The sequence below is a fragment of the Nocardia sp. NPDC058114 genome (genome assembly GCF_042884695.1).
Classification (GTDB): domain Bacteria; phylum Actinomycetota; class Actinomycetes; order Mycobacteriales; family Mycobacteriaceae; genus Nocardia.
Genome location: NZ_JBHVTK010000002.1, coordinates 227,007 through 284,457 on the forward strand (window position 1 = coordinate 227,007; position 57,451 = coordinate 284,457).

The 57,451-nt window shown below is 67.5% G+C and carries 51 protein-coding genes (2 of these 51 only partly in view); 31 read left to right on the forward strand and 20 right to left on the reverse strand.

Annotation, left to right across the window (positions count from 1 at the left end; all coding sequences use genetic code 11):
• The 3 genes from fdxA to ACFVVI_RS09600 all read left to right on the forward strand — a co-directional run.
• Nucleotides 1–248 carry the 3' portion of a ferredoxin gene (gene fdxA / locus ACFVVI_RS09590; RefSeq protein ID WP_387444849.1) on the forward strand. 88 nt of this gene lie to the left of the window's left edge, so the window shows 248 of its 336 coding nt (coding positions 89–336); its start codon lies off the left edge, out of view; the stop codon is at nt 246–248.
• Between the two features lie 93 nt (nt 249–341).
• Nucleotides 342–1,262 (forward strand): D-alanyl-D-alanine carboxypeptidase family protein, encoded by a 921-nt coding sequence (locus ACFVVI_RS09595; RefSeq protein WP_378652961.1) that lies wholly within the window; start codon nt 342–344, stop codon nt 1,260–1,262.
• 40 nt (nt 1,263–1,302) lie between these two features.
• On the forward strand, nt 1,303–1,956 hold the full coding sequence (locus tag ACFVVI_RS09600) for a hypothetical protein (protein ID WP_387444852.1): 654 nt from the start codon (nt 1,303–1,305) through the stop codon (nt 1,954–1,956).
• A gap of 120 nt (nt 1,957–2,076) precedes the next feature.
• Here ACFVVI_RS09600 and ACFVVI_RS09605 read toward each other — a convergent pair whose 3' ends face one another.
• Nucleotides 2,077–3,348, reverse strand: a complete 1,272-nt coding sequence (locus tag ACFVVI_RS09605; protein ID WP_387444854.1) for a hypothetical protein — start codon at nt 3,346–3,348, stop codon at nt 2,077–2,079.
• Nucleotides 3,349–3,447: 99 nt separating this feature from the next.
• Nucleotides 3,448–4,458, reverse strand: a complete 1,011-nt coding sequence (locus ACFVVI_RS09610) for a glutathione S-transferase family protein (RefSeq protein WP_387444856.1) — start codon at nt 4,456–4,458, stop codon at nt 3,448–3,450.
• A 141-nt stretch (nt 4,459–4,599) separates the two neighbouring features.
• On the opposite strand from ACFVVI_RS09610, the gene ACFVVI_RS09615 reads away from it, so the two are divergent.
• Nucleotides 4,600–5,496: a LysR family transcriptional regulator gene (locus ACFVVI_RS09615; RefSeq protein ID WP_387444859.1), complete on the forward strand. Its 897-nt coding sequence runs from the start codon at nt 4,600–4,602 to the stop codon at nt 5,494–5,496.
• Between the two features lie 6 nt (nt 5,497–5,502).
• On the opposite strand, the gene ACFVVI_RS09620 is transcribed toward ACFVVI_RS09615, so the two are convergent.
• Nucleotides 5,503–6,282 (reverse strand): oxidoreductase, encoded by a 780-nt coding sequence (locus tag ACFVVI_RS09620; protein WP_387444862.1) that lies wholly within the window; start codon nt 6,280–6,282, stop codon nt 5,503–5,505.
• Nucleotides 6,283–6,626: 344 nt separating this feature from the next.
• Here ACFVVI_RS09620 and ACFVVI_RS09625 point away from each other — a divergent pair, with 344 nt between their 5' ends.
• The gene (locus ACFVVI_RS09625; RefSeq protein ID WP_378990084.1) at nt 6,627–8,102 is read left to right on the forward strand and encodes an MFS transporter; all 1,476 of its coding nucleotides are present in this window, start codon (nt 6,627–6,629) and stop codon (nt 8,100–8,102) included.
• Nucleotides 8,103–8,164: 62 nt separating this feature from the next.
• On the opposite strand, the gene ACFVVI_RS09630 is transcribed toward ACFVVI_RS09625, so the two are convergent.
• Both ACFVVI_RS09630 and ACFVVI_RS09635 read right to left on the reverse strand, forming a co-directional pair.
• Nucleotides 8,165–8,515, reverse strand: coding sequence for a calmodulin (locus ACFVVI_RS09630; protein ID WP_378990083.1), 351 nt, complete (start codon nt 8,513–8,515; stop codon nt 8,165–8,167).
• 174 nt (nt 8,516–8,689) lie between these two features.
• Nucleotides 8,690–9,721, reverse strand: coding sequence for a peroxiredoxin family protein (locus tag ACFVVI_RS09635; protein ID WP_387444864.1), 1,032 nt, complete (start codon nt 9,719–9,721; stop codon nt 8,690–8,692).
• 261 nt (nt 9,722–9,982) lie between these two features.
• On the opposite strand from ACFVVI_RS09635, the gene ACFVVI_RS09640 reads away from it, so the two are divergent.
• The 4 genes from ACFVVI_RS09640 to ACFVVI_RS09655 all read left to right on the forward strand — a co-directional run bounded on the left by ACFVVI_RS09640 (nt 9,983) and on the right by ACFVVI_RS09655 (nt 14,956).
• Nucleotides 9,983–11,308 carry a lipase family protein gene (locus ACFVVI_RS09640; protein WP_378990079.1) on the forward strand — a complete coding sequence of 442 codons (1,326 nt, stop codon included), beginning with the start codon at nt 9,983–9,985 and terminating at the stop codon, nt 11,306–11,308.
• A gap of 14 nt (nt 11,309–11,322) precedes the next feature.
• Nucleotides 11,323–12,918 carry a GMC oxidoreductase gene (locus tag ACFVVI_RS09645; RefSeq protein WP_387444867.1) on the forward strand — a complete coding sequence of 532 codons (1,596 nt, stop codon included), beginning with the start codon at nt 11,323–11,325 and terminating at the stop codon, nt 12,916–12,918.
• A 49-nt stretch (nt 12,919–12,967) separates the two neighbouring features.
• Entirely contained in the window at nt 12,968–13,636 is a 669-nt protein-coding gene (locus ACFVVI_RS09650; protein WP_379312141.1) for a TetR family transcriptional regulator, read from the forward strand.
• A 114-nt stretch (nt 13,637–13,750) separates the two neighbouring features.
• A complete protein-coding gene (locus ACFVVI_RS09655) occupies nt 13,751–14,956 on the forward strand; it encodes a glycoside hydrolase family 76 protein (protein WP_387444869.1) in 1,206 nt (401 codons plus the stop codon).
• 193 nt (nt 14,957–15,149) lie between these two features.
• On the opposite strand, the gene ACFVVI_RS09660 is transcribed toward ACFVVI_RS09655, so the two are convergent.
• Entirely contained in the window at nt 15,150–15,623 is a 474-nt protein-coding gene (locus ACFVVI_RS09660) for a hypothetical protein (RefSeq protein WP_387444872.1), read from the reverse strand.
• A gap of 328 nt (nt 15,624–15,951) precedes the next feature.
• On the opposite strand from ACFVVI_RS09660, the gene legP reads away from it, so the two are divergent.
• The 3 genes from legP (at nt 15,952) to ACFVVI_RS09675 (ending at nt 19,560) form a co-directional block, all read left to right on the forward strand.
• Nucleotides 15,952–16,737 carry a Dot/Icm T4SS effector Zinc-dependent metalloprotease LegP gene (legP, locus tag ACFVVI_RS09665; protein WP_387444874.1) on the forward strand — a complete coding sequence of 262 codons (786 nt, stop codon included), beginning with the start codon at nt 15,952–15,954 and terminating at the stop codon, nt 16,735–16,737.
• A gap of 111 nt (nt 16,738–16,848) precedes the next feature.
• Complete coding sequence (locus ACFVVI_RS09670; RefSeq protein ID WP_387444877.1) at nt 16,849–18,825, forward strand: trypsin-like serine peptidase; 1,977 nt, start codon at nt 16,849–16,851, stop codon at nt 18,823–18,825.
• Nucleotides 18,826–19,161: 336 nt separating this feature from the next.
• Nucleotides 19,162–19,560 carry a hypothetical protein gene (locus ACFVVI_RS09675; protein WP_378990071.1) on the forward strand — a complete coding sequence of 133 codons (399 nt, stop codon included), beginning with the start codon at nt 19,162–19,164 and terminating at the stop codon, nt 19,558–19,560.
• A gap of 153 nt (nt 19,561–19,713) precedes the next feature.
• On the opposite strand, the gene ACFVVI_RS09680 is transcribed toward ACFVVI_RS09675, so the two are convergent.
• Nucleotides 19,714–20,466: a hypothetical protein gene (locus ACFVVI_RS09680; protein ID WP_387444880.1), complete on the reverse strand. Its 753-nt coding sequence runs from the start codon at nt 20,464–20,466 to the stop codon at nt 19,714–19,716.
• Nucleotides 20,467–20,759: 293 nt separating this feature from the next.
• Here ACFVVI_RS09680 and ACFVVI_RS09685 point away from each other — a divergent pair, with 293 nt between their 5' ends.
• The 3 genes from ACFVVI_RS09685 (at nt 20,760) to ACFVVI_RS09695 (ending at nt 26,340) form a co-directional block, all read left to right on the forward strand.
• Nucleotides 20,760–22,547, forward strand: coding sequence for a peroxidase family protein (locus ACFVVI_RS09685; protein WP_387444882.1), 1,788 nt, complete (start codon nt 20,760–20,762; stop codon nt 22,545–22,547).
• The gene (locus tag ACFVVI_RS09690; RefSeq protein WP_387444885.1) at nt 22,544–23,638 is read left to right on the forward strand and encodes a catalase family protein; all 1,095 of its coding nucleotides are present in this window, start codon (nt 22,544–22,546) and stop codon (nt 23,636–23,638) included. Before ACFVVI_RS09685 ends, ACFVVI_RS09690 begins: the two co-directional genes overlap by 4 nt.
• 119 nt (nt 23,639–23,757) lie before the next feature.
• On the forward strand, nt 23,758–26,340 hold the full coding sequence (locus tag ACFVVI_RS09695) for a LuxR C-terminal-related transcriptional regulator (protein ID WP_387444887.1): 2,583 nt from the start codon (nt 23,758–23,760) through the stop codon (nt 26,338–26,340).
• A gap of 36 nt (nt 26,341–26,376) precedes the next feature.
• Here ACFVVI_RS09695 and ACFVVI_RS09700 read toward each other — a convergent pair whose 3' ends face one another.
• The 6 genes from ACFVVI_RS09700 to ACFVVI_RS09725 all read right to left on the reverse strand — a co-directional run bounded on the left by ACFVVI_RS09700 (nt 26,377) and on the right by ACFVVI_RS09725 (nt 32,647).
• Nucleotides 26,377–26,616 carry a hypothetical protein gene (locus tag ACFVVI_RS09700; protein ID WP_378990065.1) on the reverse strand — a complete coding sequence of 80 codons (240 nt, stop codon included), beginning with the start codon at nt 26,614–26,616 and terminating at the stop codon, nt 26,377–26,379.
• Between the two features lie 236 nt (nt 26,617–26,852).
• Complete coding sequence (locus ACFVVI_RS09705; RefSeq protein WP_387444888.1) at nt 26,853–27,647, reverse strand: SigB/SigF/SigG family RNA polymerase sigma factor; 795 nt, start codon at nt 27,645–27,647, stop codon at nt 26,853–26,855.
• Between the two features lie 50 nt (nt 27,648–27,697).
• Nucleotides 27,698–27,898: a hypothetical protein gene (locus tag ACFVVI_RS09710; RefSeq protein ID WP_378628880.1), complete on the reverse strand. Its 201-nt coding sequence runs from the start codon at nt 27,896–27,898 to the stop codon at nt 27,698–27,700.
• Between the two features lie 110 nt (nt 27,899–28,008).
• Entirely contained in the window at nt 28,009–30,477 is a 2,469-nt protein-coding gene (pepN, locus tag ACFVVI_RS09715) for an aminopeptidase N (RefSeq protein ID WP_387444892.1), read from the reverse strand.
• Nucleotides 30,478–30,529: 52 nt separating this feature from the next.
• Nucleotides 30,530–32,362 (reverse strand): glutamine--fructose-6-phosphate transaminase (isomerizing), encoded by a 1,833-nt coding sequence (gene glmS, locus ACFVVI_RS09720; RefSeq protein WP_387444894.1) that lies wholly within the window; start codon nt 32,360–32,362, stop codon nt 30,530–30,532.
• A gap of 15 nt (nt 32,363–32,377) precedes the next feature.
• Nucleotides 32,378–32,647 carry a hypothetical protein gene (locus ACFVVI_RS09725; protein ID WP_378990060.1) on the reverse strand — a complete coding sequence of 90 codons (270 nt, stop codon included), beginning with the start codon at nt 32,645–32,647 and terminating at the stop codon, nt 32,378–32,380.
• Between the two features lie 230 nt (nt 32,648–32,877).
• Here ACFVVI_RS09725 and ACFVVI_RS09730 point away from each other — a divergent pair, with 230 nt between their 5' ends.
• Nucleotides 32,878–34,395, forward strand: a complete 1,518-nt coding sequence (locus ACFVVI_RS09730; RefSeq protein WP_387444895.1) for a hypothetical protein — start codon at nt 32,878–32,880, stop codon at nt 34,393–34,395.
• Nucleotides 34,396–34,416: 21 nt separating this feature from the next.
• Here the strand turns inward: ACFVVI_RS09730 and ACFVVI_RS09735 are convergent, their stop codons facing one another.
• Nucleotides 34,417–35,028 carry a TerD family protein gene (locus ACFVVI_RS09735; RefSeq protein ID WP_387444897.1) on the reverse strand — a complete coding sequence of 204 codons (612 nt, stop codon included), beginning with the start codon at nt 35,026–35,028 and terminating at the stop codon, nt 34,417–34,419.
• 91 nt (nt 35,029–35,119) lie between these two features.
• Here ACFVVI_RS09735 and ACFVVI_RS09740 point away from each other — a divergent pair, with 91 nt between their 5' ends.
• The 8 genes from ACFVVI_RS09740 to ACFVVI_RS09775 all read left to right on the forward strand — a co-directional run bounded on the left by ACFVVI_RS09740 (nt 35,120) and on the right by ACFVVI_RS09775 (nt 42,170).
• Nucleotides 35,120–35,878, forward strand: coding sequence for a spermidine synthase (locus ACFVVI_RS09740; protein ID WP_387444899.1), 759 nt, complete (start codon nt 35,120–35,122; stop codon nt 35,876–35,878).
• A 152-nt stretch (nt 35,879–36,030) separates the two neighbouring features.
• A complete protein-coding gene (locus tag ACFVVI_RS09745; RefSeq protein WP_387444901.1) occupies nt 36,031–36,576 on the forward strand; it encodes a hypothetical protein in 546 nt (181 codons plus the stop codon).
• 109 nt (nt 36,577–36,685) lie between these two features.
• Complete coding sequence (locus ACFVVI_RS09750; protein ID WP_378990054.1) at nt 36,686–37,618, forward strand: TauD/TfdA dioxygenase family protein; 933 nt, start codon at nt 36,686–36,688, stop codon at nt 37,616–37,618.
• Between the two features lie 133 nt (nt 37,619–37,751).
• A complete protein-coding gene (locus tag ACFVVI_RS09755) occupies nt 37,752–38,393 on the forward strand; it encodes an ABC transporter permease (RefSeq protein WP_378628901.1) in 642 nt (213 codons plus the stop codon).
• On the forward strand, nt 38,393–39,673 hold the full coding sequence (locus ACFVVI_RS09760) for an ATP-binding cassette domain-containing protein (protein ID WP_378990053.1): 1,281 nt from the start codon (nt 38,393–38,395) through the stop codon (nt 39,671–39,673). Before ACFVVI_RS09755 ends, ACFVVI_RS09760 begins: the two co-directional genes overlap by 1 nt.
• Complete coding sequence (locus ACFVVI_RS09765) at nt 39,670–40,407, forward strand: ABC transporter permease (protein ID WP_378990051.1); 738 nt, start codon at nt 39,670–39,672, stop codon at nt 40,405–40,407. Before ACFVVI_RS09760 ends, ACFVVI_RS09765 begins: the two co-directional genes overlap by 4 nt.
• A complete protein-coding gene (locus ACFVVI_RS09770; RefSeq protein WP_378990050.1) occupies nt 40,404–41,375 on the forward strand; it encodes a glycine betaine ABC transporter substrate-binding protein in 972 nt (323 codons plus the stop codon). The genes ACFVVI_RS09765 and ACFVVI_RS09770 overlap by 4 nt, the downstream gene beginning before the upstream one ends.
• A gap of 69 nt (nt 41,376–41,444) precedes the next feature.
• A complete protein-coding gene (locus ACFVVI_RS09775) occupies nt 41,445–42,170 on the forward strand; it encodes a GNAT family N-acetyltransferase (RefSeq protein WP_387444904.1) in 726 nt (241 codons plus the stop codon).
• A 122-nt stretch (nt 42,171–42,292) separates the two neighbouring features.
• Here the strand turns inward: ACFVVI_RS09775 and cydB are convergent, their stop codons facing one another.
• The 3 genes from cydB to ACFVVI_RS09790 form a co-directional block, all read right to left on the reverse strand.
• Complete coding sequence (cydB, locus tag ACFVVI_RS09780) at nt 42,293–43,315, reverse strand: cytochrome d ubiquinol oxidase subunit II (protein WP_378990048.1); 1,023 nt, start codon at nt 43,313–43,315, stop codon at nt 42,293–42,295.
• A 9-nt stretch (nt 43,316–43,324) separates the two neighbouring features.
• The gene (locus ACFVVI_RS09785) at nt 43,325–44,818 is read right to left on the reverse strand and encodes a cytochrome ubiquinol oxidase subunit I (protein WP_387445368.1); all 1,494 of its coding nucleotides are present in this window, start codon (nt 44,816–44,818) and stop codon (nt 43,325–43,327) included.
• Nucleotides 44,819–44,989: 171 nt separating this feature from the next.
• Nucleotides 44,990–45,733, reverse strand: a complete 744-nt coding sequence (locus ACFVVI_RS09790) for a uracil-DNA glycosylase (RefSeq protein ID WP_379313785.1) — start codon at nt 45,731–45,733, stop codon at nt 44,990–44,992.
• 95 nt (nt 45,734–45,828) lie between these two features.
• Here ACFVVI_RS09790 and ACFVVI_RS09795 point away from each other — a divergent pair, with 95 nt between their 5' ends.
• Entirely contained in the window at nt 45,829–47,328 is a 1,500-nt protein-coding gene (locus ACFVVI_RS09795; protein WP_387444905.1) for a carboxylesterase/lipase family protein, read from the forward strand.
• On the forward strand, nt 47,325–50,780 hold the full coding sequence (gene car / locus ACFVVI_RS09800; protein WP_387444906.1) for a carboxylic acid reductase: 3,456 nt from the start codon (nt 47,325–47,327) through the stop codon (nt 50,778–50,780). Before ACFVVI_RS09795 ends, car begins: the two co-directional genes overlap by 4 nt.
• Here the strand turns inward: car and ACFVVI_RS09805 are convergent.
• Together ACFVVI_RS09805 and ACFVVI_RS09810 are read right to left on the reverse strand one after the other, a co-directional pair.
• Entirely contained in the window at nt 50,718–51,392 is a 675-nt protein-coding gene (locus ACFVVI_RS09805; protein WP_387444907.1) for a GDSL-type esterase/lipase family protein, read from the reverse strand. The genes car and ACFVVI_RS09805 overlap by 63 nt on opposite strands.
• A gap of 305 nt (nt 51,393–51,697) precedes the next feature.
• The gene (locus ACFVVI_RS09810; protein WP_378990043.1) at nt 51,698–52,255 is read right to left on the reverse strand and encodes a TetR family transcriptional regulator; all 558 of its coding nucleotides are present in this window, start codon (nt 52,253–52,255) and stop codon (nt 51,698–51,700) included.
• A gap of 92 nt (nt 52,256–52,347) precedes the next feature.
• On the opposite strand from ACFVVI_RS09810, the gene ACFVVI_RS09815 reads away from it, so the two are divergent.
• The 3 genes from ACFVVI_RS09815 to ACFVVI_RS09825 are packed head-to-tail and all read left to right on the forward strand — an operon-like array spanning nt 52,348 to nt 54,558.
• Entirely contained in the window at nt 52,348–52,818 is a 471-nt protein-coding gene (locus ACFVVI_RS09815; protein ID WP_378990041.1) for a DUF4334 domain-containing protein, read from the forward strand.
• Nucleotides 52,818–53,906, forward strand: a complete 1,089-nt coding sequence (locus tag ACFVVI_RS09820) for an NAD(P)-dependent alcohol dehydrogenase (protein ID WP_387444909.1) — start codon at nt 52,818–52,820, stop codon at nt 53,904–53,906. The genes ACFVVI_RS09815 and ACFVVI_RS09820 overlap by 1 nt, the downstream gene beginning before the upstream one ends.
• Before the next feature lie 25 nt (nt 53,907–53,931).
• Nucleotides 53,932–54,558: a TetR/AcrR family transcriptional regulator gene (locus ACFVVI_RS09825; protein ID WP_378990039.1), complete on the forward strand. Its 627-nt coding sequence runs from the start codon at nt 53,932–53,934 to the stop codon at nt 54,556–54,558.
• A 40-nt stretch (nt 54,559–54,598) separates the two neighbouring features.
• On the opposite strand, the gene ACFVVI_RS09830 is transcribed toward ACFVVI_RS09825, so the two are convergent.
• The gene (locus tag ACFVVI_RS09830) at nt 54,599–55,258 is read right to left on the reverse strand and encodes a TetR/AcrR family transcriptional regulator (RefSeq protein ID WP_387444912.1); all 660 of its coding nucleotides are present in this window, start codon (nt 55,256–55,258) and stop codon (nt 54,599–54,601) included.
• 138 nt (nt 55,259–55,396) lie between these two features.
• Between ACFVVI_RS09830 and ACFVVI_RS09835 the strand changes: the two genes are divergently transcribed.
• Together ACFVVI_RS09835 and ACFVVI_RS09840 are read left to right on the forward strand one after the other, a co-directional pair.
• Nucleotides 55,397–56,191, forward strand: a complete 795-nt coding sequence (locus tag ACFVVI_RS09835) for an alpha/beta fold hydrolase (protein WP_379313870.1) — start codon at nt 55,397–55,399, stop codon at nt 56,189–56,191.
• Nucleotides 56,188–57,451, forward strand: partial view of a flavin-containing monooxygenase gene (locus tag ACFVVI_RS09840; RefSeq protein ID WP_387444913.1) — the 5' portion only. 185 nt of this gene lie beyond the right edge of the window; the window shows 1,264 of its 1,449 coding nt (coding positions 1–1,264); its start codon is at nt 56,188–56,190; the stop codon falls past the right edge of the window. Before ACFVVI_RS09835 ends, ACFVVI_RS09840 begins: the two co-directional genes overlap by 4 nt.

A 57,451-nucleotide genomic window follows, 5' to 3' on the forward strand; every position in this document is an offset into this window, starting at 1 on the left:
ATCGGATGGCCTACATCCACCCCGACGAGTGCATCGACTGCGGCGCGTGCGAACCGGCCTGCCCGGTCGAGGCGATCTATTACGAAGACGATCTGCCACCCGGTCAAGAACAGTTCGTCACCGAGAACGTCCGCTTCTTCCACGAACCGCTACCCGGACGGGCGGAGCCACTCGGTCAGCCGGGCGGCGCGACCTCGGTCGGTGTACTCGGCGTCGACACGGTCTATGTGCGGGAGTTCCCGGCATAGTTCCGGCGGATCGTCGATCGGAAGGGCAACGAGTTCGGTGAATCGAGGGGGTAAATCCCGCAGGTCGGCGTAGTTGTACGCCAGAATATCGCCATGCGGACATTCGCCAAGGTGTTGCACGCCGTCACTGTCGGGGTTCTGATCGTCGCCGCTGGTCACGGCGTTGCGGCTGCCGCACCCTCCGGGAGTGCTGACGGTCTGCTGCCGTGGCCGGCTGCCGGGCCCGACGGTGTCCAGGCCTCGGGCGCGGCGTTGGCGGAGGGCCTCACCGGGACGGTGGTGTGGTCGCGGGAGGCGAACACCCCGGTCCCGATCGCCAGTATCGCGAAGGTGATGACGGCGGTGGTCGTGATCGTCAGCGGTGACCTCGAACGGCCGGTGACGGTGCCGCAGGAAGCGGGCGCCTACTGTGCCAGGGAAAACGGCAGCACCGCGGGACTGGTTCCCGGCGAGGTGCTCACCGCGCGCCAGCTACTCTACGCGCTACTGCTGCCGTCGGGCTGCGACGCCGCCTACACCGTCGCCGAGTCGTTCGGTCCCGGTCAGGGCGGTTTCCTGGCCAGGATGAACGACACCGCGCGGGTGATGGGTTTGGCCGGAACACATTTCAGTGACCCGGCCGGTATGCCGTATCCCACCGATCACTCCACCTATTCCACGCCGGCGGACCTCGTGGCACTGGGTGTGCGGGCGATGAACCTGCCGCTGTTCCGCGAGATCGTCGGTGCGCGGGACTTCCACGTTCCCGCGGGACCGGCCAACCGCGAGCACCACTGGGAAACGACGAACCGCATGCTCGACGAATATCCCGGCACCATCGGCATCAAGACCGGCAACACCGACGCCGCCGGACACTGCCTGATGTTCGAGACGGTGCGCGCAGGCATCCCGCTGATCGGTGTCGTCCTGCACAGCTCCGACCACAGCAGCGCCGCCGCGCGGCAGGACGCCGAGCGCATGCTGAACTGGGCCTACGACCCGATTCTGCGCGTGCTGCAACCAGTCGGGGGCTGACGACCGGCGCGATCCCGGCACAACGCTTAGCATTCGGGATGTGCGCGGTGGCAGATGGTTTCGGGTCCTCGTTTGCCTGGTCGTACTGGGCACCAGCGGGTGCGTGGGCGCGGTGGACCGGGCGGATTTCGAGGATCAGCTGCGAGCGCGCGGCGGCGGATTGGTGAGTTCGTTGCCGCAGGAGGCCATCACGGCGCTGAGCCGGCGAACCGGTGCCACCGACCTCGAAGCGAACGTCATCATCCTCACCCCACCGAACTCGACCCGGTTCCGCCTCACCTTGAACGACCAACCCGCCCAGATAACCCGGTATCTGGCCGGCGACGAGGTACTGGCCGCTCGGGAACCCACTGTGCGCCTGCGCGTTCGGCCACCTGATCGATCCCGGCAGCTCGACGACTACTCCTTCGCGCTCGGCGCCCTCAGCGCGCCACGTCCGGTTCGGGTCTCCGCCGCCGACGACCTCGATGGCGAGGATTTCGCCGTCAGCGAGGTACCCGGTCTGTCGCGTATCGAAGACATCGTCGACACCGCCCTCGCCCGAAGCGCGCTGCCCGACGGGCAGGTGACCGTCATCGTGGTGAGCCGTTTCGGCCGCGAGATCCGCATCGTCGCCAATGTCTTGTCGCCGCGCTCGGAGATGGTCGCCGAATTCGACCGGACCGGCACCTTCCTTCGAGTGCGGCAGGTATAGCGAATGCGACGAGTCCTGATTTCCGCGGTGTCGCTTGCCTGCGCCGCCGCCTTTCTCACCATTCTCCTCGCTGTTGCCATCTGGCCGGGCGAAGCGAAACTCACCGCACCCCTGTTCTGCTCACCGCCGGCCACCGAGCCGGTCGTCGTCTCGGACACCTTCCACGACTCCGAAGGAACGTCGACCAATTTCACCCTGTATTGCGTCAGCGACCGCGGGATTCTCACCGACGAGGGCTTCGCCCTCCCCGTGCTGGCGCTCTTCGTCACCCATCTGCTGATCCTGATCGCCCTGTTCGTCCTCGCCGCCCTGATCGGCCGTATCGGACAGCGGGCCGAGCGATCCGATGGGCAGGTCGAACGGTGGCAAGACAGCTGACGCCCGAAGGCCGCCGTCAGCTTCCAGGTCGACCTGGAGATCCACCGAGAAGTGGTCGATCGGTAGGGGATTCCCCGACTCGGTCATCGTCAGATTCTCCGAACCGAGCCCGACTCGGTGCAGGAAGACCACGGTGACGGTGGCGGCGGCTCGTGCCTGGTCGGTCGGCCACATCCGGGTGGCGCTGCCGTCGCCGCAGTCGACGAAGCCGAGCCGGTCCAGGTGTGGGCGGGTGGCCTCGGTGGTGAAGGCGCGCAGGCGGATCTCGGTCGGCGACAGCTCGAGTTGGGCGTAGCGATCCGGTGTCTTGTCGCGGTCGAAGAAGTGCAGGACGAGCGGCTCGGGGCCGGGGTGGAGCGCTCGCATGGCGAGGTGCAGGCTGCCCAGCAGGTCGGTCAGCAGGCCACGCAGGTGACCGAGGGTGTAGACGCTCCAGATCTCGTTGCCGCGCCCGGCCGAACCGGCCGACCAGGTGAAGCTGACCTCGTAATCGTCGGCGCTCGTGTCCGAGACATCGTGCTCATCGTTGGGGACCCGGTCGGCTTCGTCGATGAGATGCGGGTAGTGGTACTGGGTTTTCCAATTCCGCCACCTGCGCTGGGCATCCGCATCGAGGGCTTCGATTCGCAAGGACACCGTGCCGTGGTCGGAGAGCTCGAGGGTGCGCAGGGCGTCGCCGTCGACCCAGCCGACGCCGAGAGCCGACAGGCCGCAAAACCAGGTCGGTGCACCCCACGTCGTCACCGTCAGGTCCAGGTAGTGACGGAACTGTTCGGGCTCGATGGTCGTCACGGTGAGGGACAGGTGTGCGCGCTGCTCGCCGTCGGCACAGCGCTCGTCGACGATGCGGCCACCGGACGGTGTTCCCGGGATGACCACCACGCCGTCACCCTGGAGCAGCCACCCCGCGGTACCGCACACCTGCTCGACGTCGAGCCGGCTGAAGGTGCGGAAGTCGCTCGCGAACAGCTGTGTCAGCAAGTCGGCGAACCAGGCATCGGGCACGGTGTCCATACCCGAGCACGCTAGCGCTGAGCACCGACACGAAGCCGTTTCGACGAATCACCGAAACCGTTGCCCCGCTTGGCTATCGGGACCGACCATAAGCGAGCCTCAGTCGATCGCGGGGACCTGCTCGGCGGGGATCGGGGCAGACGGCGGGGTGCCGTCGCCGAAGGGGCGCCCACCCAGTTCCGCACGGTGGTGCGGGGTCAGCCAGTTCGAGAGGTCCGGCCCCGCGGGGACGATCCCGGTGGGATTGATATCGCGGTGCACGACGTAGTAGTGCTCCTTGATCTGCCCGAAGTCGATGGTGTCGCCGAAGCCGGGAGTCTGGAACAGGTCGCGGGCGTAGGCCCAGAGCACCGGCATCTCACTGAGTTTGGTGCGGTTGCACTTGAAATGGCCGTGATAGACGGGGTCGAAACGGGCAAGCGTGGTGAACAGCCGCACGTCGGCCTCGGTGATGGTGTCACCGACCAGGTAGCGCTGAGTGCTCAGCCGCTCGGTGATCCGGTCGAGGGCGGCGAAGAGCCGGACGTAGGCGGCGTCGTAGGCGTCCTGATCGCCGGCGAACCCGCAACGGTAGACGCCGTTGTTGATGTCGCGGAACACGTCTCGGTTGACCTCGTCGATCTGCTCGCGCAGCGGTTCGGGGTACAGCTGCGGTGCGCCGGGCCGGTGGTAGGCGGCCCATTCGGTCGAGAAGTCGAGGGTCATCTGCGCGTAGTCGTTGGTGACGACCTGCCCCGTGACGATGTCGACCATCGCGGGCACGGTGATGCCGCGCGGATAGTCCGGAAACCGGGCCAGATAGGCATCGCGCAGACGGTGGATGCCGAGCACCGGATCGACCTCGCCCGGATCCAGATCGAAAGTCCAGCTGAGCTTGTCGTGGGTGGGCCCGCACAGCCCGAGCGACAGCACCGGCTCGAGCCCGAGCAGCCTGCGCACGATCAGCGTGCGATTGGCCCACGGACACGCCCTGGCCGCGACGAGCCGGTACCGCCCCGGTTCGACGGGATAGCCCTCACGTCCGTCGGCGGTGATCCGCGTGGTGATGTAGTTGGTATCGCGGCGGAACTCGCCCGCCTCGACGTAGGTGCCCGCATCGGCATCGCTCACCGCCCCAGTCTCGCACACCCCGCGCGCCGGACAGCTCGACGCCGTGCACCGCTGGTCGCCGACGCACCGATCGTGGCCGGCCCGGAGCTACCGGCCTAGCATCGCGGGGGCAGCTCGACACCCTCAGGGAGGAACCCGCCGATGAGCCTTCGTCAGTTCGAGTACGCCTTGGCGGTGGCCGAAGAGGGGTCGGTGACGGCGGCGGCAGAGGTGTTGCACGTTGCTCAACCGTCGGTGTCGCAGCAGATTCGCGGCCTCGAGCGGGAACTCGGCGTGAAGCTGTTCGCTCGTACGCCGACGGGCCTGGTACCCACCGTGGTCGGTCGCGCCTTCCTGCGCGAAGCGGAGGTCGCGGTGAGCGCGGCGCGGCGGGCACGGGCAACGGCGCGGGCGGGCGCCGACGAGCTGGTGGGTGAGCTGGTAGTCGCGGCGCAGATGGGCTTCGGCACTCGTCAACTGCCGCGTGCGCTGGGTGCGCTGCGCCGCCGGTTCCCCCGGGTGGAGGTCACCGTCTTCGAGGAGCCCAGTTCCGCCGAACTGGAACGCCTGGGGCGCCAGGGCGTCCTCGACCTGGCCCTGATGGCGGCGTGCGAGCAGTCTCCCGACGACGCGCACCACCTCGGCGACGAGGAGTTCGTCGTCGTGCTCGGCGCCGGGCACCCCCAACTCGCCACGGAGCGGGTCGAACTGCGTGCGCTGGCGGGGGAGCCGTGGGTCCGGTTCGACCGGGACAGCGCGCTCGACGCGGTGCTCCTGGACGTGCTGGGCAGCAACGAGCTGACCCCGACAACGGCCGCCCGCGTGTCCCAGACGTCGACGGCGGTGCGGTGGGCCGCCCAAGGGCTGGGGGTGACTCTCGTCCCGGCCTCGGCCGTGCCGCACGGTCACGAGCACCTTGTTCGTCCGGTGAATCCGGTCGTTTCCCAGCCCGTCATCGCTGTCGTCCGGACCGATCCGGGCCCGGCGGAGTCAGCGCTGCTCGAATTCCTTCGCCGCCAGACCTGGACCGAGGCCGCGTCATTCCCGCCGGTGCGCTGACCGGCTTCAGCCCCGGGGGAATTCGCCTCCGTCGACGAACAGATTGGTTCCGGTGAGCCAGCTCGCCCGGTCGGAGACGAGGAACAGCACCGCGTCGGCGATGTCGCCGGGGCGACCGTCGCGCCCCAGCGGCGTCGTGCTGGTCGCGGTGACGGTGTCGCTCAGTGTCGCGTCCATCCGTGCCCACAACTCCCGGGTCTCTTCACCGCCGGGGGTGGCGGTTTTGCCCGGCGACACGGTGTTGACCCGGATTCCGGCGGAGGCCAGGTCCAAGGCGAGTCCCCGGCTGTAGGTCTGCAGTGCGGCCTTCGCGGCCACGTAGTGCAGGAACTGCGGTGCCGCGGTGGGAACCGCGGCCGAGGAGACGTGCACGATCGCGCCCGACCGCCGTTCCCGCATCCCTGGCACCAGCAGCGAGTCCAGCCGCACCGAGGCGAGCAAGTTCAAGTCGAGCGCGTCCTGCCATTCCGCGTCGGGGATCGCCGAAGCGCTCGCGTGTGGGCGCGCGCCACCGGCGTTGTGTACGAGGATGTCCACCCCGCCGAGCACGTCGTGCGCGGCGGCGGCGAGCGCCTGTGCCCCAGCCTGCGTGCGCACGTCGGCGGTCACGAAGGTGGCCCCGTCCGGGATGGTGTTCGCCGCCGATCTGGCGGTGGTGAGAACCTCGGCGCCCGCGTCCAGCAGCTGGCGCACGACGGCCGCCCCGATTCCGCGGGAACCGCCCGTGACCAGAGCTCGTTTTCCGGCGAGTTCTCGCGTGTGCGAAACATTCTCGATCGTGGTCATGCCAGCGGTCCTTTCGATTGCGTATTCGCCCGACGGGCAGGGAATCGACATGTGCGGCGCGCGAAACCTCGATGAAATCGCGGTGCGTTCCTCGTCGAGCTGTTTCACGGTATGCCCGGAAAACAGTGCGCGGCAAAGACGAAATGTCAGCAGGTGGCATAGGGAATTCCTATGCCGGCCCGGCTCTTCCGCCGGTGCGCGTCCCGCGGATGTCGTCGGCCGGTGGCCGTCTGGCGTCTGGCTGAACCCGCCAGTACCCTGTGCCCGTGAGACCGATGGGCAATGCGCCGGGCGGGACGGCGCGACCGCGTGTCGCTCTGACCGCAGTCGCTGTAGTGGTATTTGTGACCTTTCTCGACACCACCGTCGTCAGCGTGGCGCTGGGGGATATTCGCCATGATCTGAGCGCGGACGTGACCGCGCTGCAGTGGGTGGTCAACGCCTACACCGTCGTGTTCGCCGGGCTGATGCTCGCCGGTGGGTCGCTCGGGGACCGCTGGGGTCGCAAGCGGGTGATGATCGTCGGCCTGGTGATCTTCTGTGCCGGGTCGGTGGTATCGGCACTCGCGAGCAGTGTCGCGGTGCTCGTCGCCGGTCGCGCGATCATGGGACTCGGTGCGGCGGCGTCGGAGCCGGGCACACTGTCGGTGCTTCGGCACGTCTTCCCGGACGACCGCACGCGCGCGAAGGCGATCGGGGTGTGGGCGGCGGTGTCAGGTCTGGCGTTGGCCGCGGGACCGGTGCTGGGCGGCGTGCTGGTCCATGCGTACGGGTGGCGCTCGATCTTCTGGTTCAACCTGGTGATCGCGGCGGTGGCGCTCGTCGTCGCACTGTGGTCGGTCCCGGAGAGCGCCGACCCGAGCCCCGAGCCGATCGACTGGGCAGGCGCTCTGCTCGGCGCGACAGCTTTCGGGTCGGTGATCTATGCCGCGATCTCCGGTCAGGATCGCGGCTACACCTCGCCGTCGGTGCTCGCGTTCTTCGTGCTCGGCGGGCTCGCGTTCGCCGGGTTCATCGCCGTCGAAACACGGGCGCGCGCACCTATGCTCAACTTGCACTACCTGCGCTTTCCGGCAGTGCGTAGTGCACTGATCGTCGCCTTCGCCGTCTACTTCGGCATCTTCTCGATCTTCTTCTTCACCGCGCTGTATCTGCAAGTGATGCAGTCGTACTCGGGTGCGCGTACGGCCACGGTGTTCGCGCCGATGGCCGCCATGATCGTGATCGGCTCGCTGGTCGCGGGGTTCTGGGTGGCGCGGCGAGGTGCGCGCACACCGATGATTCTCGGCTGTGTGGTCGGCGCGGGCGGGATCTTGCTGACCCGCCATATGCTGTCCGGTGAGATCCACGATCCTTCGCTGTCGGCCGCGATGGCGGTGGCGGGCTTCGGCTTCGGGATCGCGGTGGTGCCGTTGACGTCCGCGGTGATGTCGGGAGTTCCGGCGGAACACTCGGGAATGGCTGCCGCGGTGACCAATACGATGCGCCAGGTCGGTTCGGCGTTCGGTGTGGCCGTGCTCGGTGCGCTGGTGAGCGGGTTCCTGTCCTCGGACCTGAAGGCGCGCATGAACGAGCTGGGTCTGCCGACCTCGCTCCAGCCCGACGCCATTCAAGCCGTGGAACTCGGGAAAATCCCCGAGGGCGTCGATATCGGCCCGTATCTGAAATACCTGTCGAAGGTTTCCGAGGTGCTCAATGCCGGCAAGGCGGCATTCCATCACGGACTCGACGTGGCTCTGCTCGTTTCGGCGGTGATGATCCTCGCCGCGGCGGCATTCACCGCGGTCGACGCGGCTCGGCACCGTGCGGATGTCACCTAGCGAATTGCGGTTCGGGTTCGCAGGATTCCGGCCGACGCGCACCGCGCCGGCCGGAATCGGTGTCAGGCGCTGACCGAAGCGGTCACTTCACGAGTCAGTCGCGACGACCACGGACACCAGAAGCAGCCAGGCAGGAATGCCCCACACGCTTCGTCGAGGTGATCCTCGGTGTAGACAATGCTGGAGTCGCACACCTCGATGGCCATGGTGAAGAACGTGATGGTGTCGGGATCGAGGTGGAAACTCCACCCGGGGTTGTAGCTCTGCGCGGTCTTGCGGATCCGGCCCATGACATGAATGGACATCGTCTCGTCGCCGGACAGGATCCGGCGCGCCTCCGCGATCCGTTGTTCGTTGTTCAGCTGGAAAATGAATTCTTTTCCGCTGTAGTCGGTGAATGCAAAGAGCGCCATGACATTTCCCCTTGGTCGATGTGTTCGGCTAGCGGGAGTCGAGCGTGTTGCGAGGTCGAGTGTATCGGCGGAGTCGCGGCAACATGAGCGCATTGCGATTGAAAACTGTTGGGAAACAACAGGTTTAGGGAATCGGTCGGTTTCTGTCTGTGAAACGGGGCAATAGGGGAGCGCCTATCGGCGCGTCCCTGAGGCGAGCTCGTCTCGACGGGGTGATCGCCGCCCCGCCTCCGTCTTCGCCGTGGTGATCAACTCGCGCACCGCGATGGCACCCCGGGCGACCGCACCCGCGACCCGCCCGTCCGCGCCGATCAGTACCGCCGACGGCGTTCCCCGGACCCGATAGCGGAGAGCGGTCTCATTGCCCTGTTGCACCAGGACCGGGATATCACCCACCTCCTGCGCGCGCCCCCAGGCGGCATGTTCGGCAAGATCGCCGTTGCCGACCAGCACGACTGTCAACGTATCCCGCACGCGCGACTGCCAGCGCGGCAACTCGCGGGCCAGCGCCGCGCACATTTCGCACCCCGGATGGACGAACACGAGCAGGACTGCCTTTCCCGGCGCGAGCAACGACGCCAGATCGATCCGCCCGCCCTCGGCGGCCAGTAGCTCGAACTCCGGTGCCACCGCGCCGACCGGCAGACCTTCGGCCCCGAGGGTCGACAGGGCCTGTTCGTCGACCCGGCGACGAAGGGCGCGCAACTCCCCGAGCGTCCAGGTCAGCACGACCGCCAGCGCTACGATCAGCGCGAGCCCCACGCAGGCCTCGACGGGTAATCCGGCAGGGACCTGCGGATACCGGATCGCGCCGACCGTGACCAGTGCCGCCAGCGCCAGCAGTAGCCCGTTACGCACCAGCGTCGCGTGCCCGATGGGCGCCGAACTCGCCGCGCCGAAACAGGAGCAGCTCGGGCGCTCGCCGCGCAGCAGCAATCGCACGATCGCCGCGGTGAACCCGGCGAGCAGCAGTGCGGACACCGCGGCCGCGATCCCCGCCGTCCGCGGGAACAGCAATCCCGCGGCCACCGAACCCTCGGCTACCGGTAACCCGATCGCCACCGTGGGGGCCCATCTGATGTCTGTCCCGAAATCGACCACCGCCTTCCGTGTCGCGGGCCCGTCCGCCAACTTCCCCCATGTCGACAGCCCGAAAGCCCCGGCCAGTACCAATCGCGAACCCCACACTCCGTATTCGATCAGCATTCCGGCACCATCCCACAGCCGAAGCGGTCTGAAAGATGATTCGCGGGAACAGCTTTCACCACGCGAGTGCTTCGGTTACCACGGCGATTCGCGTGGTTTTCGCCGTGACGGGGTGCCGGGTCGGGGCGGGTGTTCGTACCGACCAGTAACCGTGTTACTCTCTGTCGGCGCTGGTGTGACAGGCATCATGATCTGCTGTTCCGGCGACTTGGATCACTGCGGCGACGACGCCGGCCGGTGATGACGACTGAGAGGTTCTCGATGAAGCGACAGGATCTTCGACGGATGTGGCCGCATGCCGGGCGCGTCGTCGCGGTCATGGTCTTGGCCGGCGCGATGGCGGCGACGGGTGTGGTGACCCAGGCGGGGCGGGTCTCGGCCGAGCCCGTCAGCGCGTTCTACACACCGCCGGACCGGATTCCGCAGGAACCGGGCGCGATCATCAAGACTGCGCCGATGACCTTGTTCGTGACCCCGCCCACCGAGCAGGGATGGCCGGGCAAGGCACAGCACGTGATGTACACGTCGCGATTGCAGGACGGTTCCCCGGTAGCGGTGAGCGGGACCTACCTCGAGCCGACCGGTCCGTGGCAGGGTCCGGGACCGCGTCCGACGGTGGTCATCGGCCCCGGCACGTCGGGTCAGGCGGACCGTTGCGCGATGTCGGTGGCGTTCTCGACCGGGATGGCGGTGTCCACCCAGCCGTTGGGGATCTCGGCGAACCAGGAGCTACCGTCGTCGGTGGTGTGGAGCGGCCTGGGCGCGCGGGTGCTGGTGACCGACTATGTCGGCCTCGGCACACCCGGCATCCACACCTACGCCAACCGGTTCGAGAGCGGGCACGCGATTCTCGATGGTGTGCGCGCGGCCAACAATCTCGGCGGTGTCGGACCGGAGACGCCGGTCGTGCTCTGGGGCTATTCCCAGGGCGGTGGCGCCACCGCGGCCGCCGCGGAGATGCAGCCGAGCTACGCACCGGAACTGAATCTCAAAGGCACCTGGGCAGGGGGACCGGTCGCCGACCTCACCGCGATCCTGGAGAAGATCGACGGTGCGCTGATCGGCGGAGCGATCGGGTTCGCCGTCAACGGCATGCTCGCGCGCTATCCCGAGCTGCAGCGTGCGGTGGACCGGGTCACCAGCCCGGCCGGGCGCGCGATGCTCGAGACACTGAGCGACTCCTGCATCGCCGATGTGATCACGTACCACCCCTTCCTCAAAACCGAGTCGCTGACCAACGACGGCCGACCGCTGTCCGCCCATCTCGCCGAATTGCCCGAAGCCACGCCGGTATTGGCGGAGCTGCGCATCGGTAACTCCACTCCGGCCACACCGGTCCTGATCACCAGTGGCCGCAACGACGACACCGTCCCGTACGGACAGGCCCGACGACTCGCCGAAGACTGGTGCGGCAAGGGCGCCACGGTCACCTTCCGCACGAACGAGCTCCCGCCGATCCTGCCCGGAACCACCATCCCGAATCACTTCGGGCCGGAGATCATCGACGGCTTCGGGCCCGACAACGCGTTCACCTATCTACTCGATCGTCTTGCGGACAAGCCGGTCTCCGGCTGCAGCATCGACTGAACAAGGATCTGTGTGTGAAAGCCATTTCGCGCCGCTCGATGCTGGTTGCCGCGGCAACGGCGAGTGGGCTACTTCTCGGTGCCCGCCCCACGGGCACGCCGACTCCGATCGCGTTGCGGTCCAACAATGTTCCGCTGACCTACGAGGACCATCGGGTGGTGGTGATCGGGTCGGGGTTCGGTGGCGGCGTCAGCGCGCTGCGGTTGGCGCAAGCAGGTGTCACGGTGACGGTTCTGGAGCGAGGTCAGCGGTGGCCCAGCGGTCCGAACGCCGAAACCTTCCCGCGCGCGTCCGCCCCGGACAAGCGATTGCTGTGGTACCGATCGAGCCCGAACCTGTTCGGGCGACCGCTCGTGTTCGACCCGTACGCCGGGTTGGTGGAGGCGGTGCCCGGGGTGAACATGACCGCGCTGTGCGCCGCCGGTGTCGGTGGCGGATCGCTGGTCTACCAGGGCATGTCGCTGCAGCCCGCCGAGGCGGTGTTCAACGCGCATTTTCCCGAAGAGCTGGACTGGGCGACGATGGATCGGGTGCACTATCCGCGAGTGGCACGGATGCTCGGGCTGGCCGAAGCTCCCGACGAGCTGATCGCCGCCGACAACTACCGGGCCGCAAGGGTCTTCGCGGATCGAGTACGCGGGGCCGGGATGCCGCTGTCGAAGATCCCGATGCCCATCGACTGGAACTTCGCGCTGGCCGAGCTGCGCGGGGAGATGAAACCCTCCTACACCAACGGTGACGGTGCGATGGGGGTCAACAACGGCGGCAAGCACTCTGTCGACGTCACCTACATCGCCGCCGCCGAAGCCACCGGCCGGTGCCAGGTGCAGACCCTGCACGAGGTGACCGATCTCGAACGCGCCCGCGACGGTCGCTGGACCGTGCACGTGCAGCGTCTCGACACCGCGGGTGCCGTGGTCGAGAACAAGGTACTCACCGCGGGATCGGTGATCCTGGCGGCGGGCAGTCTCAACACCACCCGGTTGCTCGTGCGAGCCGGTGCCAAGGGCCTGATTCCCGACCTGCCCGACGGGCTCGGCCAGAACTGGGGCACCAACGCCGATCGCATCTATGTCTGGTCGGAACCCGCCGCGAACTTCGGTGCGGCACAAGGTGGTCCGGTGGTCTACGGCAGTAAGAACTGGGACGATCCGCAGGCTGCGCACACCGTGATCCAGGCCTCCATCCCGCCGATGTCGGTGGATCCGGGCAGTACGATGCTCGTCGGCTACGGCGTCAGTGACAGTCGCGGATCGTTCACCTACGACGCCGCCCGCGACGACGCGATTCTGCACTGGCCCCACGACGGCGACCGGACCATCCAGAACAACCACATCGACCCCGCCGTGCGCCGCATCGCGGGTTCGACCGGGATGTTGCTGGACACCAACTCGCTGTTTCCCTCGACCTGGCATCCGCTGGGTGGGGCGAGCATGGGCTCGGTGTGCGACCTGGACGGCCGCGTCCATGACCAGCCGGGGCTCTACGTGCTCGACGGTGCGCTGTTGCCGGGTAACGCCGCCGCGTGCAATCCGTCGATGACGATCGCGGCGGTCGCGGAGCGGGCCTTGGACAACCTCGTCGCCGCGGATGTGGGAACGCGCATCTGAGATCGAATCGCCTCGGTGGCGCGACGAGACGATGGACTACTGTGACGTGGTGGCTAGAAAGGGCGAAGGTGATCCCGCGCGCAAGATCACCGAAACCACCCTGTCGTTGCTCGAATCGGAGGGGTATGACGCGGTTCAGCTGCGCCGGGTGGCCCGCGTCGCCCAGGTGTCGCTGACCACGGTCTACAAGCTGTACCCCACCCGCGACGAACTCGTGCTCGCCGCGGTCGCGCAGTGGATGGCCACGAACACCTACACCGAACTCGACCCGCCGCGAGCCGACGAATCGCTCGCCGATGTGTTGAAGCGGGTGACCCGCTACGTGTTCGAGCCGTGGGAGCGTCACCCACGGATGCTCGCCGCCTACTACCACGCACGCTCCGGTCCGGGTGGGCAGCGACTCGACGCGCAGGGTTTCGCCGCGGTGTTGCCCGCGGTGAGCACGATGTTCGCCAGCCTCGACGAGGACTACGCGGCCGATCTCGCCCTCGTGCTGACCAACATGGTCTATGCGCTGCTGGGACGTTTCGCGCACGGTGATCTGGCGATCACCGAGATCCTGCCCGCACTCGAACGCGCCATCGGCCGGCTGACTCAGAACAACGCTCCGTTCGCCGCGGCCGCCGAGCGGACCGCCGGTGCGGGGGCGACTCCGTTCGAGTGGGTGCCCGGTTTCAGCTCGCCCTACTCCCCGGGCACCGAGGCCGACGAGCCGTAACCGGTGTGAAACGTTTTCACGCCGCACCGGAGCAGTTCAAGCTTTGGCAATCGCGACACGGGACTCTGAGGGTTCGGCACCGACGCCGATGCCCAGTAGGAGGAGTCCGAGCGAATGGATCGCCTGAACCACGAGTTCAGTCGGCGCAGCGTGCTGTGCGCTGCGGGGGCGGCGATCGCGCTGACCGCGGTGGCACAGCCGACACAGGCGGGCACGATCACGCGGAAGTGCTCGGTCGACAGCGGTCCGGGAGAGCGCGCCGACCTGGCCGAACAGGCGATCGTGCAGCGGCATGTGCACTCGCTGCTCGGTTTGCCCGACTATCGGCTGGGAGTGCTCGCGTGGCCTGCGGACCTGACCGAAAGGTCCTTGCTCGGGCGATGGTGTTACTGGTGGCAAGCACACCTGCTCGACTGCGCGATCGATGCCGCGCACCGAACCAGCACTCCCGACCGCGTTGATCGGGTCGTCGCCCTCGCACGCGGTATCCGCGCCCGCAACATCACCGGTTGGACCAACCGCTACTACGACGACATGGGGTGGTTGGCAATCGCCCTCGAGCGTGCCGAGCGACTGCTCGACGTCCGTTTCGGCGACGCGATCGGGAATCTGCGGGGCGCCCTGCTCGAAGGATGGAACCCGGATGTGGGTGCGGTGCCATGGCGCAACGGCGACGACTTCTACAACACGCCCGCGATCGGCCCGACCGGCATCGCGCTGGCGCGCCTCGGTGAACTCGACCGCGCCGGCCAACTGGCCGATTTCCTGCACACGCGATTGCGTGACACCGCCAGCGGCCTGATCCACGATGGGGTCCACGAGCCCGGTGGGCAGGTGGACCGCACCGTGCACACCTACTGCCAGGGTGTGACCATCGGGCTGGAGGCCGAATTGGCGCTGCGCACAGGCGAATCGGTTCATCGTCATCGTGCTGCCGCCGTGATCGCCGCGGTCGAGCAGCGGCTCACCGCCAGGGGGGTGATCGTCGCCGCCGCCGGAAACGATTCCGGGCTCTTCATGGGAATCCTCGCGCGTTTTCTCGCCGAAGCCGCACTGTCGCTGAACAACACGACCGCGGCGAATATCGTGCACGCCTCCGCCCGGGCGGCTTGGGAAAACCGTGCCGAGGTGAACGGGTTGCCGCTGTTCGGCGCGGACTGGACCCGCCCGGTCGCGGTGCCCGAGCATCCGGGGACCTTTCTCCAGCTCGCGGACGCGTCCGCCGCATCGTCGGCGAACCTGAGCCGGGACCTCTCGGTGCAGCTGAGCGCATGGATGCTGCTCGAAGCGGACTACCGGCTCACCGCTGCGGGCCACTGACCGGCCTCATTCACCCGGCGAGAAGGGGCAACTGCTGGAACGGTATTCGCGCACCGCCGGCGCCGAGCCGGCCGTCGGGCTCAATGTCACGGACGCTCTGCTCGAAGCGGGTCTGCCGCCCCTGCCCGCCGATCGTGTGGCAGCCGCCCTGTGCGCCGAGATCCGGCGGCTGCTCGACGAGGCGTGAAGCGGCTCAGGGCATTTCGACGGTTTCGGCCCTGGCGATCTCGTTGATCGCGCGCTGAACGGCGTCACCCGGGGGTGTCCGGGCGAGATCGGCGAGGTACTCGATCAGGAGTACCGCCGCGGGTTGGGGGTTCGTCCACTCCCGGTCGGTTTCGGCCGACTCGTCGATCCCGAGCGCCCCGGCGAGTGCGCTGAAGACCGCGGCGGCGTCGAGTCGGGGCAGCCACGTCGCCGATCGGCGTACCACCGATTCCAGCACGGCGCGCACATCGTCGCCGGTGAGACCGTCCGGATGCGCGATCTCGAGCAGGTCGCGAACTATCCCCGCCAGCACCGAGGTGACCTGGTCGGCGGGGAGTTCGGACAGATCCGCGGTGGTCGCGCTGAATCGGGGTTCGTCGGCTGCCCTCGCCGCGCTGACGGCGGCCTCGACGGCGGTCGCGATCGCGCGGGCTGACGAAGGCCAGTCGGACGGCCACATGGGTAGTTCTCCTCGCGGGTCGGTACACGTGCCTCGCCTACCTGCGTATGCGGGCTGTTGTCAGCGTAGTCAGTGCGGGGCCGCGGGCCGCACGCGTGTCAGCAGGTCCGACCACTCCACCGGCCGGGTCCGACCCCGTGACCGTGTGGGACCCGAGGCCGATGAGCTCGTTGCCTGGCTGATCGATTGCGGGGAGGTGACCCGATCGCGCCCGCGCGTGATCGGGTAGCGCGCTACTCACGCGCGCCGGCAGGCCGGCGGGCCACGCTTTCCAGCAGAGGCGACGGATCCCGCCGTTGTCGACTCCGACACAGGAAGCACGACCGCCATGATCATCGACGACACCCTTCGATCGGCCGTCGACACCGACGACACCGGCGAATTCCATTCCGGCCCGGAGGCGGGCTCCGCGCTGATCGGCAGTGTCGCGCACGGGGTACGCGAACTGCGCTACGCCGCGGTCGACGACCTCGCGATCTTCGAGGGCGACATCGTGCTCGGCACCGTCGAGGAGATCGATGCCCGCCGTCGACAGGAAGGCGTGGTGGTCTCCGGTGCGGTGTTCCGCTGGCCGAATGCCGTGGTCCCCTTCGAGGTCGACCCGGCCCTGCCCGCACCGCAGCGGGTCTTCGACGCGGTCGCACACTGGAACGCACGCACCAGGATCCGGTTCGTCCCGCGCACCGGCGCCGACGGCGACTTCGTACGGTTCGTGCCCAGCACGTCGAGCCGGTCGCCGGTCGGGCGGCGGGGCGGACGGCAGACGATCGAACTCGCCGCTTCCGCGCCCGTGGGCACCGTGGTCCACGAGATGGGGCACGCGCTCGGACTCTGGCACGAGCAGAGCAGAGAGGACCGGGGCAACTTCATCGCGGTGCGGCTCGACCGGGTCGACCCGGCGCACCGGCACAACTTCGATCAGCACATCACCGACGGCGACGACGTCGGCGGCTACGACTTCGGCTCGATCATGCACTACCCCGCGACGGCGTTCAGCACCACTGGGCAGGCGACGATCCTCGCGCGTGTGCCCGTGCCGCCCGGCGTGACGATGGGCCAGCGCTCCGCGTTGTCGGCCGGCGATGTGAACGCCGCCCACACGATCTATCCGTGACATCGCGCAGGTGCCCGCGCGGTGAAGTCGAGTGGTCCACTACTCGTGATCGGCACCGCGCACGCGCCCACGCTGAATACCCCAGCACACATTCTCCGGGCGAGGTGACCCATGGATACCGAGAGCGAAGCTCGTACCACCGCGTGGCACGAACAGATGGATGCCGCATCGCAGCGATTCGACGACACCGAGGCGCAACGCGATGAGGTGACGCGCCTGCGGGCGGTGACCGAGTCCGATGTCGTCGACACCAAGGAACAGATTCTCGCCCGCGCCGACCGGCTGCTCGTCACCGGCGAAGTCCCCGCGCAGGCGGTGATCGAACTCGGCAGGCAGGACCCGGTCGACAGCATCCGCTCGCTCGAGCGGGTCATCGGCTTCGCCAACGAGTTGCAGGCCGCGAACTTCCTGACCCGCGGTGCTCGCGCCGCCGCGGCGGTGGCGCGTATCTCGTTGGCCGACAACGGCCGTGAGGTGCCGATGGGTACCGGTTCGATGGTGTCGCCGCAACTGCTGCTCACCAACAATCATGTGCTGCCGACGCGGGGGGCGGCCGAGTCGGTGGTGATCGAATTCCGGGCCGAGGTCGACATCGACAACGTCCCGAACCCCACCGTGCGCTATCGCCTGGCGCCCGACGACTTCTTCGTGACCGACAAACACCTCGACTACACCGTTGTGCGTGTGGCGCCGGGGCCCGACGGTGTGGCGCCCGGCGCCACATTCGGCTGGAATCCGCTGATCGCCAAGCCCGGCAAGATCGTGATCGGTGAGGCGATGAACGTCGTCGGGCACCCCTCGGGCCGGCTCAAGGAGATCTCGATCCGGCACAACCGCCTCGACCTGCAACTCGACGACTTCCTGCACTACGCCTCCGACACCGAACCGGGGAATTCGGGCTCGCCGGTCTTCAACGATCAGTGGGAGATCGTGGCGCTGCATCACGCCGGAGTCCCGAAGAAGGACGACAAAGGCCGGGTGCTGCGCAAGGACGGCAAACTGTGGCAGTCCGGGGACGGCGACGACGCGATCGACTGGATCGCCAACGAGGGCGTTCGGGTGAGCGTGCTGTTGCACGATCTCGGATCGCGGCAGTTCGATCCGGCCCAGCGCGCCCTGCTCGACGAACTCGGGCTCGCGGCGGTCGCACCGAGCGAGGCGGTTGCCGGACTGCCGGTGCCGCCACGGGGGTCGGCCGCCGAAAGCCTGGTGCGCGGCCTGCGTGGTCGGTCGAGCGCGTTCGGTGGTCGACGCAGCGTGCTGTTCCTGCACGGACGCGGACAACAGGGCCGTGACCCGGTCGAATTGCGCCGCAACTGGACAGCGGGTTTGAACAAGGGACTCACCCTCGCCGGCCTGAGCCCCATCGACCCCGCCGATGTGTACTTCCCCTTCTACGGTGACCAGCTCGTGGAGAGCATGGACACCCGCGAGGCCGTCGACTCCGGTCCGGCACTCTACGAGAGCCTGGTCGCCGAGGCCGCGCGCCGGGCCGGGATGCCGGACGCCGGTGACCTGCCCACCGACCCGCAAGCGCGCGAACTCTTCGGCGGGTTCGGTGCGGTGGTGCTGGGGCGGTTGCGCGACCAGCTCAGCTGGATCGCCGCCCGCAGCGGCCTCGATTCCGCGCTCATCGGCGCCATCTTCAAAGACGTCGCCGCCTATCTCGACGACGAGCGGGTCCGCAAGAGTGTGCTGGACACGGTGCTCATCGATGCGCCCACCGAGGGCGACCTGATCCTGGTCAGCCACAGTCTCGGCACGGTGGTCGCGATGGATCTGCTCACCCAGCTGCCCCGCGAACTGAACGTGCGACTGCTGGTGACGGCGGGCAGCCCGCTCGGGATGGACGGGGTGTACCGCAAGCTGCTGACGGGCGGGCCGAGCAGGCCCGAGCGGGTCGGTGAATGGCTCAACACCTGGTACGCCGGCGATCCGATCGCCATCGGCTGCCCACTGCGTCAGGCCTGGGGGCCGGATCTGCGCGACCTCCCGGTCGAGAACCCCAAGGAGCGGGCGCACGACATCGCCGAATACCTCGCCCACGCCGCGGTGGCGGCCACGATCGGACACACGCTGTCCGCCTGAGCCACACCATGATTCGCACGACAATCACTCGACACAGGCAGGTGGGCCCGCACCCTCGGCGCTACGGCGTGAACGGGCGCTGATCGAGAAGATCGGCGCCCGCGTTGATCGTGAACAGATAAGGAATATCCGCTCACTGCCGTTCCTCCGAGAAATCGGCCCTTCTCGATCCTCCTTCGGCCGTGTCGAACTCGATTGCGTGGCGGACTACTCGAATGTGCGACACAACCGTCGCCGCATCCGCGCGTATTCGGGTAGTGGATTACGCATTCGCGCCCGCGCGCCCACGCGCGACGATAGCTCCAGAGAGTTTTTCCGCCGAGAAAGGGCGCCGAAATGTTGGAGACGGATACGGAAGACGCGGTCGTGGCAGCGAGCGCGGATACCGAAGAAGAGGTGTTCGAGTCGGCGAAAACCGGCTACGGCGCCGAAGAAGCCGACGTTCGGGCGATCGACCAGACCAACATCACATCGATCTTCTGGGCACAGAAGATCCTGCGCACCCATGGAACAGGTGCCTGGGTATTCGGATTCCCGAACGCCGACGTGCGGGCAGATAGTCAGGTCTCGGTGAGTCTGACCGAGATCGACACCAACAACATCCCGTTCCTCGGACCTGCCACCACCCAGGTCCTGAATGTGGTTCCGCACGCCGACGGCACGATGACAGTGCGATATCACGTGGGGTGGAACCGCAATATCAGGGTGCTGTTCAACTTCATCATCGCCAATTGAGCCGCCGCGATGGCAGTGTCACGGGTCCGCCGGAATCCGGGCTCCGATCGACAGCGTGGTCGATCCAGGCCATCCGGCACCGTGGCAGTCGCAGGGCAGGTCCGCGTCGCCGACGACGTCGATCAGGACCGGTCATCGACCCCCTGCCGAGCGTTACCCGAGCCGGTGCGCCGCCGCCAGTGCGGTGAGCACCTGCTCGGTTTTGGTATCACCTGACGCGATCGTCAGGCCGAGCGTACGCAGGGCGGCTTCGAGTTCGCGCCGGGCGTCGAGCGCGCGCAGGTGCAGATCAACGGGCGAATCGGCTTGTTGCGGTGTGACTTTCAGCGACAGCTCGACCAGATCGAGTCCTGTGGTGCTCCACCGTTCGACATCGGCGCGCAATGTCCCCACCGGTACCCCCGTCCACCGTGCCGAAGCGACCGGTCCCATCGCGCGCAGGTGGTCGACCGCGACGCCGGGCGGCGTGCAGCTGACCAGGAACTGGCGCTGAGCCGAGTGGAGCGCGCCGGTGACATCGACACCCCGGGCCACGGCCGCGCGCAGCGAACCGGCAGGCCGGGAGCTGATCGCCGAGGCCGACAGCATCCGCCGATCGGCCGACCAGTCGCTTTCGATGCGGTACCGCACACCCGGCTCGGTGAAGGGCGACCCCCAGCGGCCCGCCAGCTGGGAGGGCACGCACGGTCGCAGTTTGACGGTGAGATCGTCTTCCTCCGCGCCGCTGCGCAACCGGATGACGATGCGGCTCGACAGCAGCGTGGGCGCCCCCGCGGTACCCGGGTGCAGCGGCTCGGCGAACCAGATGTCGCGGTAGACCGCGGCGGTGTCGGGACATCGGAGTCGGCGCAGTGCGCCCGCGACATCCCCGTCGAGGTTCACTTTGATCTCGATCGGCGTGATCACCGGGCCCCCTTTCTGTCGCTGTGACGGGTATTGCCCGCGGTGCGCGGGCCCCCTGGAAGCCAGATTCGCCCATCGACGGGCCGCGGCGCGCGCGTAGTGCGCTACCCGATCAGGTCGTGCGTCCGGGTCGAGCGAGGACCATCGACGACAGCTGCGCCGGATCGGCGCCCCGGTGCCCGCGTGCGCGTGCCCGCGCGTAGTGGACTACTCGTGACAGGCCTGACCAGGCGCCGGAGACTGGATTCGATCGGTCCGGTAGGCGGCGAGCACGCGCCATTCCGTGGAGGTTCTCGATGGTCGACGCACAGCAGCAAACACTGGTCACTCGCGCATTGGTCACCGCCGCGGAGGCGCTCGACCGGCGGGTCGGCTGGTTCCGGCTACCGACCCCGTTGGGGTTGGCCGTGCTGGTCGGCCTGCGCAGCAGACTGCGGGCGCGCAACCTCTTCGACACCGGCCCGCATCCGGCCGGACCGTTGCCCCCGGACGACGCCGGCGAACACCGCAACGCACGCACCGTCGAGGGCACCTACAACAGCCCCGACGACCCGCGCGCGGGCTCGATCGGCTGCCGATTCGGCCGCAACGTCCCACTCGATCGCACCTACCCCGAGGATCCCGCGCGGATCATGGAACCCAACCCGCGCACGATCAGCAGGCAGCTGCTCACGCGCGACCGATTCCAGCCGGCCACCACCCTGAATCTGCTGGCTGCGGCCTGGATCCAGTTCGAGGTGCACGACTGGTTCGTGCACGACCCCGCCGAACAGGACCCCTTCGTCGTCACCCTGGACGACGATGATCCGTGGCCGCACCCCCCGATGGCGATCCCGCGCACGGTGACGGTGCCCGCCCCTGACCCGGGCGCCGCGCCGACCTACGTCACCGGCGAGACCCACTGGTGGGATGCCTCTCAGATCTACGGCAAGACAGCGGAATTCGCCGCTTCCCTGCGATCGGGAAAGCACGGCCAGCTCGTGATCGACGAACTCGGACTCCCGCCGCTGGACGCCGAGCGGCTGGTGGCACTCGATCCCTCGGCGGCCAACGCCTGGGTGGGCCTGGCCCTGCTGCACTCGCTGTTCCTGCGCGAACACAACGCGATCTGTGCCCGCCTGACCCGGCGCTACCCCGACATGAACGACCAGCGGCTCTACGACACCGCCCGGCTGGTCAACTCCGCGTTGATCGCGAAGATCCACACTGTCGACTGGACACCGGCCGTGATCGCCCATCCCACCACCGTGGCGGCTATGCGCGCGAACTGGTTCGGCGTGCTGGGAGAGCGGGTTTCGCGGCGCTTCGGCCACTTCATCGGCAACGAAGTGCTGTGCGGCATACCGGGTTCCGCGCGCGACGACAGCGGAGTGCCGTACTCGCTCACCGAGGAGTTCGTCTCGGTCTACCGCATGCATCCGCTGATCCCCGACGCGCTCGTCGTCCGCAGCCTTGCCGACGACACCGTGCTGGCCGAGCACCCGCTGCCCGACCTCGGCGTCGCCCACATCCGCGAACGGCTCGCCGAGACGGCGATGGACACGCTGCTCTACTCCTTCGGCCGAGCCAACCCCGGCGCATTGACGCTGCACAACTACCCCGTTCACCTCCAACAGCTCGAGCGTCCGGGCCAACCGCTGCTCGATCTCGCGACCGTCGACATCCTGCGGGTCCGCGAGCGAGGTGTGCCGCGCTACAACGAGTTCCGGCGGCACCTGCGCCTACCGCCGGTCACCTCGTTCGACGAACTCACCGATGACCCGCGGTGGGCACGCGAACTCGAACAGGTCTACGGCGACGTGGACGATGTCGACCTGATGATCGGCCTCTACGCCGAGCCCAAGCCGCCCGGTTTCGGCTTCAGCGACACCGCCTTTCGCGTGTTCGTGCTGATGGCGTCGCGGCGGCTGTCGGCGGACCGGTTCTTCACCACCGACTTCCGGCCCGAGATCTACACCGAGGCGGGCTTGGCCTGGGTGCGTGACAACACGATGCGCAGCGTGCTGCTGCGCCATTTTCCGACCCTCGCGCCTGCGCTGGAGGACGTCGCGAATCCGTTCGCCCCGTGGAGGAGCCCGCGATGAGCTATGTGAGCTACCGCGAGGACCTGGAACAACCGCGGCCCGACGAAGAACAGATCATCGACAAGATCATCACGGTTCTGCGCGACAACAATGAACGCGCCTACCGCAAGTACAAGCGAGGTTTGCGCGACGCCCATGCCAAGAGTCACGCCATCCTGCGCGGCGAATTGACGGTGCCCGCGGGTCTGCCACCCGAACTGGCCCAGGGCATGTTCGCCACCCCGGGCACCTATCCGGTGATCGCGCGGTTGTCGAGCACCTCCGGGGTGATCCGCAGCGACCAGCTACGCGGCGTCCGCGGACTCGGGATCAAGGTGCTCGGGGTACACGGGCCACGTGCGCTGCCCGACGACGAGGCGAGCACGCAGGACTTCATCATGGTCACCCACCGCGAGTTCCTCTTCGCCGACGCGCACGCCTACCTCACCAAGGGCATGCCGACCGCGTGGGTGCTGGCCCGGCTGCCCGACGCCGCCCTGCGCGCGGGCAGCGACCTCGTCGCCGCGCTGAACACACACGTGCTGCGCCGGATCGGGCGCAGCGTGCCACCGAATCTCGGTGTCTTCGTCGCACCCAACACCCACATCCTCGGCGAGACCTTCTACTCCTCGGCGCCGCTGCGCTACGGCGACTATGTGGCCAAGCTGCTCTACGTGCCGGTGTCGCCGGAAGTCGTTGCACTGCAAGGGCAACCGGTCGACCCCGACGCGGGAGTCAATGCCCATCAGGACCTGATCGTCGACTTCTTCGCCGCGCACAGCGCCACCTACGAACTGCGCGCGCAACTGTGCACCGATACCGCCACCATGCCGATCGAGGACGCGACTGTGCCATGGCCCGAAGACGACTCACCGCACCGCACCGTGGCGACCATCCGCTTCGACGTGCAGGATCCGTACACCCCGCAGCGGCGTGCCTACGGTGACGACGTGCTCTCGTTCAACTCCTGGCGTGGCCTGGACGCGCACCGGCCGCTCGGCTCGATCAACCGGCTCAAGAAGCGCGTGTACGAGGCCTCGAGCAACTACCGCCACGACGTCAACAACGCGCCGCGGCTCGAGCCCCGTGACGCCACCGAGCTCCCGCCGTGACCATCGCGGCACCCGCCCATGCGCCGCGCGCGCCCGCCGCGCCGGTCCACCCGCGCGTCGGCCGTGTCGCCGGGCCGAGTCGTTGTGACAGGGCCGGACGGGAACTACACTTTTCATGTATGGGCGGACTCTGGCAGCTGCTCGATCGTCCCGCCGAATATGACGCCGTCCGTAAGGCTTTGACGAACCGCGACACCGGTGGCGTGATCCTCGTCGGTGCCGCGGGCGTCGGCAAGACCACCCTGGCCCGAATGGTCACCGCTGTGCTGTCCGAGCCGGTGCGCTGGGTGGCCTGTACCGCGTCGTCACAAGCCATTCCACTCGGTGCATTCGCGCCCTGGATCGCCGCGTCGGTGTCGCGCGATCCGCTCGCGCTGCTGCATTCGGCCCGGGAGAACGTGCTCGCCCAGCCCGATACGGTGATCGGCGTCGACGACGCGCACCTGCTCGACATCCTCTCGGCCACGCTGGTGCACCAGATCGCCGTCGACCGTGGGGCCCGCATCATCGCCACCGTGCGCACCGGGGAATCGCTGCCCGACGCGGTCACCTCACTGTGGAAGGACGGGTACCTCGAGCGAATCGAGTTGGCGCCGTTCACCAAAACCCAGTGCACCGAACTCGTCGAGACCGTGCTCGGCGGGACGCTGGAGGGGCTGAGCGCCGATGTGATGTGGGAGTCCTCGGGAGGCAACCCACTGTTCCTGCGCAACATGGTCGAGGGGGGCGTCGAGGCGAGCACTCTGACCGACGTCAACGGCGTCTGGCAGTTGCGCGGGCCCACCGCGGTGCCCTCGGGTCTGGTCGAGTTGCTCGGCGAGCGGTTGAGCAGGGCGGGCGCGCCTGTGCTCGACGTGCTGGAGACGCTGGCTGTGCACGAGCCGCTCGACGTCGACATCCTCAGCGAGCTCGTCGGCGCCGACGCCGTGGACGCTGCCGAGGTCACCGGCCTCATCCGGGTCACGAGCCACAACGGGGTCGTCGATGTCCGGTTCAGTCATCCGCTGCTCGGTGAGGTGGTGCGCTGCCGTCTCGGCACAGCCGCCGCGCGCACCCGGCGCGGACGTCTCGTCGAGACGCTGCAGGACCGTGACCTGAGCACACCGGCCCACCGGATCCGGCTGGCGCGACTGTGCGTGGAAAGCGATCGGCCGATCGACATCGTCTTGCTGATCGACGCGGCCAAGGACGCGGTGTCGCTGGCCAATCTGCCGCTGGGCGAACGGCTCGCGCGCGCCGCGTGCGAGCGTGGCGGTGGGCTGCGCGCGGCCGAACTGCTCTCCCGCGCACTGCTCTGGCAGGGCAGGCCCCAGCATGCCGACGAGATCCTGGCCCGGTTCGATCCCGACCGCCTCGATCCGCTGCAACTGGTGCAGTGGGGTGTGGTGCGCGCCAGCTTGCAGTTCTGGTCGCTCGGCGATGTCGACCACGCCCGCGACCTGGTCGAGATGCTGCGCACCCGCGTCGAGTATCCCGCTCTTCGCCTGACGGTCGATGCCGCCGCGGCGGCGATGGCGGTCCATGAAAACCACCTCGACGAGGGAATCGAGGCTGCCGAGCGGGTGATCGCCGATCCGAACTCACCCCGCCAGGCCGTCGATTTCGCCGCGTTCGCCCTGGGCCTGGCAATGCCGGTGGCCGGTCGCGGCGCCGACTTCGCGCCGATCGCTGCCTGCGGCCGCGCGCAGCAGAAGTCCACCGACGGGATCATCCGGGTGATGGTCCGCTACGGCGACGTTCTCGCCCTGACCACCATCGGCGACCTCGACCTCGCCGAGCAGCGCGCGACCGAATACCGCGAGTTCTCCTCGGCAGGGCAGTTCGTCGGCTGGGCGATCGCGCGCATCGCCGACGGGGTCGTCGCCACCTATCGGGGACGGTTCCGCGAAGCGATCACCGCCTTCGAACAGGCGCTGGCGGCGCTCAACGCCGAGAATTCGCTGCCGTGGAAGCTGCCGGCGCGGCTGCTGCTCGCCCGGGCCTACGCGGCGCTGGGCGAGGTCGAACAGGCCGCGCGGGTGCTCGGTGACGCCGACGAGCACAGCGGGCCACACATGGCCCTGCACGAACCGCAGCGCATCATCGCGCGCGCCTGGCTGGCCGCTGCCGAACACAGCGCGCACTCGGCGGTGGACCTGGCACGCAAGGCCGCCGACCTGGCGCACAGCGCCGGTCAGTACGCCATGGAAGCCGAAGCTCTGCACCATGCCACCCGGTTCGGCGATCGCACCCTTGCCACCCGGCTCACGACCATCGCCGGTCGTGTCCAGGGCCCGGTGGCGGCGATCTACGCCCGCCACGCCGCTGCCCTCGCCGCTGCCGACCCCCGCGCGCTCGCCGCGGTCAGCCGCGAGTTCGAGTCCGCGGGGCTCCTGCTGTCGGCAGCCGACGCCGCGGCGCAGACGGTGCCGATCTACGACCACGCCGGACAGCGCAGGCCCAGCGCCCAGGCGGCCGCCCGCGCGATGGCCCTGGCTGCCCGCTGCGACGGCGCGGGCACTCCCGCTGTCACCGCGGCGGCGCGCCCCCTGCCGATCACCGAACGCGAACGCGAGATCGCCGCTCTGATCGGCCGTGGCCTGTCCAACCGCGCGATCGCCGAACGACTCTGTGTCTCGGTCCGCACCGTCGAAGGCCACATCTACCGGGCCTGCATCAAGCTCGACGCCACCGACCGCGACCAGCTCGCCGAACTCATCTGAGGTACGCGGGCTACCGGTATCCGATCGCGCGTGCGCTCATCGGCTCGGCTCCGGCAACTGGCATTCGGAGACCTTCGGGTTCATGCCGAGGTAGTTGAGTGGGCCCGCGAGCACCGTGAGTCCGATCGTGCCCAGATCGCCGCAATTGGCCGGGGTATTGGTGAAGTAGTCCCGCTGCATCGCCGCTGCCAGCCCGGCCCCGAACCAGACCAGCATCAGCACCGACAGCAAGAATTTCGCGGTTTGGTGGGCCGGACTGGCCCGGATCTCCCGCACTTCGCGAATCTCTCGGTCCCGTCGATTCCGTCGACCGCGCATCGTCATCGCACCCTTCCCGCCGGCGAGCACCACACTGACACACCATGTGAACAGCGCCGACCCGGTGGACGCCGCCACGACACGCGCGAGATTCTGCTTTATCAACTGTGCAGCCCGGTAGCCGCAGAGTCAATGGACGGTATCGGTCGAAGCCCGCACCGCATCGTTTCGACACGGTGCGGGCGGGCCGAAGATCAGGCCACGGGTACCGTCTGGTCGTCGGCGGCCTTGGCACGCAGATCACCCAGCAGTCTGGTGAGCTTGCGGGAGACACTCATCTGGGACACGCCGAGGCGTTCGGCGATTTCGCCTTGGGAGAGCGTGTCGTAGAACCGCCAGATCAGCAATTGCCGGTCCTGCGGCGACAGCTGCGCCAGCAGCGGCGCGACGGTGATCGTGTCTTCGGTGAGACGGTAGCTCGGATCCAGGTCGCCGAACGTCTCGGCGACGGTCATGCCGGGATCGCCGTCGTTGTCGCGGGCGGGAGTGTCGAGGCTGCGGGTCTGGAAAGCATTGGCCGCCACGAGGGTTCGGGCGATGTCGGTGACCGGCACGTCGAGCTCGGCGGCGAGTTCGTGGGCGGTGGGGGAGCGCTGGAGCCGACGGCTCATCTCTTCGGTCGCTTCCCTGACCTTGCCCTGGAGTTCTTTCTCGCGACGGGGAACGTGCAGTGGCCAGATGTGATCGCGGAAATGCCTGCGCACCTCACCCATGATGGTCGGCACCGCGAAGCCGAGGAACGGTGAACCGGTGGTCACGTCGTAGCGGTCGACCGCCATGACCATGCCGAGCCGCGCGGTCTGGAGCAGGTCGTCGAAGATCTCGCCACGGCCTGCGTACTTGCGAGCGATGTGCTCGGCGAGCGGTAGACAGACCTCGATGATCCGGTCCCGCAGAGCGTCGTGTTCGGGGCTGCGGGGATCGGTCAGCGCCCAGTGTGCGAACAGGGGTTCGGCGTTTTCGTAGATGCGGTCGGTGGTCTCGGACATGCGGATCAGCTCCTGGCCTTCGAATGCTCTCCGGATCTGCGGAGGTGAACCTACAGTGCGTGCAGGTCCAGCATTCTGAACGTCATCATCATTCCCGCGCCGAGGCCGACGGCGCCGAAGATCGCGGCGGGCAGCGATCCGGTGAGCGCAGCCAGGCCGAAGAGGAAGAACACGCAGGTGGCCAACATGATGGTGGTGCTGGTCAGATCCATGCTCGGCGTACTCGTTGTCCGATTACGTGAGTTGGTCATAGATCAAGGGTTCACCAACGCGTCGGTTATTAAACCGTTATTGGTCGACTGGGGTTGACAGGGCGACTTTTTCGGATTTAGATGTTTGACCCGACGTGCAATGGGAAAGATCAGTTTGCATCGCGCACGCGCAGATCGCGGGCGAGGTGGTCACGCTGTTCGACGACCAAGCGACGCAACGAACTCGGTGCGTCGGCATTCGCGGCGAGCCATCGGTCGACCCCGTCGAGCGAATCGGCGGCGGGAAAGAGCCCGACCACGATGCGTCGAGCGATCTCGATGCTCCGCTGATCCCACACCGTGCGCAGTGCCGCGAAATAGTCGTCGTCGTAGCGTGCGATCAGGTCGCGGTGGCGGCCGGCGCGGAACCCGTCGATGGTGGCGTCGAGGTGGTCGTTGGTCAGGGTGGGGTCGCCCAGCGCAGAATCCCATGCCGCGGCTTTGACATCCGCTCGCGGGCGGGCCGCGAGTGCGCGCAGGTGAGCGGTTCGCCCCGATGCGGTGCCGTCTCGTTCCCCCTCGGCGTCCAGGTCGGCGAGCTTGGCCTCACCGGTGGCGGCCAGCGCCGTCCACAGCGCCCAGCGCAGATCGGGATCCAGGGCCAGGCCCTCCGGTGCCCGGTCGAGCAGGATCGCCCGGATGTCGGTGGCACGGTGGCCGTCGACGGTGGCGGCGGCCGCCACCGCCCGCGCCCACGCCAGCTGCGCGCCGGAACCCGGTGCCGACGAATGCAGTGTGGCCCAGCAGGATTCGAGCCATTCACCGCGCCACCGTTCCCGCGCCGGATCGGGCAGATAGTGCCCGATGGTGAAAGACGCGTTCGCCAGGACCGCGGTGAGCAGCGCCATGTTCGTTTCGACGGGCGCGAAATCACGAGCCATCGACAGGTAGCGTTCGGCGTGGAGTTCGCCGTCGCGGGTGGCGTTCCACAGTGCCGACCAGATCAGTCCGCGCGCCAGGGGGTCGGTGACCCGATTCAGTGAACTCTCCACGGTGGCGAGCGAATCCACGTCGAGACGGACCTTCGCGTAGGTGAGATCACCGTCGTTGAGCAGACGCAGCGCAGCGGGTGCGAGAGTCACCGGTGTGTGAGCGTCGACGATGTCGAGTTCCACGCGCTCGCGAATCACCAAGTCACCCTCGGCATCGAAGTCGTAGAGCCCGACAGCGAGCCGGTGCGGACGCGGATCGGTTTGCACGATCGCACCGCTGTCGAGGGTCAGCGTGGACACCCCGGTCGTTTGCAGCCAGGCCCGCGCCCAGCCCGCCAGATCGCGGCCGGAATCCGCCGACAATTCGGCCAGCAGGTCGTCGAGAGTCGTGTTGCCGAATGCGTAGGTGCGGAAATACCGGCGTACACCCGAGAAGAACTCCTCCCGGCCGACATAGGCGACCAACTGTTTGAGTACGCTCGCGCCCTTGGCATAGGTGATGCCGTCGAAATTGAGTTTGGCGGCCTCGAGGTCGGTGATATCGGCGACGATCGGGTGCGTGGTCGGCAGCTGATCCTGCAGATAGGCCCAGGCCTTGCGGCGGTTCGCGAACGCCACCCAGGCGTCGGTCCACTCGGTGGCCTCCGAACTCGCGAGTGCGCCCATGTAGTCGGCGAAGGATTCCTTGAGCCACAGGTCGTCCCACCACACCATCGTGACCAGATCGCCGAACCACATGTGGGCCATCTCGTGCAGGATCGTGTTGGCCCTGCCCTCGTACTGGGCGGCGGTGGCCGCGCCACGGAACACGTAGGCCTCGGTGAACGTGACCAGCCCGGGGTTCTCCATCGCACCCAGGTTGTATTCGGGGACGAACACCTGGTCGTACTTGCCCCACGGGTACGGGTAGTCGAAGTTCTCGGCGAAGAAGCCCAGACCCTGCTTCGTCACCTCGAAGATCGTGTCGGCGTCCAGGTAGCGGGCCAGCGAAGCGCGGCAATAGATCCCGAGCGGGATCGTGAGTTCCCCGCGCGTCCACGACGATTCGACGCGATGATACGGGCCGGCCGCGACCGCGGTGATGTACGTCGAGATCGGCAAGGTGGGGGAGAACTCGACGTTCTGGAGCACGCCGTTGTCCTGGATTGCCGCGAACGGCCGATTCGAGATCACCTGCCACCCGGCCGGTGCGGTCACCGCGAACGTGAACGGCGCCTTCATATCCGGCTGTTCGAAGCAGGCGAAGACCCGCCGCGCATCCGCCGGCTCGTACTGGGTGTAGAGATAGGTCTGGTTGTCGACCGGATCGACGAACCGATGCAGCCCCTCACCGGAGCGGCTGTAGGCACCGGTGCCCCGCACGACAACGACGTTCGTCTCCGACAAGCCGACGAGCGCGAGCCGGGCTCCGTCGTACTCGACGGCGACATCCGTGCCGTTGACGGTCACCGATTCCACCGACGGACCGATGAAGTCGAGCCACGTCTGTTCGACGGAGGCACCGAACTCGACGGTGGTCGTCGTCGCGAAACCATCCTGGGACTGATCCGGGGCCGCCGACAGATCGAGTTCGACGCGGTAGGCGCGGACGGTGATCGCGGCCGATCGCGCGGCGGTCTCGGAGCGGCTCAGGTTCGCGGTGTTCACGCCTCGATCCTGCCAGCCGCCCCGGCGCCGTGCGTCGCACTCCACGCGACAACTACTCCACGGTGACGCTTTTCGCGAGGTTGCGCGGCTTGTCGACATCGCGGCCGAGCGCGATGGCCGTGTGATAGGCGAGCAGCTGCAGCGGAATCGTGAGCAGCATCGGGTCCAATTCCGGTGCGACGCGCGGGACCCGGATCACTTCGTCGGCCGCGTCCGGCGGCAGGTCCGCGTTCGTGACGGCGATCACGGGTCCGCCGCGTGCCTTGATCTGTTCGATGGTGCTGAGGTTCTTGGCCAGCAGTTCGTCGTCGGGGACGATCACCACGCTCGGCATCTCCTGGTCGATCAGCGCGAGCGGGCCGTGTTTGAGCTCGGAGGCCTGGTAGGCCTCGGCGTGCACGTAGGAGACCTCCTTGAGCTTCTGCGCGCCTTCGCGGGCGACCGGCCACGCCCGTACCCGGCCGATGAAGAACATGCTGCGGGCCTTGGCGTAACGGTGCGCGATCTCGGCGATCGCGTCTTCGTCGGTGAGGACCTGGTCGATGGCGGCGGGCAGGGCGCGCAGGCCGTCGACGATGCGATGGCCGTCGGCGGCCGACAGGTCGCGAACCCGGCCCAGCAGCAGGGCCAGCATCGTGAACGACACGGTCATATTGGTCAATGCCTTGGTCGAGGCAACCGAGATCTCCGGGCCCGCGTGCAGGAACACCCCTGCCCCGCACTGGCGAGCGATCGCGCTGCCCACCGCGTTGACGGCGCCGATGACCCGGCCGCCCTTGCGCTGTAGCTCCTGCACCGCGGCGAGGGTATCGAGGGTTTCGCCGGACTGACTGATCGCGACGTAGAGCGCGTCGGGATCGACGACCGGATTGCGGTAGCGGAACTCCGAGGCCGGTTCCGCGGTGGCCGGAATACGGGCGAGTTCCTCGATCAGCTGGGCACCGAGCTGGCCCGCGTAGTAGGCCGAACCGCAACCGAGGAAGACGACCTTGCTGATACTGCGCAGTTCGCGGGCGTCCATGTTCAACCCGCCGAGGTGGGCGGTGGCGAAGCGGTCGTCGAGGCGCCCACGCAGCGCTCGGCGCACCGCCTCACTCTGTTCGGCGATCTCCTTGCGCATGAAGTCGGGGAATCCGCCGAGCGCGTAGTCCTCGGCCACCATGTCGATGGTGGTCGGGGTCTTGTCGGTCTGTTCGGACTCGACTCCCAGTGTGCTGGTGCGGAATTCGCTGTCGCGGATGGTCGCCAGCTCGCCGTCGTCGAGGAACACCACCCGCTGGGTGTGGTGGACGAGGGCGGCGACATCGGAGGCCACGAACATCTCGCCGTCGCCGACGCCGAGCACGATGGGGCTGCCGTTGCGGGCGACCACCAGCTCGGCCGGGCGGCGCGCGTCGAGGACCAGCAGACCGTAGGTGCCGCGAACCCGGTGCAGCGCGGCGCGAACGGCGTCTTCGAGAGATTCGGATTCCTCGAGCTCGCGCGCGACCAGGTGGGCGATCACCTCGGTGTCGGTGTCGGAGACGAGATCGATGCCGAGCGCGGTCAGCTCGGCCCGCAGCTGTTCGGCGTTCTCGACGATGCCGTTGTGCACCACGGCGATACGGCCGCTGACATCGGTGTGCGGGTGGGCGTTGGCGTCACTGGGCTCGCCGTGGGTGGCCCAGCGGGTGTGCGCGATGCCGACGGTGCCGCGCAGAGCGGTGGTGTCGGCCTTGTCGCGCAGGTCCTGCACCCTGCCCCGGGTTTTGCACACGCGCGCCTTGCCGCGATGCGGCAGTGCCAATCCGGCCGAATCGTAGCCGCGATATTCGAGCCGATGCAGACCCTCCAGCAGCACGGGAACAGCTTGCCGGTGACCGATGTATCCGACGATTCCACACATGGCGTGATGAACCCCTTACCCGTAGACGATGCGACGAAGTTGCCGTTCGGTGAATGACGGTGCCGCGACCGGGCGCTCGCCGAGTTCGATCTCGAGGCGTCGCCAGATCTCGGCATTGCGCATCTCCCGAGCTTGCAGCTCGGCATGCCTGCGCCGGACGAACTGCTCGGCCGTCTCGTCGAAGTAGCCGACGATGTCGGCGACGACCCGGGCCGCCACGCGTTCGGGTAGGCCGGTGGACGCCACGACATAGCGGACCAACTCGGTGGGTACCCCGTCATTCACTCGCACGATCATGCCTGCCCCGACCGGGTTCGCCAACATCCCTGCCCGAATTCGGGCAGATTGTGTCGCGACTGCGCCTCGATGGGGCGCGTCATGCATGCAGTCGGTCCGGCCGATGCGCGCGGAGTTCATGCCGTTATCGCCTTGTGAGGTGTGAGCCGCGACTTGCGAACAATTTGCTGGAAGGGTGTCGAGTACACGGAATACTGCGCATCCGAGTGGAGGTTGTGGTGAGGCGACGAATGGGCGACGCATTCAGTGACCGGCTCTATTTCGCGGGCCCCGCGTCGGCATCGGATGAAGCAGGCGGCAGGCCAGAATACGTTGTCGACGCGGCAATCGTGACGATCGCGGAAGAGATCGTGCGCACGGGTTTCGATCCCGAGGATATCGTGCACCAGCGGCTGCGCAGGTTCTGTGCGCACGCGAAAGCCGAAGGCGCGATGGTGAATTGCCTTCTCGGTGCGGCAACTGCGGTGGAAGACGGAGGGGTGGTGCCCTTTGTCGGCAGAGTCGTCGGCAGGCTCGGGCACGCGGAGTTGTTGTTCGATCTCGCTCTGGACGAATCGGGTTTCGATCCGTTCGACGGTAACCCGGTGGTGAATTCGGTCGGGCCGGGGGCGATGACGGAACTGGATTTCGAATTCGTCATCGCTCAGGTGAGTGAGCTGGTCGATAGCTTGCTACTACCCAATTATCTGGCACTGCTCGAATGGCGTGACCTCACCGGGGAGGCGCCGCGATCTCGTCAGCCGGAGCAGTCGGCCGCGTTGCTGTACGAGCTGAACGAACGGCTCGCGCCGGTCCTCGGCGACATGCCGCTGGCTTGGTTGTTGCTGCACTACGCGGAGTTCGGCGTCGCGCCGCTGGCGGACTCGATCCATCGCGCGCTGCTGCGCACCAACGCCGCCGACGCCGTGGCCGCCGCTCGTACCGCCGCGGCGGCACTCACCGCGATGTCGTTCGTGTCCTCCTCGGCCAGGCTGGGTGATCTTCCGGTGGTGTCACGCCGTCCACGGCATCAGCCGACGCTGGTCACCGCCAACCACGTCATGGCCGATCTGGTCTGCGCGCTGTCGCGCTGCGATACCGCGAACGGCTGGCAGGCCGACGCGAAACTGCTGCGGACCGCCGACGCGCAGACGGTCGGCTGGCTGCTGGTCGAGGACCGCCGCCATCGACGTGAAACCCGCAGCAGCCGAGGCGATCTCATGGCATCGGCGATCGGGCTCGAGATCATGCTCGGCGTCGATCACACGTCCGGTTCGGCCCCGGCGACGGCGCAGGCGCCGGCGGCGACCGCGATCACCGCCGATCTGCTTCGCGTCCTGCGCCTGCCCTGGGACCAGATCCCGGAGTCGGCCCGCTACAGTCCGCGTCATCTGGACGGTGCCCTGCGTTTGGCCTGTTGCGCGATGGAGGCCATGGCCCCGGGCGTCGAGTCCATCTCCGATATCCTGCGCCGCGCGGCCGATCGGGCGATCCCCGCGCTGAGCGCCCGCCCGGAACCACCGATCTATCTCCAGGGCGCACTGGCCCTGCTCGAGTCCTGGCATCATGGCGGTGCGCCCCGCACCCGCCCCCTGCTCGAGGCGACCGAACCCATCGCCCCCGTGGTCTTCTCCACGCTGCTGCTGATCGGTGCGGCGCTACTCGAAATGCTCGCCGAGGAGTTCGACGCGGACGTGACACACGTACTCGACGCACTCGAGACGCGCCTGCGAGCCCGCGACCGTCTGGCGGAGTGACGACGGGATGGGTCGTCGCTCTCAGTGAAGATAGGCGGTGAGCTGAGGGATGGCGTTGACCACGTGCTGGGCGATGATCGGTTGGCCGATCAGGGTGAAGGCCCAATCCTGGTGGGGGCGGTGCAGTTTGCCGACGACGATGCCGGTGTGGGCGCCGACGCTGTCGAGATCGATGCGGATCAATTCGATACCGGTGACATTGTCGACGACGCGGCAGAAGCCGTTGGCGATCTGGTCGAACCGCTGGCCGGTGTAGCAGGTCACCAGGAACACGATCGTGGTGACGGCGGGATCGAGGAGGGCCAGGTCGACCACGATCACTTCGTTGTCGCCGTCCCCGTCGCCGGTGACGCTGTCCCCGAGATGGCGCAGCGCGCCGTCGCGCGAGGTGAGCTGCTCGTGGAAGGCGACATCGACGAAGCTCTCGCCGGCGAACGACAGCGCCGCCGCGTTGAGATCGATGTCCTTGCGGCGGGGATGCATTCCGTTGGCGTGGGCCGGGTCCCAGCCCAGGCCCATGCTGAGGTGGGTGATTGCGTGCGTCATGCGGTACTCCTGGCCGATAGAAACCCGCCCGACCGAGCACGAGCAGGGTTGCCGACCAGACTTCCCGGCTCGTCGACCCATAAACATGGCGTAAAGATCACGCCCAGCACAAATCTGGCGGCGTGCTGTGCGCGTCGTCCGGCCGGGTTGTGGTCGCCACGGGACTACCGTGACGGCGATGAGCGCACGCTTCGAAGAACTCGGCTGGCGGCAGACCCCGATCGGCGAGATCAGTCTGCGTCGCCGCTTCGATCCGACGGTGCGGGCCGATGTCTACGAGGTGAAGCTCGGTGACGAGTACCTGATGTCGAGCTTGTTCACCGTCGCCGAACGTGCGCTGTCGCGGCTGGGATTGGGGCGCACGCCCGGCGACCGGCTGGAGGTGCTCGTCGGTGGGCTCGGCTTGGGATACACCGCGCGAGAAGCGCTGCTGGACCCACGAATTCACGCGCTCACGGTGATCGAGTACTCCGACGCCGTCATCGAGTGGCATCGCCGTGAGCTGCTGCCCGACACCGCCGGGTTGGCTGCCGACTCCCGGGTCGAGCTCGTCTGCGCGGACTTCTTCGCCGCGGCGGCGGGGCCGGTGGGATTCGATCCGGCACAACCGGGACGCGTGTACGACGCGCTGCTGCTCGACATCGACCATTCACCACGCCATGTCCTGCACGGTTCGAATGCCGAGTTCTACACCCGCGAGGGCCTGCGCGCGGTCGCGCAACACCTGGTCGACGGCGGCACCTTTGCGATGTGGTCCGACGACGCACCAGATGACGAGTTCCGCGAAATTCTGGAATCCGCCTTCATCGATGTGGAGGCGCGGCCGATCCTGTTCGACAACCCGCTGACCCGCGGGCGATCCGGCGCGACGATCTACCTCGCGACCAGGTCCCACCGCGCTCGGAGCACAGACCGCGACCAGGCATTATGTGACTAGGAACAACAATGCGGCGAAGTGATTGCCGTCGGCGTCGCTGAGGTTGATCGTAAGTGTCTGGGAGTAGTTGTCCCACACACCGAACCTCCGGCGATCGCGTCATGACGGGCCGGTTCGGGATCGAGCTTTTCGGATTCGACATCGGAGTCAGGATGAACAGCTTGCTCGAAAACCATCGCGGATGGGTAGCCGACATCTTCACGGATGGGTTGTACGGACGCAGTGACGCCCCGAGCCCCCGCGCGACGGTCGCCAACGATGCCCGGCCGCTTGCCCCCACCGACAGCCACCCGCGCCGACCGGAGGAGGTGATCGGGTGGCGCGCACTGTGCTCCTGCGACGGCTGGCACGGACGAACCTGGCTACGCACCGATCTGTCCGCCGACCACGCCCCCTCCGCGCGGGTGCTGCATTGCTCCACCGGACGGCTCGACGCCGACCTCGCCCGCCTGGTCCTGGCCGAATGGGACTATCACCAGCTCGAGATGCAGGCGCTGATTCCGGTGCGCCTGGCGTTCGAGGACACGGCGTCGGCACAGCGGCGCCTCGTCGAAGCCGTCCGCTTCGTGCGCGCGTCGGGAGCGTCGTGGGAAGCGGTCGCCCGGGTGATCAGCGCGCCGTCGGCGGAAGCGGCCGAATCGCGATTCAGCACTTGGACATCCCAGGGGCACAGCGCGGCGGAATTGCGCATACCGTAATCCCCGCCGATTCGGCCATTCCGCTCAGCCTGAATTCAATGATGGTCGGGGGCCGTTCCTGCTGGTTTCGTGTGACGAGATCGTCCAGGTTCGAGCGAGAGGCCTCCGTATGTCCGTCCATGACGCAGCTGTATCCGGGAGTGCGGTGCGGGTGGTCAAGCTCGGCGCCCACATCGGCGCTCAGGTCGACGGGGTTCGGCTCGGTGGTGACCTGGACGCGCGAACGGTGGCCACCATCCGCGCCGCGCTCAGCGAGCACAAGGTGATCTTCTTCCGGGGCCAGCACCACCTGACCGAGGACGGGCAGTACGAGTTCGCGCAGTTGCTCGGCAACCCGACCACCCCGCACCCGACGGTCACCTCCGCCGGTGCGAAGAGCCTGGCCATCGACTCGCACCAGACGCGGTCCAACGTCTGGCACACCGATGTCACCTTCGTCGATCGTGTCCCGCAGGCTTCCATCCTGCGTGCGGTCGCCCTGCCCAGCTACGGCGGTTCGACCACCTGGGCTTCGACCGTGGCCGCCTACAACTCGCTGCCGGAGCCACTCCAGCGACTCGCCGAGAGCCTGCGCGCGCGGCATTCGAACCGCTACGACTACGCCGCCGAGATCCAGGACCGACCCGCCGATACCGACCGCGACTACCGTCGCGAGTTCGAGTCCACCTATTTCGAGACCGAGCACCCCGTGGTGGAGGTGCACCCCGAGACCGGTGAGCGCGCCCTGCTGCTCGGCTGCTTCGTCAAGGAGATCGTCGGGCTGTCGAGCAACGAGTCGCGGGCACTGTTCCGGCTGTTCCAGGACCGGATCACCCGCCTCGAGCACACCGCCCGCTGGAACTGGTCGCTGGGCGACGTCGCGATCTGGGACAACCGGGCCACTCAGCACTACGCCATCGACGACTACGACGGCAGCGAGCACCGCAGGCTCACCCGCATCACGCTGGGCGGTCCGGTCCCCGTCGGGATCGACGGCACCGCGAGCACGGTGATCGCCGGCGACGCCGAGCCGTACACCGCACCGCTCGAGCGTGCGGCATAACCATCATCGACCGCCACCAGCTCGCGCGCGTCCCCGGGCCAACACCCGGTATCGACTATCCTTCGACGGCACATTCGACCGTTGATCACGCGCGAACAGGTACCCACTGGCTCAGTCCGACGATGGGAATGCCGTGAATTTGTGGAGCTATGTCCAGGACCGAGGCGAGGTGTTGACCTTCCTCACCTATCAGCATGCGTCGCTGGCCTTTCAGACCGTGCTGGTCGGCACCGTCGTCGCGATCCTCATCGCGGTGGCGGTGTATCGGTTGCCGCTGGCATCGGCGTTGACCCTCACCTCGAGCCGGGTCGCGTTGACGATCCCCTCGCTGGCACTGCTGGCATTGCTGCTGGTCCCGTTCGGCCTCGGTGTGGTGCCGTCGTTCATCATGCTGGCGTTCTTCGCGGCCCTGCCGGTGATCGGTAACGCGATCGTCGGGCTGCGATCGGTGCCTGCCACGGTCGTCGAATCCGCGCGCGGCATCGGACTTTCGCGCTGGCGGATCCTGCTCACCGTCGAGCTGCCGATCGCCTGGCCGGTGATCCTCACCGGGATCAGGGTCTCGACCCAGATGATCGTCGGTGTCGCCGCGATCGTGGCCTACGTCCTCGGGCCCGGCCTCGGCTCGCTGATCTTCAACGGCCTGTCGCGTCTCGGCGGGGCCAACGCGCTCGAAATGGCGCTCACCGGAACCATTCTCATCGTTGCCATCGCGTTGGTCTTCGACGCGCTCCTCGTCCTGCTCGGACGCCTCACGATTGCCAAGGGACTGTGATGACCGATGTGACCAGCCAGCCCGCGCCGACCGCGCCCCAGCGCAACGTGACCGGCGACTCCATCACCTTGGACGGGGTCGTCAAGCGGTACAAGGGCCAGGACACCCCCGCCGTCGAACGCCTGGACCTCGAGATCGAGGCCGGCAATATCGTCGCGTTCGTCGGACCTTCGGGCTGCGGTAAGACGACCACGCTCAAGATGATCAACCGGCTGATCGAGCCGACCGAGGGCCGGATATTCATCGGCGGACGTGACGTGACCCGCGAAGATCCCGACAAGCTGCGGCAGTCGATCGGCTATGTCATCCAGTCCGGTGGGCTGTTCCCGCACTGGTCGGTCGCCAAGAACATCGGCGCGATCCCGCGGGTGCTCGGCTGGGACAAGAAGCGAATCGCCGAACGCACCGAATATCTCCTGGATCTGGTCGGTCTCGACCCCGCGACCTTCGCCGACCGTCTGCCCAAGGACATGTCCGGCGGCCAGCAGCAGCGTGTCGGCGTCGCCCGCGCGCTCGCGGCCGACCCGCCGGTGCTGCTGATGGACGAACCGTTCGGCGCGGTGGACCCGATCACCCGGGTTCGCCTGCAGGACAGTCTGATCGCGATCCAGCACGAACTCGGCAAGACCATCGTGATCGTCACCCACGACTTCGAGGAAGCCACCAAACTCGGTGACAAGGTGCTCATCCTGTCCGAGGGCGGACACGTCGAGCAGTACGCGACACCGGAGGAGATCCTCACCGACCCGGCGACGCCGTTCGTCGAGGAGTTCGTCGGATCGGGCGCGAAACTGGCCTATCTCACGGTGTCTCGGGTCCGCGATGTGGAGGTCGACCCGGTGACCACCGCCAAGATCGGCGAATCCTCGCAGGTCGTGATCGGGCGGGCGAAAGCCGCGGGACACACCTGGGTGGTGGTCGTCGACGACGCGGGGCGGCCGCGGTCGTGGCCCTCGCTGCCGGAAGTGGCGAGCAAGCCGGAGGTTTCGGACTACCTCGATCGCCGGCTGCCCGTCGTCGCGCAGTCCTCGACCCTCAACGACGCGCTCGACGCCATGCTCGCCGCCAGTCAGGGGGCGACCCTGGTCACCGACGGTCGCGGCGCCGTAGTCGGCTCGCTGAACATCGGCTCGGTGACCGACGTGATCCAGACCAAGCTCGCCGAGGGGCACGCCGCCGCCGAGGACCTGTCCTACGAAACCTACGTCGACGGTTCCGATCCCACACCCACCCCGGTCGTCGCCGCCGACGACGAACACGGATCGGCCGGACCGGCATGAACCGACTGCGCCGGGTCCCGATCGATGTGTGGTTCGAACCGCTCATCATCGTCGTGATCGGCATCGGATACGTGCTCTGGTATCAGTCGTCGACGTTCACCGCGACCGAACAGGCCTCGCTCGGCTGGGCCAATCTGCAGACCACGATCCTCGAGCACATCCGGCTCACGGTGGTCGCCACGCTGATCGTGGTGGTGGTCGCGATTCCGCTCGGCATCGCCTTGACCAGGCCCGCGTTGCAGCGGTTCGAGCCGATCGCCGTCAACATCGCCAATATCGGTCAGGCCGCGCCCGCCGTCGGACTGCTCGTGCTGTTCACCTTCTGGCTCGGCACCGGGTTCCGCACGGCGGTCGTCGGTCTCGTCGTCTACGCGATCCTGCCGATCCTGCAGAACACGATCGTCGGGCTGCGGCAGGTCGATCACCGCACCATCGAGGCCGCTCGCGGCATCGGCTTCTCGGCCGGGCGGACGCTGGTTCAGGTCGAATTGCCGCTGGCCGTGCCGGTGATCCTCAACGGCGTGCGCACCGCGCTGGTCATCTTGGTCGGCACCGCGACGCTGAGTACCTTCATCGGCGCGACCAGCCTGGGCACGCTGATCACGACCGGTGTCACCCTGTTCCTGCCCAAGCTGCTCATCTCCGGCGCCGTGCTCGTCGGGTTGCTGGCGTTGATCATCGATTGGCTCGGCCGACTCGTCGAACTGGCCGCGACCCCACGAGGTGTCTCATGAGGCGAGTCCCGTTGATTACCGCGCTGGTCGCGACGCTGTCGTTGCTCGCCGGGTGTGGCCTGGTGAGCTCGTCGGGCACGTTCCACGACGCGAGCCTGCCCGGCGGCGAACGTCCCCTCGACGGCGCGAAACTGGTCGTCACCTCGAAGAGCTTCACCGAGGGGGTGTTGCTCGGCAAGATCACCGCGACCTACCTGGCCGCGGCGGGGGCCTCGGTCACCGATCTGACCGGCGCGCCGGGATCGGCCTCGTCACGGCAGGCCCAGCTCAACGGCGACGCCGACGTGCTGTGGGAATACACCGGCACCGGCTGGGTCAACTACCACAACGAGACCGAGACGATCGTGGACCCGCAGGAACTGTGGCAGCGCGTCCACGATGTCGAAAAGCGTGACTACGACCTGGAATGGCTGCCCCCGTCCAACTTCAACGACACCTACGCGTTCGGTGCGTCGACACCGACCGCGCAGCGACTCGGCGTGAAGTCACTCTCGGACGTGGCCGCGCTGCCGGTTGCCGAACGAACGTTCTGTGTCGACGACGAATTCTTCAGTCGCTCGGATGGTTTCATTCCGATGCTGCAAAAATACGGCATCCCCTACAACGATCCCAACGGTGTGCCCGCGGGCAACGTCACCCGCATGGACGCCGGCGTCGTCTACACCGCGACCGCCAAAGACTCTCCCTGCCACTTCGGCATGGTCTACACCACCGACGGCCGCGTCAAGAACCTGAACCTGGTGGTCCTGGACGACGACAAGAAGTTCTTCCTGCCCTACAGCGGCACCGCGGTCGTCCGGGGCCCCGTCCTCGACGCCAACCCCGTACTGCGCGAACTTCTCGGCACGATCTCCGAACTGCTCACCGACGACCTGATGCGAGAACTCAACGGCCGCGTAGACATCGACGGAGAAGACCCCGCCGACGTCGCCTACGACTGGCTGAAAAGCGCGAAACTGATCGCCTAGCGCAGCGGCACGCTGCCGCGGGCGATCCAGCGCCGGGGAACGTGATCGACGCCGGTCTATGATCGCGCTGTGCCTCAGGATGGTCTTGCCGACGTGCAGCGTTTCGATCCGGTGCCGGACCCGCGGCCGACGGATGAGGTGTGGCCGGAGCTGAAGTGGCCGGTTGCCCCGGATGCCGAACTCGTCGGTGAGACAGTGCGGTTGAGCCCGGTCGATCCGGCAGCGGACGCGGCCGAGTTGTTCGCGGTGCTCGAGCACGATGTCGTGTGGGCCCACATTCCGTTTCGTCCGCGCGATCGCCAGGAACTAGAGGTGTTCCTGCGATCGTGGCACGCGACGCCGGAGAACCATCTGTGGATTGTCCGAACGCGCCGGGCCATCGCCGGCCACCCGGTCGGTGCGATCGTCGGGATGACCTCCTATCTCGAAACCCGAGCGAGGGATGCCCGGTTGGAGATCGGCGCCACCCTCTTCGCCCCGAGCGTGTGGGCGAGCGGGGTGAACCCGGAGGCCAAGTGGCTGCTCCTGGGCTATGCGTTCGACACGCTGGGTGCCGGTCGCGTCGAGCTCAAAACCGATGTGCGCAATCACCGTTCGCAACAGGCCATCGCGCGCCTCGGCGCCCGGTACGAAGGCACACTGCGCCGCTATTCCCGGCGCGCCGACGGCACCATTCGCGACTCCGTGCTGTTCTCGATCACGGTGGAAGACTGGCCGGACGTCAGAGCGCGTCTTGCCGGCCGGCTTCACGATCTCGGGCGTTCCGTGAACTCGTCCGCGGCACCCCTACGCTGAACGCGGCCGGCCACCGATGCGCTGATACGCGTAGGCGCCACGAGGGTTTCGCGTTCGCGTAGCCTGTCCTGCCGGCGATCTGACTACTCGGCAGGCCCTCACACTGCGCAGTTGCCGAAAGCCTATTTCGAGAGCGGCAGCCCGGTCGGTTCGGGAATCTGTTCGACGGTGAGTCGTTTGCGGAAGACCCAGTAGGTCCAGCCCTGGTAGATCAGGACCACGGGGGTGCACAGGACCGCTGCCCAGCTCATCACCTGGAGGGTGTAGTGGCTGGAGGAGGCGTTGTGGATGTTCAGATCGAACGCGGGGTCGATCGTCGAGGGCATCACGTTCGGGTAGAGCGAGCCGACCAGCAGGATGGTGGCCGCGGCGATCGTGACGGTGGTGCCGATGAACGCCCAGCCGTCACGGGCCGCGCCGGTGGCCCCACCGGCGACGACCAGGCCGAGCACGGCCGCGCCGAGCGCGGCCCAGGTCCAGCCGGAGCCGTAGGCGAGCTGAGTCCAGAGCCCGAACCCGCCGACGATCGCCACCGTGGGCACGAACAGGATCCGCACGCATACGCGGGCATCGTCGCGGACTTCACCACCGGTTTTGAGCGCGAGGAAGATCGCGCCGTGCAGGGCGAACAGGATGGCCGTGGTCGCCGCGCCGAGCAGCGCGTAGGGGCTGAGCAGATCCCACACCGAGCCGACGACCTGTCGCTTCTCGTTCAGCGGTACCCCGCGCACGAGGTTGGCGAACACCCAGCCCCACGCCAGTGCCGGAATCCACGAGCCGATGCCGATACCGATGTCGCACCAGGCCCGCCACTTCGGCGAGTTGATCTTCGATCGCCACTCGATCGCGCAGATTCGCAGGATCAACGCGACCAGCAACAACAGCAGGGCCAGATAGAACCCGGAGAACAAGCTCGCGTACCACTCGGGAAACGCCGCGAACATCGCACCGCCCGCGGTGATCAGCCAGACTTCGTTGCCGTCCCACACCGGGCCGATGGTGTTGAGCACGACGCGCCTGCGCACATCGGAACCCTTACCGAGGATCGGCATCAGCATGCCGACGCCGAAGTCGAAGCCCTCGAGGATGAAGTAGCCGGTGAACAGCACGGCGACCAACACGAACCAGAATTGCTGCAGACTCATCGTCGTCTCCTAGTACGCGAAGGACAGCGGCTCGACGGGTTCGGCGCGGTGCCTGCCGCCACCGCCGTCGTCATCGGGACCGAACTCGTCATCGGACGCCGTCGGTCCTGGTTCGGGCCCGACCACGGTGTAGCGATGCATCAGGTAGTACCAGACCACCGCCAGCGCGCCGTAGAGCAGCGTGAAGACAGCGAGGGAGAAGATGACCGTTCCCGGTGCGTGATCGGAGACGCCTTGCGCCACCGTCATGCGAATGGTCTTGTCGCCGGTCAGGTTCGGCACCACCACCCACGGCTGACGTCCCATCTCGGTGAAGACCCAGCCCGCGCTGTTGGCCAGGAACGGGGTCGGGATGGCGATCAGGCACAGCCAGGAGAACCAGCGTGTGTCGGGAACTCGGCCACCGCGGGTCATCCAGAGTCCGGCCAGCAGCAAGAGTGCCGGTCCGGCCAGCAGACCGATCATGCCGCGGAAGCCCCAGTAGGTGACGAAGAGGTTGGGCCGGTAGTTGCCGGGTCCGTAGTCCTGGACGTAGGACTTCTGCAGATCCTCCACACCCTGCAACGTGACGCCGGTGAACTTGCCCTCGGCCAGGAACGGCAGGACATAGGGAACCTCCAGCAGATGCGTAACGCTGTCGCAGTTGTTGTGCGTGCCGACGGTGAGGATCGAGAACTTCGGATCGGTCTCGGTGTGGCACAGCGATTCCGCCGACGCCATCTTCATCGGCTGCTGTTCGAACATGATCTTGCCCTGGATATCGCCGGTCAGACCCACCACGACGATCGACGCGGCGATCACCCACATGCCCGCACGCGCCGCCGGGCGCCACATGGTCTTGGCTTCGTCGAGTTTCGTGGCATCACCACTGCGTACGTTGCGCACCATGAACCAGCCCGCGATGCCGACCACGAAGGTCGCCGCGGTCAAGAACGCGCCGGCGACCACATGGGGAAACGCCGCGAGGGTGGTGTTGTTGGTGAGCAGCGCCCAGATGCTGTCCAGCTCGGCGCGTCCGGTCTCGGGATTGTATTTCGCACCGACCGGGTGCTGCATGAACGAGTTGGCGGCGACGATGAAGTAGGCCGACGCGTTGACACCGATCGCGACGATCCAGATCGTGGCGAGGTGAACGAGTTTGGGCAGGCGAGTCCAGCCGAAGATCCACAATCCGAGGAATGTCGACTCCAGGAAGAAGGCGACCAGCGCTTCGAAAGCCAGTGGCGCTCCGAAGACGTCGCCGACGAACCGGGAGTACTCACTCCAGTTCATCCCGAACTGGAACTCTTGCACGATGCCGGTGGCGACACCGATGGCGAAGTTGATCAGAAACAGTTTTCCGAAGAACTTGGTGAGTCGGTACCAGTGTTCTTTTCCGGTGATCACCCACGCCGTCTGCATTCCCGCGACGAGCGGTGCCAGTCCGATGGTGAGCGGGACGAAGATGAAATGGTAGACCGTGGTGATACCGAACTGCCATCTGGAGACATCCAGTGTGCTCATTGCCAGCGAACTCATCGTCGGATCTCCTGCCATCGCAGTGAACTGGTGCCGAACGGTGTCGAGGGGAAATGGATGAATATCAATGAATTCGTCCGCGGGTCCGCGTGGAATGGCCGATCGTGTACACGGTCAGCACTGTTCGATCCTAGGTGACCGGGTCGCGAATTCCGGTCAGGACTCGGCGATCGTCTTCGCGTGCAGCAGGACGTCCTCGATCATCGCGGGAGTCACCCGACCGGTAGCGGTATTGCGCTGACTCACGTGGTAACTGCCGAGCACGGTGACCGATCGGCCGTCGGGATGGGTGATGACGACTTGTGCGCCGTGGGTGAAACGGGGACGTGGCCGTGGCACGTTCCAGCCCCCTGCCAGCAGGACGGTAAAGAGAGCCTGCCAGCCGAAGGCGCCGAGAACGACGATCACCCGCAGCGTCGGGCGCAGCAGCTCCAACTCCCGGCTGAGGAAAGGCGCGCAGCGCTGCCGCTCTGCGGGTGTCGGTTTGTTCTCCGGCGGGGCGCAATGCACCGGTGCGGTGAGCCGGGTATCGAGCAGTTCGATCCCGTCGTCGCGGCTGACCGGGTGCGCGCCGGTGGCCAGACCGACCGCGTGCAGTGCGCCGAACAGGACGTTGCCGCTCGGGTCGCCGGTGAACATGCGCCCGGTCCGATTGCCGCCGTGGGCGGCGGGAGCGAGGCCGACTACGAGAATTCGCGCGTCGGCGGGCCCGAAGCCCGGTACCGGTCGACCCCAATACTGTTCGTGGCGGAAGGCCGCGCGTTTGACGACGGCGACCTCTTCGCGCCAGGCGACGAGCCTGGGACAGGCGCGACAGGTGGAAACCAGGCGGTCGAGCGCGGCGATATCGGGGGTGTGGGCCGCCGCTGCCGGGGCTGCTTCCGGATCCACGCCGGTCATCGGCCCAGTCTAGTCGGCGGCCCCGATGCGGTTTCGAGACAGTTCGCCGACGGAACCATCTGCGCGGTACCGTCGGTACCAGGTACATTCGGGGGATGTTGTCCACCGAGATCGTGAGCGCCGACGGAGTCGTGCGCGGTCGTGCGGGTCGTCGAATCGCCCGCTGGCGTGCCCTGCCCTACGCGGCCCCACCCATCGGAGCGCTGCGGTTGCGTGCTCCCCAACCCGTTCGACCGTGGACGGGGGTGCGATCGGCGACCGAGTTCGGCTTCGCCGCGGTGCAGAACCCCAACGGTGCCCGCGTGGGGCCGCGAACCTGGCAACCCACCGGGGAGGATTGCCTGACGCTCAATGTGACCGCTCCGGTGACGCCCTCGTCGACACCGCGCCCGGTCATGGTGTTCTTCCACGGTGGCGGCTACCTGATCGGCACGTCGAGCATGTACTCCGGCGCACGGTTGGCCGCGCGAGGAGACGTGATCGTGGTGTCGGTGAACTACCGACTCGGTGCGCTCGGGTATGTCGATTTCAGCGAATTCTCCACATCGGAGAGACCTTTCGAGTCGAACCTCGGATTGCGCGATCAGGTCGCGGCACTCGAATGGGTGCGCCGCAATATCGCCGCGTTCGGCGGTGACCCGGACAACGTCACCATCTTCGGTGAATCGGCGGGTGCGCACGCGGTGGTCAGCCTGCTGGCGACCCCCGCCGCCCGCGGCCTGTTCCATCGGGCGATCGCGCAGAGCGCCCCGGCGGACTGGACCTCCACTCCGGACGAGGCGCGCGCCTTCGCCCGCCGTTGCCTGGACCGGCTCGGCGCCGCCCCGGCCGACGCCGCGACCGTCCTGAGCACCGTGTCAGCGAAGGAACTGGGCCGGGCGGGTGACCGCGCGCTGGGCCGGGCGCTGCGCGAGAATCCGGGCAGTTTTCCCTACGCCCCGGTCGCGGACGGTGACTTCCTGCCGGAAATGCCTGTGGACGCGATCGCGGCGGGCCGGGCGCATCCGGTGCCGTTGATCATCGGCACCAACCGCGACGAGGCGACGCTGTTCCAGCGCTTCGCCAAGGCGGTGCCGCACACCCCCGAGCAGCTGACGACCATCTTCGGACGCTACGAACCGGGCGCCGAACAAGCGGTGACCAGCCGATACCCCGGCTACCCGGCCGCGCGAACCGCGGTGCGCGTCGGCGGGGACCACCTGTTCCTGCGTCCGACGCTGGCCGTCCTCGAAGGCCACAGCCGCTATGCCCCCACCTACGCCTACCGGTACGACTACGCCCCGCGCGCACTGCATCTGGCGGGTTTCGGCGCCACCCACGCGCTCGAACTGGTCCCTGTCTTCGGCTGGGTCGACGGACCGGTCGGCCGCGCGATGACAGCGGCAGGCGGCAGGCGGGCGTTCCTGGCGGTCCAGGACCATATCCAGGACAACTGGCTCAGTTTCGCCCGCACCGGCCGGCCGCTGCCGCCCTGGAGCCGCTACACCGCCGAACGCCGGACGACCTCCATCATCGACCATCCACCGCGCGTAGTGGTCGACCCGGAGTCCGCGCGACGCGAAGCGTGGCAAGGCATCCGGAAGTGCGAAGCATGACCGTCGAGCTCGCCGCGGGGCAGCCGGCCGATCGCATCAAGGCGCTCTACGCCGAGGACGGGCAGATCCGTGCGGCGCGTCCCGCCGAGGACGTACACGCCATCGTGACGACCCCCGGGCTCGCGACGGCGCGCATCGTCGAGACCGTCATGACCGCCTACGCCGAGCGCCCGGCGCTCGGCACGCGCCGGACCGCATTGGTCGAGTCGGGCGGACGGCGGACTCGAAAGCTGTTGCCGGAGTTCGATGTACTGACCTACGGGCAGGTGTGGGAGCGCACCCGCGCGCTCGCCGCCGCCTGGCACAGTGACGGCGTCGTCGCGGGGGATTTCATCGCGGTGCTCGGGTTCACCAGCGCCGACTACACCGTGCTCGATCTGGCCACGATCCATGTCGGCGGGGTCGCGGTGCCGTTGCAGGCGGGCGCGGGCCTCGAACAGTTGTATTCGATCCTCGACGAGACCGAGCCGACGGTGTTCGCGGTCGACACCGCCCACCTGGCCATCGCCGTCGACGCGATACTCGCCGGCGCAACACCACGTTCACTGATCGTGTTCGACCATCACGCCGACGACGACGATCACCGCGATGCGCTCGACGCGGCCCGTGCCCGTCTGCGTGCGGGGGGATCGGCCCTGGTGCCGAGCACGCTCGCCGACATCGTCGCACAGGGTCGGCTCGCCGATGCGGCTGCGCTGAGCGTGCCCGCCGACGGCGAAGACCCCCTCGCCCTGCTGATCTACACCTCGGGCAGCACCGGTACGCCCAAGGGCGCGATGTACACCCAGCGCTTGGTCGCGGTCGGCTGGCAGCCCGCGCGGCCGTTGGCCGCGATCAATGTCAACTTCCTGCCGATGAGCCATATCGCGGCCCGCCTCACCCTCAACAGCGTGCTCGCCCGTGGCGGCACCGCGTTCTTCGCGGCGGCGCCGGACCTGTCCACGTTGTTCACCGACATCACGCTCGTGCGGCCTACCGAGATCTTCCTGGTGCCGCGGGTGTGCGACATGATCATGCAGCGCTTCCGTCATGAGGTCGCCGAACGCGGCGAGGCGGCGACCGAGACGGTGAAAACCGAACTGCGTGAACAGTTCCTGGGTGGCAGGTTGATGTCGGCGCTGTGCGGCAGCGCGCCGATCGCCCCCGAACTGCGTACCTTCGTCGAATCGGTGCTGCAATTGCGCCTGCACGACGGGTACGGCTCCACCGAGACCGGCGGCGGGGTGATCTTCGATACGAAGGTGATGCGCCCGCCGGTGCTGGACTACAAACTCGTCGACGTGCCCGAACTCGGCTATTTCGCTACCGACAAGCCGTATCCGCGTGGGGAATTGCTGCTCAAGACCACCACGATGATCGCCGGGTACTACCGCCGCCCGGAGGTGACCGCCGAGGTCTTCGACGCCGACGGCTTCTGCCGCACCGGCGACGTGGTCGCGGAGCTGGCGCCGGACCGGCTGGCCTACGTCGACCGCCGTAACAATGTCCTCAAGCTGTCCCAGGGCGAGTTCGTGACGGTATCGCGCCTGGAAGCGGTGTTCGCGGGCGCCGATCTGGTGCGCCAGATCTATGTGTACGGCAGCAGCGAACGGTCCTATCTGCTGGCGGTCGTGGTGCCCACCGACGCCGCGCTCGCGGGACCTGCCGACGGGTTGCGCGCCGCGGTGAGTTCGTCGCTGCACCGCGCCGCCGTGTCGGCTGGGCTCGAGCCGTACGAGATTCCGCGCGACTTCATCATCGAGACCGAGCCGTTCTCGACCACCGACGGGACCTTGTCCGGAGTCGGGAAACTGTTGCGCCCGAAGCTGAAACAGCGGTACGGCGAGCGTCTCGAGAAGCTCTACGCGGACCTGGCACGGGGTCAGGAAGACGAACTGCAGCGGTTGCGTCGCGATGCGTCCGGCCTACCGGTGTACGAGACCGTCGTTCGCGCCGCCGGCGCGGTGCTCGGCGGCGATTCGGCAGATCTGCGACCCGATGCGCGATTCGGTGATCTCGGCGGCGATTCGCTGGCAGCACTGTCGTATTCGTCTCTGCTGCGGGAATTGCTCGCGGTGGATGTGCCGGTGAATGTGCTGCTCGGGCCGGACAGCGACCTGGCGCGCATCGCCGACTACGTGCGCCGTGAACGCGAACCAGGCACGCACAGAACCGATTCCGATGCGGTACACGGTATCGATGCGGCCGAGATTCGCGCTGCGGATCTGACACTCGAGAAGTTCTTGGATGTCACCGCGACGGCACAGGTGCCTGCCGCGGCACCCGCGCGGACGGTGCTGATCACCGGCGCCAACGGCTATCTCGGCCGGTTCCTCCTCCTGACCTGGCTGGAACGGCTCGCCCCTCGGGGCGGCAAGGTGATCTGCGTGGTCCGCGGCGGCGATGCGATCGCCGCTCGCGAGCGCCTCGACGCGGCGTTCACCAGTGACAGCGAGCTCGACACTCATTTCCAGCTCCTCGCGAAGGACACGCTGGAAGTGCTGCCCGGCGACATCGGTGAACCGAATCTCGGTCTGCCACAGCCGACATGGGACCGGTTGGCCGCCGAGGTCGATCTGATCGTGCACTCCGCGGCACTGGTGAACCATATGCTCCCGTATGCGCAGCTGTTCGGCCCGAACGTGGTGGGCACCGCCGAGATCATCCGGCTGGCGCTGACAACGACGCGCAAGCCGGTGAGTTACCTGTCGACGGTGGCTGTCGCGGCGCAGGGGGAGTCCTTCGCTGAAGACGGTGACGTGCGAACCATGAGCCCGGTCCGCCGGCTGGACGATTCCTATGCCAACGGCTACGGCAACAGCAAGTGGGCGGGTGAGGTGCTGCTGCGGGAGGCGGCCGAGCGGTTCGGGCTGCCCGTCGCGGTGTTCCGCTCGGACATGATCCTGGCGCACAGTCACTTCCGTGGCCAGCTCAATGTGCCCGACGTCTTCACCCGGCTCTTGCTGAGCGTGCTCGTGACCGGTCTCGCGCCGATGTCGTTCTACCGCACCGATTCTGCCGGGCAACGACAGCGCGCCCATTACGACGGACTACCAGCCGACTTCGTTGCCACGGCCGTCACCGCACTCGGCGCCGCCGCTACGAGCGGTTACCGCACCTACGACGTCCTGAACCCGCACGACGACGGCATCTCCCTCGACGTCTTCGTCGACTGGCTGATCGACGCGGACTGCCACATCGATCGCATCGACAGCTACGACGAGTGGTTCGCCCGCTTCGAAACAGCCTTGCGGGCCCTCCCTGAACCTCAGCGCAAACACACCCTGCTCCCGCTGCTCGACGCCTATCGCCGGCCCGGTCGTCCACTGCCCGGCTCGGCTCTTCCCGCCGAGGGATTCCGCGCCGCCGTCCGCGCCGCGCAGCTCGGTTCCGACAACGACATTCCGCACCTACCGGCGGATCTCATCGCCAAATATGTCCGCGACCTGACCGGTCTCGGCCTGCTGGAGTAGACCGTACGGGGTGGGCCGGGCGATCCAGGACTGCCAGCGGCTGTCGAGGACGAGCTCGGCCAGGCGCTGGTAGCCGCCGCTGCCGGGGTGGGCACCGTCGCCCGCCCTGGCTTCGCGAGTCCAGACGGGGTCGTCGGCCAAGTGTTGTGTGGTGGCGACGAACGGCACCTTGCGTGATTCGCACAGCTCCGCCATGTCGTCGGCGAGCTCTGCGGTGCGCCGCAGGTGCTCCGCGCCGCCGTCGATGACAGGTGGTGGGCCGATTACCAGCGGATGGATCGCACGCTCCCTGCTTTCGGTCAGCAGGGTCGCGAGGTTGTCGAGGCATTGTGCCCTGCCCACCCGGACGTTGCCGTCCTCCACGACCGCGTCGTTGCTGCCGAACGAGATCACCAGACGATTGTCGGCCCCGGGCAGGACGCGCGGCTCGATCTCTCCCCAGCAGCGGCGCAGGACATCAGCGGAGGTATTGCGCCGGATGCCGAGGTTGAACGCGGTGATACCGGGCCCGCTCGCGGCGAGTACGCGGCCGACCCAGCCGCGGTACTCCGGGTCGCCGATTCCCTGGACGAAGGAGTCGCCGATGAAGCAGATGCGCAGATCCTCATTCATTCGGGCAACTGTACGAGGTGGGGGAGTGGGCTTCGAGGATGGCCTGATCGGCAGCGGGGGAGCGCACAAGCAAAGGGGCAGAGGGTATTTGAAACGGGTGACGATCACGGCAGCCGTAGGTGGAGCTACCGGCGACCTTCTGCGAGGGGTCTCCCGGCTGATAATTAATCGCGATATTGCGATATGCGCATCTAAACATGTTATTTCGTCACCCATCATGGTCGACTCCATGCACCTGAATACCCTTCAAAAACACAAGGAGGGGAGGGGGCAGGGGCTGCCGTAGTGGGGGAGCGTGCCGGTTGCTACGGCGGGGCGACCATTCGCGCCACGGCCGCCACCACCGCCGCGCGCTGCGCCGCCAGGCGACCGTCGTCGGTGGATCCCGTTCTCGCATGGGTGGCTGAGGTGCGGGTCAGATCGGTGAGCATGCGAAGCATGATCGGGGCGGGGATATCGGTGGTGACGAGGCCTTCGTGCTGACCGCGGCGGAGCTCGGTGATCTTCGCGTCGATGGTGCGACGCAGAGCTTGCGGCATGTCGCCGGATGGTTCGAGTTCGGCCCAGGCTTGTAGGCGGGCGTTGTCGGGGTGGGCGACGAAGTGGTCGAACAGTCGGCCGGCGTAGGCCGGTAGGTCGTCGGCGGACATGGCCGCTTCGCTGCTGGTTTCGGTGGTCCAGCGTTCGGTGACGGCCGCGTAGAGCTCGTTTTTGCCGGGAAAGTAGGCGTAGAGCCGGTCTTTGCTGGCATGTGCGACGTCCGCGATGCGGTTGATCCGAGCGCCGGCGATGCCGAATTCGGCGAACTCCGCTTTAGCCGCGGTGAGTATTCGCTCCCTGGTTGCCTGACCTGCCGCACGCATGCGCCGAATCCTACCTCTTGCCGAACCATCTGGTTCGGAACTATGGTCCACTGTGAACCGAATGGTTCTGAACTCTGTGAGACGAGGGCTTGATGAGCGCGGACAAACCACGGTGGCAGCAGCTCAAGGAGCAGTCGGACGGTGTGACGACCGCCGAGCTGGATCAGCTGTGGACCCGGCTACGCCCGGCGCGCGCCGAGGACATCCTCGGCGAGTGGCGCGGTGACGCCTTTCAGACCGGTCACCCCCTGTGCCGCGCACTGCCCGCGAGCCGCTGGTATGGAAAGAACTTCCACGCTCTCGACGACGCGAAGCCGCTGATCTGCCGGGCCGAGGACGGGACCCTGTTCTCCAATGTCGAACTGGGACAGGGCGAAGCGACGCTGTGGAACATCGAGTTCCGCGGTGAGGTCACCGCGACCATGGTCTACGACGGTCGCGCGGTGTTCGACCACTTCAAGTGGCTCGACGACACCACCCTGATGGGCATCATGAACGGGCGACCCGAACTGGTTCTCGCGCACGGCGAATACTTCTACTTCCTGCTCGAACGGGTCTCTTGATGCGCACGACGGCGGTGCTGTCGCGCGATCCGGGCGCGGAGTTCTCGATCGAACCGATCGAGGTCGACGAGCCGCGCGCGGGCGAGATCCTGGTGCGGATCGTCGCGGCCGGTATCTGCCACACCGACCTGGTGAGCCGTCGCGCGGGCGCCGCGGATCGGCCGATCCTGCTGGGCCACGAGGGCGCGGGTGTCGTCGCGGCGGTCGGCTCCGATGTGCGCACAGTGCGGCCCGGCGATCATGTCGTGCTGACCTTTCGGCACTGCGGTGCCTGCCGCAACTGTGTGGCCGGCCGGCCTGCGTACTGCCACCGGGCAACCGCGCTCAACCAGTTCGGCCGACGCGCGCACGCCACGCCCCGGGCACTCGTCGACGGGTCCCCGATTCTCGACGGGTTCTTCGGTCAGTCGAGTTTCGCCGGTTACGCGCTGAGCACCGAGGACAACACGATCGTGGTCGACCCCGCGATCGACCTCGCCGTGGCGGCGCCGTTCGGCTGCGGTTTCCAGACCGGTGCGGGTGCGGTGCTCAACGCTCTGCGGCCGGAGCCGGGTGCGTGGGTTGCCGTGTACGGGGCGGGCGCGGTCGGGATGGCGGGTCTACTCGCAGCCCGGACAGTTCCGGACGTGCGCGTGGTCGTCGTCGAAACATCGGCTGCGCGGCGGGAACTGGCCGTCGAACTGGGAGCTGACGCCGCACTCGATCCTGCCGACGGGCCGACGGCCGCGCGCATCCGGGAACTCACAGATGGTGGTGCGACGCATGCGCTCGACACGACCGGCATCGCCACCGTGCTCGCCGATGCCGTCGCCGCGCTCGCGGTGGGGGCGACGGTGGTGGCGGTGGGTCTGGGTCGCGGTACGCCGCCGATCGATGTCGGTGATCTCGTGCTGCACGGCAAGGTGATTCGCGGCTGCCTCGAAGGCGACAGCGTGCCCGCCACCTTCATTCCCCATCTGCTCGATCTGTACGCGGCCGGTCGTTTCCCGGCCGATCGACTCATCGCCCGGTATCCGCATGCCGAGGTCGGCGCCGGGCTGGCCGATCAGCGTGCGGGCACTGTGGTCAAGCCGGTGCTCACATGGTGAACACCCTCGAATCCCCGGACGCGCCATGACACTTCTCTTCCATGACATCCAGACCGACGAGAGCGCCGAGACGGCCCGCACCCAGCGTCGGCTCACGGTGCTCAACGCCGCGCGTGCGGTCTTCGTGGCCCACGGGTATCACGGTGCGAGCATGGACGACATCGGCGTTCGGGCCGGGATGAGCAAGCCGGTGCTGTACACGCACTACGCGAGCAAGCTCGATCTGTATCTGTCGGTGTTGCAGGGGTATCTGGACCGGATGGTCGACGGCATTCGCGATGCGCTGGCCGATGCGAACGGTCAGGAGGACAAGGTGCGTCGCGCGGTGCTGGCCTATTTCGACTTCGTCGACGAGGACGCAGGCGGGCACACGTTGGTCTTCGAGTCGCCGGTGCCGAGTGAGCCGTGTGTGCGGTGGCGGGTGCGCAATGCCATGGGCGAGTGCGCGGTGCTGGTGAGCGCTGAGCTGCGCGCGGCGGGGATGGACGATGTCCGTGCCTACGCGTGTGCGTTCGGCGTGGTCGGTGCCAGCCATCTCGCGGCGCGGCAGTGGCTGGACACGGGTCGTCCGATTCCGAAGGGCGATGCGGTCGATACCGTTGTCTCGCTGTGCTGGAACGGGTTGTCCGGGGTCGAGACGACGGGGGACTAGGGCCTGTCGCGCCCTGGTTGGGGAGCGACGTCGAGCGCGGTCAGTGCAACGCGGCCGGCAGTGGACTTCCGTCGAGCAGTTCCTCGCTGGGTAGCTGTCCGATGAGTACGGCGAGCGCGCGCTTCCATCGGCGCAGTACCGCCTCGCGTTCGCCGAGTGTGCCGGTGAGCATGGCGGTCATCGAGAGCCCGGTGAGCAGGTCGATGGTGAATTCGACGAGGACTTCGGCTCGCGGATCCGAGGCGTACGGTTCGCCGAGCACTTCCAGGTAGAGCCTGCGCATTTCGGTGAATACGCGACGTTCTTCGATGACGAGCTGGTCGCGGAGTTCGGTGTCGGTGCGTGCGGCGACCCACAGGTCGAGTGCGGTGAAGAAGGCGGGGCTGTTGAGGTCGCGCCAGGCGAGGTCGACGACCGATTGCAGGCGGTCGCGGCCGGGCGCGAGGAGTTCGGCTTCGTGCCGGAATTTCTCGAGCCGGGTGTCGACGACCTGGGTGGTGGCGGCGATGAGCAGTTCGGCTCTGGTGGGGAAGTGGTGCTGGACGGTGCCGCGGGCGAGTCCGGCGCGTTCCTGGACCGCGCTGACGGTGGTTGCGGCGTAGCCGCGTTCGAGCAGGCATTCGGCGGTGCAGGCCAGGATTCTGGCGCGGGTGGATGTCCGACGTTCGGCCTGGGTGCGGCGTGGAGGTTGCACGGTCACCTGAGAAATCGTACGTGCTGCCGACAAGATTCGGTAGATTCAGTGAAAAGTGTCGGCCGTCACCTCTTGACGACGGCCGATGGAGCTGGTGCAATCAAGAAACCGTACGCAGTAACTGTTTATTGACGAAGGGCTGCGATGACGCAGATCTCTCACCTCCGCCGGGGCAGTGGTACGCCGATCGTGCTGGTGCACGGTCTCGGCAGCCGCTGGCAGGTTTTCGCACCGATCATCGATCTGCTCGCCGAGCAGCACGAGGTCATCGCGATCGATCTACCGGGCTTCGGTGACTCACCCGCGCTGGACACTGTGCGACCGGGTCCGCGTGGCTACGCCACCTGGCTCACCCAGTGGTTGGCGGACAACGACATTCGGCGCCCCCACGTGGTCGGGAGTTCGATGGGCGGTGGTATCGCCCTCGAACTGGGCCGGGCCGGGGTCGCGTCCGGGGTCACCGCGTTCTCCCCGGTCGGCTTCTACGGGCCGGTCGGACGGCGGTGGACGCAGGGCCTGCTGACCAGCATGCGTGGCGCCGCTCGGGTCGCCGGACCGGCACTGGACCGGCTGGTCGAGCATCCCGCAGGCCGCGTAGTCCTGCTCTCGTCCATGTTCGGCCGCCCGGTTCGCGTGGATCCCGATGCCGCTCGCACCGATTTGGCCGGGCTGGCGGGGGCCACGTCCTTCGCCGCCGCTCGCGACGACTTCGGCAACTATGTGCTCGACCCCGGCGACGACCGTGGCTCGCTGGGCGAGATCCCGGTGACGATCGCGTGGGGCACCCGCGACATCGTGCTTGTACACCGCACCCAGAGCGCCCGTGCGCGGGTGGTGTTGCCGTTCGCGCAGCACGTCGACCTTCCCGGCTGCGGGCACCTCCCGTTCAGCGACGACCCCGAAACCTGTGCTCGCCTCGTTCTCGAAGGGACCTCATGACCCCGTCCATCGCAGTGATCGGTAGCGGGTTCGGCGGCCTGGCAGCTGTCATCGCACTGAAGAAGCGCGGCTTCGACGACATCGTCGTGTTCGAGAAGGCCGACGATGTCGGCGGCGTCTGGCGGGAGAACACCTACCCCGGTGCGGCCTGCGATGTGCCGTCCCCGTTCTACTCGTACTCCTTCGAGCCGAATCCACGGTGGCCGCACCGATTCTCGCGGCAACCGGCGATCCTCGACTACATCCGGCACGTCGCCGAGAAATACGATGTGCGCCGCCATATCCGGTTCGGCACCGAAGTGCTCGGTGCGGCGTTCGACGACGCGACCGGGAAGTGGACGGTCCGGCTCGGCGGCGGAGAGACCGTGGTAGTCGATGTGCTGGTGTCGGCCGTGGGCCAGCTCTCCCGGCCTTCGGTACCTGCCATCGAGGGCCGTGACAGCTTCGGTGGCACCAGTTTCCATTCCGCCGAGTGGGATCACGACGTGGATCTGACGGGTAAGCGCGTCGCCGTGATCGGTACCGGGGCGAGTGCGATCCAGTTCGTTCCCGAGGTCCAGCGGCAGGTCGACAAGCTGACGCTGTTCCAGCGAACCGCGCCCTACATCATCCCGCGCCCCGATCGCGAGTTCTCGACGCGCCATCATCGGGTGTTCGAGAAGTTGCCGGTGACCGAGCTCGCCGAACGTGGCACCTGGTACGGCGTCGTCGAAGGACTCAGCGTCGCCTGGGTGTACTCCAAAGCGTTGTCCGCCGCGATCAAGGCTGTGTCGAAGTGGCACATGCGCAGGCAGACCAAGGCCGAGCCGGGTCTGTTCGAGAAGGTGTGGCCGGACTATCCGGTCGGATGTAAGCGAATTCTGTTCTCCGACAACTATCTTCCGGCGCTCACCGAACCGAATGTGGAGGTGACCACCGAGCGGATCGCCGAGATCACACCCTCGGGTGTGCGCACCGCGGACGGGCGGGATCACGAGGTGGATGTGATCATCTGGGGGACCGGCTTCACCAGCACCGAGTTCCTGGCGCCGATGACGATCACGGGCGCGCAGGGCCGGGAGCTGACGCAGGAGTGGGACAGCGGCGCGCACGCCTACTACGGCATGACCGTGCCGCGGTTTCCGAACCTGTTCATCATGTACGGGCCCAACACCAATACCGGTGGCGGCTCGATCATCTACTTCCTCGAGGCGCAGGCGAAGTACCTCGGCGACTATGTCGCCCATCTCGCGGCGTCCGGTCGCGCGCTGACGGTGCGTC

Bases quoted from the DNA above. Each gene is read 5' to 3' on its own strand.
- ACFVVI_RS09815 (WP_378990041.1), top strand. From the start codon at position 52,348: ATGAGCGCGGACAAACCACGGTGGCAGCAGCTCAAGGAGCAGTCGGAC.
- ACFVVI_RS09770 (WP_378990050.1), top strand. From the start codon at position 40,404: ATGAGGCGAGTCCCGTTGATTACCGCGCTGGTCGCGACGCTGTCGTTG.
- ACFVVI_RS09640 (WP_378990079.1), top strand. From the start codon at position 9,983: ATGAAGCGACAGGATCTTCGACGGATGTGGCCGCATGCCGGGCGCGTC.
- ACFVVI_RS09655 (WP_387444869.1), top strand. From the start codon at position 13,751: ATGGATCGCCTGAACCACGAGTTCAGTCGGCGCAGCGTGCTGTGCGCT.
- cydB (WP_378990048.1), bottom strand. From the start codon at position 43,315: ATGAGTCTGCAGCAATTCTGGTTCGTGTTGGTCGCCGTGCTGTTCACC.
- ACFVVI_RS09785 (WP_387445368.1), bottom strand. From the start codon at position 44,818: ATGAGCACACTGGATGTCTCCAGATGGCAGTTCGGTATCACCACGGTC.
- ACFVVI_RS09660 (WP_387444872.1), bottom strand. From the start codon at position 15,623: ATGTGGCCGTCCGACTGGCCTTCGTCAGCCCGCGCGATCGCGACCGCC.
- ACFVVI_RS09635 (WP_387444864.1), bottom strand. From the start codon at position 9,721: ATGCTGATCGAATACGGAGTGTGGGGTTCGCGATTGGTACTGGCCGGG.
- ACFVVI_RS09630 (WP_378990083.1), bottom strand. From the start codon at position 8,515: ATGGCGCTCTTTGCATTCACCGACTACAGCGGAAAAGAATTCATTTTC.
- ACFVVI_RS09765 (WP_378990051.1), top strand. From the start codon at position 39,670: ATGAACCGACTGCGCCGGGTCCCGATCGATGTGTGGTTCGAACCGCTC.
- ACFVVI_RS09695 (WP_387444887.1), top strand. From the start codon at position 23,758: ATGGGCGGACTCTGGCAGCTGCTCGATCGTCCCGCCGAATATGACGCC.
- ACFVVI_RS09760 (WP_378990053.1), top strand. From the start codon at position 38,393: ATGACCGATGTGACCAGCCAGCCCGCGCCGACCGCGCCCCAGCGCAAC.
- ACFVVI_RS09675 (WP_378990071.1), top strand. From the start codon at position 19,162: ATGTTGGAGACGGATACGGAAGACGCGGTCGTGGCAGCGAGCGCGGAT.
- ACFVVI_RS09735 (WP_387444897.1), bottom strand. From the start codon at position 35,028: ATGTTTATGGGTCGACGAGCCGGGAAGTCTGGTCGGCAACCCTGCTCG.
- glmS (WP_387444894.1), bottom strand. From the start codon at position 32,362: ATGTGTGGAATCGTCGGATACATCGGTCACCGGCAAGCTGTTCCCGTG.
- ACFVVI_RS09710 (WP_378628880.1), bottom strand. From the start codon at position 27,898: ATGACCAACTCACGTAATCGGACAACGAGTACGCCGAGCATGGATCTG.
- ACFVVI_RS09810 (WP_378990043.1), bottom strand. From the start codon at position 52,255: ATGCGTGCGGCAGGTCAGGCAACCAGGGAGCGAATACTCACCGCGGCT.
- ACFVVI_RS09620 (WP_387444862.1), bottom strand. From the start codon at position 6,282: ATGACCACGATCGAGAATGTTTCGCACACGCGAGAACTCGCCGGAAAA.
- ACFVVI_RS09750 (WP_378990054.1), top strand. From the start codon at position 36,686: ATGTCCGTCCATGACGCAGCTGTATCCGGGAGTGCGGTGCGGGTGGTC.
- ACFVVI_RS09670 (WP_387444877.1), top strand. From the start codon at position 16,849: ATGGATACCGAGAGCGAAGCTCGTACCACCGCGTGGCACGAACAGATG.
- ACFVVI_RS09595 (WP_378652961.1), top strand. From the start codon at position 342: ATGCGGACATTCGCCAAGGTGTTGCACGCCGTCACTGTCGGGGTTCTG.
- ACFVVI_RS09705 (WP_387444888.1), bottom strand. From the start codon at position 27,647: ATGTCCGAGACCACCGACCGCATCTACGAAAACGCCGAACCCCTGTTC.
- ACFVVI_RS09615 (WP_387444859.1), top strand. From the start codon at position 4,600: ATGAGCCTTCGTCAGTTCGAGTACGCCTTGGCGGTGGCCGAAGAGGGG.
- ACFVVI_RS09820 (WP_387444909.1), top strand. From the start codon at position 52,818: ATGCGCACGACGGCGGTGCTGTCGCGCGATCCGGGCGCGGAGTTCTCG.
- ACFVVI_RS09790 (WP_379313785.1), bottom strand. From the start codon at position 45,733: ATGACCGGCGTGGATCCGGAAGCAGCCCCGGCAGCGGCGGCCCACACC.
- ACFVVI_RS09605 (WP_387444854.1), bottom strand. From the start codon at position 3,348: ATGGACACCGTGCCCGATGCCTGGTTCGCCGACTTGCTGACACAGCTG.
- ACFVVI_RS09805 (WP_387444907.1), bottom strand. From the start codon at position 51,392: ATGAATGAGGATCTGCGCATCTGCTTCATCGGCGACTCCTTCGTCCAG.
- ACFVVI_RS09745 (WP_387444901.1), top strand. From the start codon at position 36,031: ATGAACAGCTTGCTCGAAAACCATCGCGGATGGGTAGCCGACATCTTC.
- ACFVVI_RS09685 (WP_387444882.1), top strand. From the start codon at position 20,760: ATGGTCGACGCACAGCAGCAAACACTGGTCACTCGCGCATTGGTCACC.
- ACFVVI_RS09835 (WP_379313870.1), top strand. From the start codon at position 55,397: ATGACGCAGATCTCTCACCTCCGCCGGGGCAGTGGTACGCCGATCGTG.
- legP (WP_387444874.1), top strand. From the start codon at position 15,952: ATGATCATCGACGACACCCTTCGATCGGCCGTCGACACCGACGACACC.
- ACFVVI_RS09825 (WP_378990039.1), top strand. From the start codon at position 53,932: ATGACACTTCTCTTCCATGACATCCAGACCGACGAGAGCGCCGAGACG.
- ACFVVI_RS09690 (WP_387444885.1), top strand. From the start codon at position 22,544: ATGAGCTATGTGAGCTACCGCGAGGACCTGGAACAACCGCGGCCCGAC.
- car (WP_387444906.1), top strand. From the start codon at position 47,325: ATGACCGTCGAGCTCGCCGCGGGGCAGCCGGCCGATCGCATCAAGGCG.
- ACFVVI_RS09795 (WP_387444905.1), top strand. From the start codon at position 45,829: ATGTTGTCCACCGAGATCGTGAGCGCCGACGGAGTCGTGCGCGGTCGT.
- ACFVVI_RS09740 (WP_387444899.1), top strand. From the start codon at position 35,120: ATGAGCGCACGCTTCGAAGAACTCGGCTGGCGGCAGACCCCGATCGGC.